A 57,512-nucleotide genomic window follows, 5' to 3' on the forward strand; every position below is an offset into this window, starting at 1 on the left:
ATGCGGGGGCGGCCCCGCGTCCGGGCAGTACAGGCAGTCAACCACGCGCCGCCCGCTCCCTTGCCCGCCGCTCGCGCGACGGGCGGGCCCGGCCCCGTTGCCGGGGCGGACGGTCATGATACGCACGGGGCGTTCCGCGCAGCTTGGCGGGCGCGTCTTTCGCGGCGCACTGCGTGCGCCCTCAGGGACCACACCAGGGACCCCATATGTTTCTACAAGGCTACGGCCCGCTGATCCTCGCCGGCACCTGGCAAACCGTCAAGCTGGCGGTGCTTTCGCTTGCGCTGTCGTTCCTGCTGGGGTTGCTCGGCGCCGGCGCGAAACTGTCGCGCAACCGCGTGACGCACGGCGTCGGCACCGTCTACACGACGCTGATCCGCGGCGTACCCGATCTCGTGCTGATGCTGCTGCTGTTCTACAGCCTGCAGATCTGGCTGAACATGGCGACCGACGCGCTCGGCTGGGACCAGATCGACATCGACCCGTTCCTCGCCGGCGTGCTCGTGCTCGGCTTCATCTACGGCGCGTACTTCACCGAGACGTTCCGCGGTGCGTTCCTGTCGGTGCCGCGCGGCCAGCTCGAGGCCGGCAGCGCCTACGGGATGACGAACTGGCAGGTGTTCACGCGGATCATGTTCCCGCAGATGATGCGCTTCGCGCTGCCGGGCATCGGCAACAACTGGCAGGTGCTCGTGAAGTCGACCGCGCTCGTGTCGATCATCGGCCTGGCCGACGTCGTGAAGGCGTCGCAGGACGCCGGCAAGGGCACGCTGCGGTTCTTCTTCTTCACGCTGATCGCGGGAGCGGTCTACCTCGCCATCACGACGATCTCGAACTTCGTGCTGATGTGGCTCGAAAAGCGCTACTCGACCGGTGTCCGCAAGGCTGACCTATGATCGAACTCATCCAAGAATACTGGCGCAACTATCTGTACACCGACGGCTATCGCATCACCGGTGTCGCGATCACGCTGTGGCTGCTGGTCGTGTCGATCGGCCTCGGCTTCTGCCTGTCGGTGCCGCTCGCCGTGGCGCGCGTGTCGAAGAAGAAGTGGCTGTCGAGCGCCGTATGGCTGTACACGTACGTGTTCCGCGGCACGCCGCTCTACGTGCAGTTGCTGCTCTGCTACACGGGCCTCTACAGCCTGCAGGCCGTGCGCGGCACGCCGATGCTCGATGCGTTCTTCCGCGACGGGATGCACTGCACGCTGCTCGCGTTCACGCTGAACACCTGCGCGTACACCACCGAAATCTTCGCGGGCGCGATCAAGGCGACGTCGTACGGCGAGATCGAAGCCGCGCGCGCATACGGGATGTCCTCGTTCACGATGTATCGCCGCGTGATCCTGCCGTCGGCGCTGCGCCGCGCGCTGCCGCTGTACAGCAACGAAGTGATCCTGATGCTGCACGCGACGACGGTGGCCTTCACCGCGACCGTGCCGGACATCCTGAAGATCGCGCGCGACGTGAACTCGGCCACCTACATGTCGTTCCACGCGTTCGGCATCGCCGCCCTGCTCTATCTCGTGATCTCGTTCACGCTCGTGTGGCTGTTCCGCCAGGCCGAGCGCCGCTGGCTCGCGTATCTGCGCCCGCAAGGCAAGTAAGTTTTCGCAGGAATATTGATGAATTCCCAGACCCAGAAGCTTTTCGTCGACGATCTCCACAAGCGGTACGGCGACAACGAGGTGCTCAAAGGCGTGTCGCTGAGGGCGAACTCGGGCGACGTGATCAGCGTGATCGGCTCGTCCGGCTCCGGCAAGAGCACGATGCTGCGCTGTATCAACTTCCTCGAGCAGCCGAACGCAGGCCGCATCTTCGTCGACGGCGAGGAAGTGCGCACCGCGCTCGACAAGGCGGGCGCGCTGCGCGCGGCCGATCCGAAGCAGCTTCAGCGCGTGCGCACCAAGCTGTCGATGGTGTTCCAGCACTTCAATCTCTGGTCGCACATGAACGTGATCGAGAACGTGATGGAAGCGCCGGTGAACGTGCTCGGCATCCCGAAGAAGGAAGCCGAGGACCGTGCGCGCGAATATCTCGAGAAGGTCGGGCTCGCGCCGCGCGTCGAGAAGCAGTATCCGTCGCATCTGTCCGGCGGCCAGCAGCAGCGCGTGGCGATCGCGCGTGCGCTTGCGATGCATCCGGACGTGATGCTGTTCGACGAGCCGACTTCCGCGCTCGACCCGGAACTGGTGGGGGAAGTACTGAAGGTGATGCAGAAGCTGGCCGAGGAAGGCCGCACGATGATCGTCGTCACGCACGAGATGGGCTTCGCGCGCAACGTGTCGAATCACGTGATGTTCCTGCACCAGGGACGCGTCGAGGAACAAGGCGTGCCGGCCGAGGTGTTCGCGAACCCGAAGAGCGAGCGCCTGCGCGGCTTCCTGTCGGGCAGCCTCAAGTAACGTCCGTCACCCGCCACGCTCGAACGGGCGCCCCGCGGTTCGCCGCGCGGCGCCCGTTTTGCGTTTACGCGGCGCTCACCGGTGCGCCGTCGGCGAACGCGTGCAGCTCGTCGCCCGCCAGCCGGTAACGCACCCATTCGCTCTGCGGCGCCGCGCCGACGCCCTCGTAGAAGCGGATCGCCGGCTCGTTCCAGTCGAGCACGCTCCATTCGAAACGCCCGCAGCCCGACTCGACCGCGATCCGCGCGAGCGCCTTCAGCAGCCGCAGCCCCGCGCCGGCGCCGCGAAAACGCGGCGACACGTACAGATCCTCGAGATACAGCCCCTGCCGCGCGAGCCACGTCGAATACGAGAAGAAATATACGGCGAAGCCGGCCGGCTCGCCGTCGACCTCGCACATCAGCGCACGCGCCGGCGAGCCTTCGCCAAACAGGCTGCGTTCGAGCGATTCGGGCGTCGCGACGACTTCGTGCTCCGCCTTCTCGTAGACGGCCAGTTCGGTGATGAAGCGCAGGATCAGCGGCACGTCGGCGACGGTGGCGGAACGGATATCGATTTGCACGGTGGGGAGCCCTCCTTCGGCCCGGACGGAAAATGGAATGCGGCGCCCGTGCTCTCCTCTCGCATCTGGCGCCGGTCAGATCGACATGCTACGTTCACGACACAACTGCAGGAAGTGCAGTTTCTTCATCCAGACCTGAACATCATGCATCCCGACCTGCGCCGCCTCGACCTGAACCTGCTGCTCGTGTTCGACGCGCTGTACCGCCACCGGTCGGTCGCTGCGGCCGCGCATGAGCTCGCGCTGAGCCCGTCGGCGTTGAGCCATGCGCTCGCCCGGCTGCGCGACGCGATCGGCGATGCGCTGTTCGTGCGCCTCGGCAACGAGATGCAGCCGACCGTACGCGCCGACGACATCGCCACGTGGGCCGGCGACGCGCTCGACGCGATGTCGAAGGGGCTCGCCCGCGCGCGCCGCTTCGATCCCGCGCAAAGCGACCGTACGTTCGTGTTCGCCGCGACCGACTACACGGCGTTCGCGGTGCTGCCGGCGTTCCTGGCCCGCATCCAGCACGTGGCGCCGCACCTGCGGATCCGCGTCGTCCATTCGGACCGCAAGATTTCCGTCGACGAGCTCGCGGCCGGCCGCATCGACTTCGCGCTCGGCTACCACGAGGAATCGGCGGCCGACGTGCCCGGTATCGAGGATTTCGACTGGTTCTCCGACGACTACGTCGTGATCGCGAGCGCTGCGCATCCGACCATCCGCCGGCGGCTGACGCTCGACCAGTACCTGGCGGCGCGCCACGTGGTCGTCACGCCGTGGAACGAGTCGCGCGGCGTCGTCGACCACGTGCTCGACCGGTTCGGCCTTGCGCGGCATGTGGCCGTGCAGTTGCCGACCGTGCTGGCCGCGCCGTTCGTGATCGCGGAGTCGGCACTCCTGATGACCGTGCCGAACCGCGCCGCGCAGGCGCTGCGGCACGCGGCGCCGATCCGCCTCTTCCCGGCGCCGTTCGAGATCCCGCGTTACACGGTGAAGGTCTACTCGCATGCGAAGCACGCGCGCACCGATGCGCATCGCTGGATTCGCGCCCAGTTGCTCGACGCACGGCCGAGCCCGGATTAACCCGGACTACGCGCGGCGCGTTGCAGGACGGGCGTTTCAGGCGTCGACCAGCGATCGCGGCAATCGCCCGAATCATTACGAAATACTTACCAATTTCGCGACTTTCGCGCTTACGCCGGCGCCCCGGCAACGTCAATAGTGGCAATCCTTGACCCATGCCCGTGGAATCCATGTCTCCCTTGCGGGACAAGGGTTTTCCGGTAATCGAGAACCCTCGGTGCCCCTGTTGCGCACCGTGTTGCATGGCAATTTGGCGACAGCGGTTAGTCAAACAACGATTTCCATCGCCACAAAATTGTATTTTTGCTAAATTAGTAACCAAAGTAGCAAAACGAAGTTCGTGAAATGTAGTTTAGCTTCACGACACAACAAGGAGACCCCGCAGGCCGACCCGGCTGCGCGGGACCGCTCAACGGTTTTCCGTCTGCTTGCCCGCGTGCCGCGCTTACCGGCCCTGCACGAGGTCTCCCTGGTTATCCCGCTTTTGCCCGGCGCTCGCGCTCCGGGCATCTCGTGCAGTCTGGGTTGACTTTTTGACAGGGTATGGAGGAGATGATGAAGAAAGCTTTGGTCGCGGCCGCGCTGATGGCTGCTGGGGTGGTGACGGCGCACGCGCAGAGCAGCGTCACGCTGTATGGCCGCCTGGATGCAGGCATCGAGTACATGAACGGCCTGCAAAACGGCCACCAAGTGCGCGCGGAAAGCGGCGACTGGGGCACGAGCCTGTGGGGCTTGAAGGGTAGCGAGGACATCGGCGGCGGCAACAAGGTCCTGTTCCACATCGAAGGCGCGTTCAACACGATGACGGGCGGCTTCAGCGGCTCGATCTGGGATCGTTTCGCGACGGTCGGTATCTCGAACGACCGCTACGGTACGCTGCTGCTGGGTCGCGAACTCGCGATCGCCAACGGCGTGTGGGACTTCGACCCGTTCGGCCAGTCGGCCTGGTCGACGGCCTCGCTGGTGCGCGGCCGTAACTGGAACAAGACCAGCAACAACGTGTCGTACCAGTCGCCGTCGCTCTACGGCCTCGACTTCTACGGCCAGTTCTCGTTCTCGAACTCGACCAGCTTCAACGGCAACACGACGGCCGGCCAACCGGGCCGTGCAATGGGCGGTCAGGTCACCTACACGAACTCGCTGTTCCAGTTGCGCGGCATCTACGACGAAACGCGCGACAGCAATGGCCGCTTCTCGGACGTGTTCAACTACTCGCGTGAATACTTCGCGGGCGTGAACGTGTTCCTCGGCCAGTTCAAGGTTCAGGCGGCCTACCAGGCATCGCGCGCCGACGGCAGCGGTGGCCCGGCGGTGAACGCCGGCGTGACGGGTACGCAACAGGTATGGGGTGGCGTGACGTGGCAGGCCACGCCGGCAGCGGCGCTGATCGCAGCCGTGTATCACGTGAACGCGAACCACGGCGGCGGCAACGCGAACATCTACACGATCGGCGGCACGTACAACATCTCGAAGCGCACGCTGTTCGACCTGCAAGCCGCGACGGTGCGCAACAGCTCGTCGGCCAACTTCGGTCTGAACGCGAACGGTGCAGGCACCGCCGTGTCGACCGGCAACCCGCATCCGGGCGGCAGCCAGACCGGCGTCTACGCCGGCATCCAGCACCTGTTCTGATCAGGCGCCGTCAAAGAACGATTCGACAACACTTTCCACGCTGCTGCGAGAGGCGCGTATCGGTGCGGTACCCAACCGGGTATCCGCACCGTTTTTTCTTGGGCGGCGGGTTCGTGCGACCCGTGGCCCGATCGGCCGAAGCGGCCGCGATTGAGCGAATGGCGCGGACGCGGCGCTCAGACGGCCGCTTCGTTCTCTTCGCCGGTGCGGATGCGGATCACGCGCTCGACGTCCGACACGAAGATCTTGCCGTCGCCGATCTTGCCGGTGCGCGCCGCACCGATCACCGCGTCGATCACCTGATCGACCTGCGCTTCCGCGACGACCACCTCGATCTTCATCTTCGGCAGGAAGTCGACGACGTACTCGGCGCCGCGATACAGCTCGGTATGGCCCTTCTGGCGGCCGAAGCCCTTCACTTCCGTCACGGTCAGGCCCGTGAGACCCACTTCGGCGAGCGCTTCGCGGACTTCGTCCAGCTTGAACGGCTTGATGATGGCGGTGATGCGTTTCATGGTGGTTGTCCCCCAATGCTCGTTTGGATGAAAAATCGCGATCCCGATTGTAAGCCGGCGGGCCGCATCCGGCCCAGCACCGCTCAATCGAGCCGTTCGGTAAAGCGTGACGTGATCGGGTAGCGCCAGTCGCGCCCGAATGCGCGATGCGTGACGCGGATGCCGATCGGCGCCTGGCGGCGCTTGTATTCGTTGATCTTGATGAGCCGCGTCACGCGCTCGACGTCGGCCTGCGCGTAGCCGGCCGCGACGATCTCGGCGAGCGGCCGGTCTTCTTCCATGTACATCCGCATGATCGCGTCGAGCACGTCGTACGGCGGCAGGCTGTCCTGGTCGGTCTGGTTCTCGCGCAGCTCGGCCGACGGCGCGCGCGTCAGGATCCGCTCGGGAATCACGTCGCGCAGCGCGTAATCGTTCGTTTCGTTGCGATAGCGGCACAGTCGGTAAACGAGCGTCTTCGCGATGTCCTTGATCACCGCGAAACCGCCGGCCATGTCGCCGTACAGCGTGCAGTAGCCGACCGCCATCTCGCTCTTGTTGCCGGTCGTCAGCACGATCGAGCCGAACTTGTTCGACAGCGCCATCAGCAGCGTGCCGCGGATGCGCGCCTGGATGTTCTCCTCCGTCGCGTCTTCCGCGCGGCCCGCGAACTCGCCCGCGAGCGCCGCGCGGAATGCATCGAACATCGGCGCGATCGCGATCTCGTCGTAGCGCACGCCGACGCGCCGCGCCATCTCCGCCGCGTCGGTGGTCGAGATGTCGGCCGTGAAGCGCGACGGCATCATCACCGCGCGCACGCGCTCGGGCCCGAGCGCATCGCACGCGACGGCCAGCACCAGCGCCGAATCGACGCCGCCCGACAGCCCGATCAGCACGCCGGGAAAGCCGTTCTTGCCGATGTAGTCGCGCACGCCGGTCACGAGCGCGCGATACACCTGTGCGTGCGTCGACAGCTCGGGCGCGATCGCGCCGGGCAGCGGCCGCGCGCCGTCGAATTCGACGATCGCGTGCCCTTCGTCGAACTGCCGCATCTTCGCGACGAGCGCGCCCTGCGCGTCGAGCACGAACGAACCGCCGTCGAACACGAGTTCGTCCTGGCCGCCGACGAGGTTCACGTAGACCATCGGCAGCCCGGTCTCGCGAATCCGCGCGCGCAGGATGTCGATGCGCACCGCTTCCTTGTTCATGTGATACGGCGAGCCGTTCGGGATCAGCAGCACCTGCGCGCCGGCCGCCTTCGCGATCTGCGCGGCCGACGCATGCCACGCGTCCTCGCAGATGATCACGCCGTATTTCACGCCGTTCAGCTCGAACACGAGCGGCTCGGCGTCGGTCGCGAAGTAGCGTTTCTCGTCGAACACCTCGGCGTTCGGCAGATCCTGCTTGCGGTAGGTGCCGACGATCTCGCCGCCGACGATCAGCGACACCGCGTTGAAGGTGTCGGTGGGCGGCACGCCGCGCTCGATCGGGCGGTTTGCATTACCATCGACGGCTGACGCGCGCGCATCGCTACCCGCACCCCTGCCCGGACCGCGCAACGGATGGCCGACCAGCACTGCGAGCCCGTCGAACGCCTTCAGCGCATCGGCGAGCGCATCGAGTGCGGCGGCCGCCGCCGCGTAGAACGCGGGCCGCAGCAGCAGGTCTTCGGGCGGATAGCCGGACAGCGCGAGTTCGGGTGCGACCATCAGTTGCGCACCATCGTTGTGCGCGGCGCGCGCGGCCGCGACGATTCGCGCGACGTTGCCGGCGAAATCGCCGACGGTGACGTTGATCTGGGCGAGAGCGAGTCGGGTCTTCATGGCGGGATCGGCGCAACCCGGCGGCGCGCCTTGAACGGCTGACGAAATCGATCCGGGCGCGGGCCACGGCGGCCCGCCTCCGGCAACATCCAACGGTACGGATTCACGCTTGAAACACGAACGCATCGATTATCGCACGGGCATCCTGTCGTCCCCCGCCGAGGTGCCGGCCGACGAATGGAACGCGCTGCTCGCACGCGACGCGCAGCCCACGCCGTTCCTGCGCCACGAATTCCTCGACGCGCTGCACGTCGCGCGCTGCGCGGTCGACGACACCGGCTGGTCGCCGCACTTCGTTACGCTGACCGACCCGCGCACCGGCCGCCTCGCGGCCGCCGCGCCCGTCTACGCGAAGCAGCATTCGTACGGCGAATACGTGTTCGACTGGGCGTGGGCCGATGCGTACCAGCGCAACGACCTGCCCTATTACCCGAAGCTGCTGTGCGCGGTGCCGTTCACGCCGGTGCAGGGCACGCGGCTGCTCGCGGCCGACGACGACGCGCGCCGCCGGCTCGCGGCCACGCTGCTCGCGTTCGCCGAGCAGAGCGACGTGTCGTCGCTGCACGTGCTGTTCCCGACCGGTGACGAAGCGCGGCTCCTCGAATCGATGGGAATGATGCTGCGCGAAGGCGTGCAGTTCCACTGGCTCAACGACGGCTACCGCCACTTCGACGATTTCCTCGCCACGCTCGAGCAGAAGAAGCGCAAGAACATCCGCGCGGAGCGGCGCAAGGTGCACGACGCGGGCGTGACCTTCCGGCGGCTGACCGGCGATCGAATCACCGACGCCGACTGGCGCTTCTTCTCGCGCTGCTACCGGCAGACCTACCGCGAGCACTTTTCGAGCCCGTACCTGAACCTCGACTTCTTCCGCACGATCGGCGCGACGATGCCCGAGAACCTGCTGCTTGTGATCGCGGAAGCCGACGGCCGGCCGATCGCGAGCGCGCTCGCCGTGTACCGGCGCGGCGAGCACGGCGGCGGCACGCTGTACGGCCGCTACTGGGGCGCGCTCGAGCACGTGCCCTGCCTGCATTTCGAAACGGCCTACTACCAGTTGCTCGAATTCTGCATCGAGGCCGGGCTCGACACGTTCGAAGGCGGTGCGCAGGGCGAGCACAAGCTCGCGCGCGGTTTCCTGCCGACCGTCACGCACTCCGCGCACTGGCTCGCGCATCCGGCGTTTTCCGATGCGGTCGCGCGCTTTCTCGAACGCGAGACCGAGCATATCCACGCGTACGTCGACGAACTGCGCGAACACGATCCGTTCCGGCGCGGCCCCGGCTAGCGCCATCCGGCGCACCGGCATGCGGCGAAGCCATGCGTGGCCTCGCCGCAAGCCGCACGGCCGCCGCCGGTTCAGTGCGCGGCGAGCGTCACCGTCTGCGACAGCGCCTGCGGGTCGCGCGACGACGCGGCCGCCGACAGCCCGTAGCTGCCCGCGCCGATCCGCCATGCATGCGCATTCGCATCCCACACCGCGAAGCGCTGCGCCGGCACCGCGACGCTGACCGTGCGCGCCTCGCCCGGCTGCAGCGCGACCTTGGTCCAGCCGACGAGCCGCTTCGGCGGCTCGCCGAGCGACGCGGGCAGCGCCGCGTAGATCTGCACCGTATGCGTACCGGCGCGCGCACCGGTATTCGTCACCGTCACGCCGACCGTCACGTTGCCCGCTGCGTCGGCCTGCGCGGACATCGCCGACAATGCATACGTCGTGTACGACAGCCCGTAGCCGAACGGGAACAACGGCTCGATCGCCTTCGCGTCGAACCAGCGATAGCCGTACGCGAGCCCTTCCGTATAGACGTTCCGCAGATTCGACGGATCGATCGTCGGCTGCGGCAGGTCGGCCTCCTGCTTCGGGAACGTCAGCGGCAGCCGGCCCGACGGATTCGCGTCGCCGAACAGCAGGTCGGCGATCGCCTGGCCGCCCTGCGCGCCCGGATACCACGCGTCCAGCACGCCGTGCACGTTCGCGAGCCACGGCATCAGCACGGGGCTGCCGTTCTCGAGCACGACGATCACGCGCTTCGCCTTCGCGGCGACCGCGGCGATCAACGCGTTCTGGTCGTATTGCTGGTTGTACGGGTCCGCCTTCGCATCGGGCAGCGACAGGCTCGCGAGGTCGAGCCCTTCCGTCTGCCACTGCGTGGCAAATACGATCGCGACATCGGCCTGCGCGGCCGCGGTGGCCGCGGCGTTCGCGTCGGTGCCGTCGAGATAGCTGACCGATGCGTTCGGCGCCTTCGCGCGGATCGCCGCGAGCGGCGCGGACTTGTACCAGGTCGCGCACCCGCCGAACAGCATGTCGGCCGGTTGCTGGCACAACGTCACCGCGTTGCCGTCGATCGCCGGCACCGCGCCCGAGCCGCCACCCGACAACACGCCCGCGTCCGCATGCCCGCCGATCACGACGACCGACTTGAGCGAACCCGCGGCCAGCGGCAGCACCGGCTGCGCGTCGCCCGGCGCGGCCGCGTTCTTCAGCAGCACCGCCGCTTGCCGCGCGATCGCGAGCGCGTCGGCATTGCCGGCGGCTTCGTCGATCGCGCCGCCCGGCTTCGGCGGCGCGTCCATCACGCCGATGCGGATCAGCGTGCGCAGCTTGCGCTGCACCATGTCGTTGAGCCGCGCGACCGACACGCTGCCGGCCTGCAGCGCCGCGCGCAGCTTCGAATTGAAGTACGAGCCGAGCGGCGCGTTGCCGTCGTCGGCCGCACCCGGCTGTTCCTCGTCGAGCCCGGCCTGCACGGCCGCGACCGTCGAATGCGTCGCGCCCCAGTCGGACTGCACGACGCCCTTGAAGCCCCACTCGTTCTTCAGCACCGTCGTCAGCAGAGTCGGGTTCTCGCACGCATACACGCCGTTCAGCTTGTTGTACGAGCACATCACGTTGCCCGGCTGGCCGTCCTTCACGCCGATCTCGAACGCGAGCAGTTCGGCCTCGCGCATGGTCCGCTCGTCGACGACCGAATCGACCGTCATCCGGTTGGTTTCCTGGTCGTTGAACGCGAAATGCTTGATCGTCGCGATCACCTTCCGCGCCTGCGTGGCCTGCGTGCGCGCGGCGCTCAGCGTGCCCGCGAGCACCGGGTCCTCGCCCATGTATTCGAAGGTGCGGCCGTTGCGCGGCTCGCGCGCGAGGTTCACGCCGCCGCCGAGCCCTTCCGCGAAACCGAGCGCGCGCAACTCGAGCGCGATACGCGTGCCGTAGGTGCCCGCGAGCGCCGGGTCCCACGTCGCCGCGAGCGCGACCGGCGCGGGCAGCGCGGTCACGCGTGCGTTCTTCACGTTCACGCCGCCTGCCGAATCGGCGCTGCTGACCGCCGGAATGCCGAGCCGCGGCACGCCCGGGATGTAGCTCGCGCCGTTCAGCGCGTCGGCCGGGAACGGGCCGCCCAGGCTGAGCGCGGGCATGCCGGTGCCATGCACGAGCTGCAGCTTCTCGTCGGTCGTCAGTTGCGCGACGAGCGCGGCCGCGCGCTGGTCGGCTGCCGCGTCGGGGTCGGCCGGCGAGACCGGCGCATGGATGTCGTCGCCGCCGCACGATGCGAGCAGCACCGTGAGCGCACACGCGGACGCAATCGTCGAACACCGGAACAGCGAAGTTTTCATTGATCCTCCAGAATCGTTCTGTTGTACTTGTGGCCACTCCAAGTCTAAAAATTGACCGGTCACCACGCTTGACCGGCAGGAGCATGCGTTGACCTCTCGCAGCGGGGACAAACCCGAACGGCATGACGACAGGGAGACAGACATGGAGTTGCAACAGAAATCGGTATCCGTCCGGATCTACCGCTGGCTGTGCGAAGACGCGCGCGCGAACGGCATCGATCCCGCACCGCTTTACGAGACGCTCGGCATCGGGCCGGCCGAGTTCGCCGACGACACGCGCCGCATCGCGGGCGACCGGCACGTCGCCGCAATGCGGCTGACGAGCGGCTGGCCGCTGTCGTGGCATCGCCCGCCGCCGCAGGTCGTGCCGTGGCTCGTACCGTTTCCCGAGCTCGCCGGCATCACGTGCAACGCGGCGACGCTGCGCGACGCGCTGCACGGCTACCTGCACTATCGCGAGCTGATCGGCAACGTCGACTGGGTCTTCGCGCACGAGAGCGGCGACGCGATCGCGCTCGAGTACGTGAACGAAGGAGACGGCCGGCACGCGGGCAGCGCGTTCGCGAACCTCGCGATCCTCGCGGCGCTCGCACGCCTGTACGACCCGCACGTGCGCATCGACGACGCCGCATTCGCCGGCCGCGCGTTCGCGCCCGTTGCCGCGCTGCGCGACATGCTCGGCGCACCGCTCTCGTTCGATGCCGCGCACAACCGCATCGTGCTGCGCTCCGCGCACTTCGACACGCCGTTCGAGCGCTACAACGCGCCGCTCGCCGGCATCCAGCGTCATGCCGCCGACGCCGCCCGCGAGCGCGTGCGCGCGCGCTCGACGTTCGGCTCGTCGGTCGAGCAATGCGTGCGCGACTGGCTGCGCACGTCCGACGACGCCGACGTGCCGACCGATACGCTGATGCAGCATGTGTGCACGCGCTTCGCGATGTCGCGCTGGACGCTGCGCCGGCGGCTGCATCGCGAAGCGGTCGGTTTCCATGCGCTCGTCGCGCAGGCGCGGCTCGGCGAGGCGCGCGACCTGCTGCTCAATACGCAGTTGCCGATCGGCGAGATCGGCGTGCGCGTCGGCTTCCGTTCGACGAGCGCGTTCACGCGTTTCTTCACGCGCGAACTCGGCGCGGCGCCGAGCCGCTTCCGCGACGGGCACGGCGACCGGTGGCGTTGACGCCCGTTTTTTCTGAGACACTGGCGGCTTCGCATCCCGCCGCCCCGCCATGTCCTGGTTTCTGTATCTGATCGAATGCGCCGACGACAGCGTCTACACGGGCATCACGACCGATGTCGCCGCGCGCTTCGACGAACACGCGTCCGGCAAGGGCGCGCGCTACACGCGCTCGCGCAAGCCGCGCGCGGTGCTCGCGTCGTTTCCGCTGCCCGACCGGTCGAGCGCGTCGCGCGCCGAATACTGGGTGAAGCGGCTCACGCCCGCGAAAAAGCGCGAGCTGGCGGCCGGGTTGCGGACGCTGGAATCGGTGTTGCCGGTGGTGGTGATAGCGCTCGACGAGAGCGGCGACACGGCCGGGACGAAGGCGACGGCGCGCGGGCGGAAGAAGGGGAAGGCGGAAAATGTCGACGATGCGGCGGAAACGGCTGCAACGGAACAGGTTGCCCGGAAAAAGGTGAAGGCCGGGAAAGCTGCCGGGTCTGCAAAGGCCGCGAAGCCTGCGAAAGACAAACAAGCGTCGAAGTCGACGAAGGCAAATCAAGCCGCACCGAACGCGAAACGTGCAAAAGCCGACGGCGATGCAGCCGCAAAAAAGACCTCGTCGCGTAGCAAACCGGTAGAGAAAACCGGCTCGCCCCACTCCGCGCCGTCAAAAAGGAAGGCACCGGCCGCCGGCAGACCAGCCGCGGACGTACGCGAAGACGCCGCTTCCGCACCGGCCCGGCGCCGTCCATCGGCCACGAAAACCGCCGAAGCGACCGCTCCGTCCGTTGCCCCGCCCCGCGCGAAACGCGCGAAGCAAGCACCTGCCGCCCCGCCCCCGTCTGTCTCCGCGTCCGCTCGCCGGAAAACCGTGCGCGCAAAACAAAACCGCGCGGCCTCCTGAGGAGACACGCGCGGTTTGCGTTCCGTACGAGCCGGCCGTCGGCCGGCACGCCGCTTACTTCTTGTAGTTCGCGGCGCCGTCGGTGATTTCCTTGTGCGCGGCTTCGATGCCGGCCCAGCCTTCGACCTTCACCCACTTGCCCTTCTCGAGCGCCTTGTATTGCTCGAAGAAGTGCTTGATCTGGTCCTTCAGGTACTCGGGCACGTCGTCGATCGACTTCAGGTTTGCCGTCATCGGGCAGACCTTGTCGTGCGGCACCGCGACCAGCTTCGCGTCGACGCCCGACTCGTCGGTCATCTGCAGCATGCCGAGCACGCGCGAACGCACGATCGAGCCGGCCAGCAGCGGGAACGGCGTGATCACCAGCACGTCGACCGGATCGCCGTCGCCCGACAGCGTCTGCGGGATGTAGCCGTAGTTCACCGGGTAGCGCATGCCCGTGCCGATGAAGCGGTCGACGACGAGAAGGCCCAGTTCCTTGTCCGCCTCGTACTTCACCGGGTCGCTTTGCGCGGGAATCTCGATGATCACGTTGAAATCTTGCGGCAGGTCCTTGCCGGCCGGAACATGATTGAAGCTCATGAGCACTCTCTGTAGGTCGATGGGAATTCGGGACAGGGCGCCGCGGCCGATGCACCGCCGCGGGCGTCCCCCAAAAGGAATGCGCCATTATAGCCAATCGACCGGTGGCGTCCGGATGACGATCGGCGCGATAATCGTTCCGGATGTCCGGCCGTCGAACCGGCGGCGGCGTTGCACGTCGACTACAAGGCAGGGATCCGAGCAAGCGTCAAAGCGCTGACTCGGGCCGACCGCGATGCATGGGACCCAAGTAAGCGCTGAAGCGCTAACTTGGGTCGACAGGAGCACACATGGAAGAGGCGAAGCACTTCATCGCGGGCGAATGGACGTTGCCCGCGCAACTGGAAACCATCGCGGTCGTCGATCCGTCCGACGGCCAGCCGTTCGCGACGATCGCGCGCGGCACCGCGCCCGACATCGAGCGCGCGGTCGCCGCGGCCCGCGACGCATTCGCGGGCCCGTGGGGCGCCGCGAGCGCCGCCGAACGCGGCCGCGTGCTGATGCGGCTGTCGGCACGCGTGGCCGACCATCTCGAGGAACTCGCCGCGATCGAGGCGCGCGACACCGGCAAGCCGCTGAAGCAGGCGCGCGCCGATGCAGCCGCGCTCGTGCGCTACTTCGAGTTCTACGCAGGCGCCGCCGACAAACTGCACGGCGAGACCCTCCCCTACCAGGCCGGCTACACGGTGCTGACGGTGCGCGAGCCGCATGGCGTCACGGGCCATATCGTGCCGTGGAACTACCCGATGCAGATCTTCGGGCGCAGCGTCGGCGCGGCGCTCGCGGCCGGCAACGCCTGCGTGGTCAAGCCGGCCGAGGACGCATGCCTGTCCGTGCTGCGCGTCGCCGAGCTGGCCGCCGAGGCCGGGCTGCCGGCCGGCGCGCTCAACGTCGTCACCGGCTACGGCCATGAAGCGGGCGCCGCGCTCGCCCGTCATCCGGGCATCGACCACATCTCGTTTACGGGTTCGCCGGCCACCGGCAAGCTGGTCGCGCAGATGGCGGCCGAGAACCACGTGCCGGTCACGCTCGAACTCGGTGGAAAGTCGCCGCAAATCGTGTTCGCCGATGCCGATCTCGACGCGGCGCTGCCCGTGCTCGTGTCCGCGATCGTGCAGAACGGCGGGCAGACCTGCTCGGCCGGCAGCCGCGTGCTGATCGAGCGCGCGGTGTACGAGCCGCTCGTCGAGCGCCTCGCCACCGCGTTCAACGGGCTGCGCGTCGGCCCGAGCCGCGCCGATCTCGACTGCGGCCCGCTGATCAACGCGAAGCAGCAGCAACGCGTGTGGGATTTCCTGTCCGACGCGCAGCACGACGGCATTCCGATGGCCGCGCACGGGCAGGTCGTCGCCGACGCGCCCGAAACCGGCTTCTACCAGGCGCCCGCGCTGTTGCGCGACGTGCCGCCGTCGCACCGGCTCGCGCAGGAGGAAGTGTTCGGTCCCGTGCTCGCGGCGATGCGTTTCGTCGACGAGGACGAAGCCGTCGCGCTCGCGAACGGCACGCCGTACGGTCTCGTCGCGGGCATCTGGACACGCGACGGCGCACGCCAGATGCGGCTTGCGCGGCGCCTGCGCGCAGGCCAGGTGTTCATCAACAACTATGGCGCGGGCGGCGGCGTCGAGCTGCCGTTCGGCGGCGTCGGCCATTCGGGCCATGGCCGCGAGAAAGGCTTCGAGGCGCTGTACGGCTTCACTGCGCTGAAGACGATTGCGATCCGGCACGGCTGAACGCACGGCAGGCGGCCGGCAGCGCCCGGCCGCCTGTCGACACACGACGACTCTCATGACCAGCACAGGAGACACACCATGCGGTTGAGCGGCAAGACGGCCATCGTCACGGGCGGCGGCTCGGGGTTCGGCGAAGGCATCGCGAAGACGTATGCGCGCGAAGGCGCGAACGTCGTCGTCAACGACCTGAACGGTGCGGCGGCCGAGCGCGTCGCGAGCGAGATCGCGCTCGCGGGCGGCAAGGCGATCGCGGTAGCCGGCGACGTATCGAAAGAGGACGACTGGCGCGCGCTGCTGCAGGCGGCGCTCGACGATTTCCACTCGGTGCAGATCGTCGTGAACAACGCGGGCACCACGCACCGCAACAAGCCCGTGCTCGACGTGACGGAAGCCGAATTCGACCGCGTGTACGCGGTCAACATGAAGAGCCTGTTCTGGTGCGTGCAGACCTTCGTGCCGTACTTCCGCGCACAGGGCGGCGGCGTGTTCGTGAACGTCGCGTCGACGGCCGGCGTGCGGCCGCGCCCGGGCCTCGTCTGGTACAACAGCACGAAGGGCGCGATGATCACCGCGAGCAAGTCGCTCGCGGCCGAGCTCGGCGCCGATCGCATCCGCGTGAACTGCATCAACCCGGTACTCGGGGAAACCGCGCTGATGACCGAGTTCATGGGCTGCGAGGACACCCCGGAAAATCGCCGCCGCTTCCTCGCGACGATCCCGCTCGGCCGCTTCTCGACGCCGCAGGACATCGCGAACGCCGCGCTGTACCTTGCGTCCGACGAAGCCGAGTTCATCACCGGCGTCTGCCTCGAAGTCGACGGCGGGCGCTGCATCTAGCCGTACCAGGCCGCACGATTACCTTACCGCTTCTTGCTTCACCCGAAACCGGATCGGACGCGCCGCTGCGTCTGCCCCGGCCAACTACAACGACAGTGGTGCATCGGATCCAGGTAACCGCTCAAGCGCTCACCTGGATCGACCGCAAAGCATGGGATCCAAGTAAGCGCTAAAGCGCTAACTTGGATCGACAGGAGACAACATGGCAACATCGACGCAGTCGCTGCCGGGCTCGTCCGGCGCATTCGAGGAAGCAACCTACCGCAAGGTGTCGTGGCGGCTCGTACCGCTCCTGCTGCTGTGCTACGTGGTCGCCTATCTCGACCGCGTGAACGTCGGGTTCGCGAAGCTGCAGATGGCGAGCGACCTGAACCTGAGCGATACCGTGTACGGGCTCGGCGCCGGGATCTTCTTCTTCGGCTATTTCCTGTTCGAGGTGCCGAGCAACATCATCCTGCACCGGGTGGGCGCACGCGTGTGGATCGCCCGCATCATGGCGACGTGGGGCGTGATCTCGATCCTGACGATGTTCGTCACGACGCCCACGATGTTCTACGTGATGCGCTTCCTGCTCGGCGTCGCCGAAGCGGGCTTCTTCCCCGGCGTGATCCTCTACCTCACCTACTGGTATCCCGCGCACCGGCGCGGCCGGATGACGACGTTCTTCATGACGGCCGTCGCGCTGTCCGGCGTGATCGGCGGACCGATCTCGGGCTTCATCCTGAAGGCGTTCGACGGCGTGAGCGGCTGGCACGGCTGGCAATGGCTGTTCCTGCTCGAAGGCATTCCGTCGGTGCTCGCCGGCGTGCTCGTGTTCTTCGCGCTCGACGAGCGGATCGCGAAGGCGACGTGGCTGACCGACGAGGAAAAGGCGCTGCTCGCCCGCAACGTCGACGCGGAAGAAGCCACCAAGGAAGACCTGCCGCTCGGCGCGGTGATGTCGAGCCCGCGCGTCTGGCTGATGGCGCTGATCTATTTCTCGTTCGTGATGGGGCTCTACGGCGTCGGCTTCTGGCTGCCGACGATCATCAAGGCGACGGGCGTGACCGATACGATCATGATCGGCCTGCTGTCAGCGATTCCGTATGCCGCCGCGGTGGTCGCGATGATCCTGATCGCGCGCAGCGCGGACAAGCGCCGCGAACGCCGCTGGCACCTCGCGATTCCGGCCGCGATCGGCGCGCTCGGCCTCGTGCTGTCGGTGATCTGGGCGCACCAGACCGCGCTCGCGATGCTCGGCCTCACGCTCGCGACGATCGGCATCCTGACGACGCTGCCGCTGTTCTGGAGCCTGCCGACCGCGTTCCTCGGCGGCACGGCCGCCGCCGCCGGCATCGCGATGATCAACTCGATCGGCAACCTCGCCGGCTTCCTGAGCCCGTACCTGATGGGCTGGCTCAAGCAGGTGACGGGCGCCAACGATGCGGGTATGTACATGCTGGCCGGGTTCCTCGTGCTCGGCGGGCTGCTTGCGCTGTCGGTGCCGAAGCGGCTGGTCGACAAGTGATGCGCGGCGCGTAAAAGCGCACCGGACACGCCGGTCGACGGCCGGCCCCACGAAACGCCCCGACGCCCGGCATTGCCCGGCCGCCGGGGCGTTTTCAATTTCGAACAGGCAAAACCCGCACCGGCCGGATGCTTCGCCAAGCGGGTGCTTCGCCGACCGGATGAAGGCACCACGCGTCCCGACTGCCCCGCAACAGACGAAAAAAAGCCCCGAAGGCCGATCGGCGTTCGGGGCTTTTACCGCGGCGCCGCGTCAGACCACGGTGATCGCGAGCGCGCTTTCGCGGTAGTGCTTCGCGGCCTTGTCGGTTTCGCCAAGATGCTCGAACAGGCGGGCGAGCGCACGATGCGCACGCACCTTCAGCGCCTCGTTGTCGGCCAGCTTCAGCGCCGCTTCGAGGAACGACTGCGCCTTGCCCCACAGCTGCTGCTGCTGGCAGAGGCGGCCGAGTGCGAACAGCAGGTCGGCATCTTCCGGATGATCCTTCTTCCAGCCTTCGGCCTTCTGGATCAGCGGCAGCGCATCGGCGCCGGCCGTGTCCGAGTAGCGGCGCAGCAGGCGCGCATCCCAGTTGTGCGCGAGCGCGTCCTCGACGATGCGGCGCGCTTCGTTGCGGCGCTCGAGCGGCACGAGCAGCTCGGCCGCGAGATCGGCCAGGCGCGGCGACTGGCGCTCGACCGACGACAGCGACTGCCACACTTCGAGCAGCGCGTCCGGGTCGTGCCGGCGTTCGCGCAGCAGGTTTTCCGCCGCCTGCTGGCGCAGTCGCACGGCCGCGGCCGGATGCAGCGCCTCGCGCTTTTCGAGCGCCTTCGCGAGCTTCAGCACCTCGGCCCAGTTCTTCAGTTGCTGCTGCGCACGCAGCGCGACCTGCTGCGCATGAATGCGCTTGCCGCCAGCCTGCATGTCGGCCAGCGCGGCGAGCGCACCGTCGGCGTCGCGGGCGTCCGCGCGCATGTCGGCCGCGGCGAGCAGCCGTGCATCCTGCCATTCGGGCGCGTCGACCTTCGACAGCCAGTCGTCGCGGCGCGTGTACTCGTGCATCCGGTGTGCGGCGGTGGCCGCGACGAGACTCGCGGCGCCCAGGTTCGCATCGACCGACAGCGCGTCACGCGCGGCCTTCTCCGCGCGCGAGAAGCGGCCCGCGTACAAGTTCGAGATCGCATCGCGCAGCGACGCCTGCGCCTTCTCGTTGCGCGAACGCGCGCGATACGCGGCGACCCGCTGCGGCATGCGCCAGATGTTGCGCACGATGCGCAGCAGCGCATACACGACGATGAACAGCACGACGATGGCGATCACGAACAGGTTCAGCGACACGTCGATCCGGTACGGCGGATAGACGAGCAGCACCTGCCCCGCGTCGAAACGGCCGACGGTGGCGAGCGCGGCGGCGATCGCGAACAGGACCGCGAGCCAGACGATTCCTCGAAGCGTCATCGTTACCCCCGGCTCTTGAACTGCTGAACGGCGTTCAGGCTGGTGTTCAGGTTCGGCACCGCGACCGTCAGCGATGCGCCGTCAACCTGCTTGAGCAGATCCTCGACGGTCTGCGTGTCCTTCGACGCCTGATCGAAATACTTGCCGAGCGACGCCTGGGCGGCGTGCAGGTCGGCCTTCATCGCGCTGTCGTTGCGCGCCAGCAGCGACAGCCGCGCGGTGAGCAGGCGCAGCTTCACGTTCTCGCGCACGAAGTAGCCCTGGTCGGGCGACGCGAGCATCGCGTCCGCGTTGTCGATCCGGCGCACCTGCACGAGGCCCTTCAGTTGCTGGCCGAGGCCGGCCGAGAAGTCGTGCCACCACACCTTCCAGCGCGGCTCGCCGGCGGCGACCGACGATGCGGTGTCGGCCGGCGCGGCCTTCGGCGCCGCGTGCGGCACGATCGCCTCGCCGGACAGCGGCAGCGCGTCGATCTTCGCGATCGCGTCGTCGAGCTTGATCGCGAGGCCGGTGAGATCGGCTGCCGGCGCGGCCTTCAGCTTCTCGATGTCCAGCGCGAGCGCCTTGCGCACCGTGACAGCCTGCGCGCTCTGCGACGTCGCGAGACGCGCGTCGGCGTTCTGCAGCGCGATCAGCGCGAGCTGCGTGTTGCCGGTCAGTTGAAGCTGCTGGCTCGCGCTCGACAGCATCTGGTCGACTTCCTCGAGCATCCACGCATCGCGGTTGCGCGACAGGTCCTGGTATTGCTGCTGCAGCGCCTGCTGCGCGCTCTGCGCATCGGCAAGCTTGCCGTCGAGCTGCGCGAGCTGCGTGTCGACCTGGTGCGTGCCGGCGAGCGCCTGCTCGGTCTTCATCCGCGTTTCGGCCGCTTGCGCGTCGAGCGCCTTCTGGCGCGCGACGAACGTGCCGTCGAGCCGGTCGATCTTGCGGTTCAGCGCGTAGCCGCCGACACCCGCCGCACAGCCGAGCACGACGACGACGAACCACAGCACCGCGCTGCCGCCGCGGCGCGCACGCGGCTCGGGCGCGAGATAAGGAGGGCTGGACGGCGGTGCGGATGCAGCGGCCGGCTGGGAAGCGACGCTTTTGGAATCGTTGGTATCTGTCATGCGTTTAGTCACCGGTGCGGCTGTCGCCGGTTGGACGGCCTCGTCGGCCATCGTTCGAAACGCGCGGACGATGCGCTCATCGCCCGCGCCGGTCAGCGTAATCCTATCAAAACCCAATGCGCGCGCGGTCTGCTCGATCCGCGGGTGCGGCGTGACGAGCGGCGCATGCTTCAGCGCGTCGATCTCGGCATCGTTCAGGTGGGCCCGCGCGAGCTCGTGCAGGTTGCGCACGCCTTCCGAGCTCGTGACCAGCCACGCGTGCGGCTGGCCGTCGAGCAGCGTGTGCACGCGCTCCCACGCGCCGACGCGCGGCTCCGGCACGACGCGCCGGTAGGCGGCGACGAGCGTGACGTCCGCACCGGCCTCGCGCAGACGCTCGGCGAGCCATTCGCGCCCGCCATCGCCGCGCACGATCAGCACGCGCTTGCCCGCCAGCGCCTGCGCGCCGCCGAACGCGGCCTCGATGCTCGCGAACAGGCTTTCCGAATCGTAATGGGGCACGCCGCCGTCGGCCGGCGCCTGCGGCGCGATCACGCGATGCGCGGGCGCCGCGATGCCGTGACGCTCGAGCGCCGCGACGCTGCCGGGCCCGACCACGCCGACCGGCAGCGCATTCGGCCAGATCGCGCCGTACCGCGCGAGCGCGCGGTCGATCGCGTTCGGCGACACGAAAATCACCAGCGCGTAGTCGGCCAGCGCCGCGAACGCGGCGTCGAGCGGCGCCGGATCGTCGACCGGCGCGATATCGATCAGCGGGAATTCGAGCACGTCGCAACCGGCGTCGGCCAGTTGCGACGCAAGCGCGTCGGACTGGCCGTCCGGACGCGTCAGGACAGCGGTGAACGCGCGCGCGCCGCCCGCCATCAGGCGTCGCCCTTGCCCGCGGCCTGCGAGCTCGCGAGCAGCGCCTGGACGATGTCGAGCGCGCCTTGCGCCTCGAGCTCGTCGGACACCGCGCGGCCGAGCGCGAGCGCATCGGCGACGGTCATGACCGCGCCGCACGCTTCGGCCGTCAGCACGCGCTTGCCGTCGGTGGTCGACACGCGGCCCGTCAGGTACAGCTCGCCCGCGCGCCACACCGCGTGCGCGGCGAGCGGCACCTCGCAACTGCCGCCCAGCGCGCGCGACACCATCCGCTCGGCCTCGACCGCAAGCGCGGTCTGCGGGTCGTGCAGCGGCGCGAGCCACGCGGCGACGTCGTCGCGGTGCGCGGCGATCTCGATGCCGAGCGCGCCCTGGCCGGCCGCGGGCGGGCTGGCCTCGACGTCGAGCAGCGCGCGGATCCGCGCTTCGAGGCCGAGGCGCTTCAGGCCGGCCGCCGCAAGGATGATCGCCGCGTAGTCGCCCCGGTCGAGTTTCGCGAGACGCGTGTCGAGGTTGCCGCGCAGCGGCAGGACCTCGAGATGCGGATAACGCGAACGCAGCATCGCTTCGCGACGCAGGCTCGACGTGCCGACGACCGCGCCGGCCGGCAACGCGTCGAGCGACGCGTAGTCGTTCGACACGAAGGCATCGCGCGGGTCTTCGCGCTCCATGATCGCGGCGAGCGAGAAACCGTCGGGCAGCGCCATCGGCACGTCCTTCAGCGAATGCACGGCGAGATCGGCGCGGCCGTCGGCCAGCGCCGCCTCCAGCTCCTTCACGAACAGGCCCTTGCCGCCGACCTTCGACAGCGTGCGATCGAGAATCTGATCGCCGCGCGTCGTCATCCCGAGGATTTTCACGTCACAAGCTGGATATAATTTGCGCAGCGCATCACGCACATGTTCGGCTTGCCACATCGCCAGGCGGCTCTCGCGCGAAGCAATCGTCAACGTCGCGGGCGGCTGAGCCTGTTGCGGCCCGGCCGCGGGGGTCTCGGAATTCATTGCTGGAACATCGAAGGACGGGATTGAAGACCGAACAATGGTAGCACGCACGCCCCGGCCGCCCGAGCCCGGAGCCTGCGCCCGGCCTGCTTCCGTGCGGGTCGCGGCGCCGTTGTGCGGATGGGCCGCACGTAGCTGGTTGCTTGACCGCAGTTCCCGCAGTTTCCGCAGTTCCTTTTGACTCGAGCTTTCCCAAGGAAACCCATCGTGAAGTCTTCCGGATCGGCGCGTACGGCGCGCCGCAATGCTGCCTTGCCCTCCTCCGACGCCCCGACGGGCACGCTCGCCACCGCCGCGAACGGCCGTGCGAAAACGGCGACGAAACCCACGGCAACGAAACCGAAAGACCCGATACGTCAGACAAAACGCGCGACGCAAACCGCCGGCCCCGCCGCCCGCCCGGCCGTCGCGCCGAAGGCCGGCACCCGCACGCGCGACGACAAGGACGGCCCGCTGTTCGAGGACATCCGCTTCCTCGGCCGCCTGCTCGGCGACGTCGTGCGCGAACAGGAAGGCGATACGGTGTTCGACGTGGTCGAGACGATCCGCCAGACCGCGGTCAAGTTCCGCCGCGAGGACGACAGCGAGGCCGCGCAGACGCTCGAGAAGAAGCTGCGCAAGCTGACGCCCGAACAGACAGTGAGCGTCGTACGCGCGTTCAGCTATTTCTCGCACCTCGCGAACATCGCGGAAGACCGCCACCACAACCGCCGCCGCCGCATCCACGCGCTGGCCGGCTCCGCGCCGCAGCCCGGCACGGTCGCGTACGCGCTCGACCAGCTGAAAACCACCGGCAACGCGTCGAAACGCCTGCTGCAACGCTTCTTCGACGATGCGCTGATCGTGCCGGTGCTGACCGCTCACCCGACCGAAGTGCAGCGCAAGAGCATCCTCGACGCGCAGCACGACATCGCGCGCCTGCTCGCCGAGCGCGACCAGGAGCTGACCGCGCGCGAGCGCCAGTACAACGAAGCGATGCTGCGCGCGCGCGTGACCGCGCTGTGGCAGACGCGCATGCTGCGCGACTCGCGCCTGACGGTCGGCGACGAGATCGAGAACGCGCTGTCGTACTACCGCGCGACGTTCCTCGACGAGCTGCCCGCGCTGTACGGCGACATCGAGGCCGCGCTCGCCGAGCACGGCCTGTCCGCCCGCGTGCCCGCGTTCTTCCAGATGGGCAGCTGGATCGGCGGCGATCGCGACGGCAACCCGAACGTGACCGCCACGACGCTCGACGAGGCGATCAACCGCCAGGCCGCGGTGATCCTCGAGCACTACCTGGAACAGGTGCACAAGCTCGGCGCCGAGCTGTCGGTATCGAACCTGCTGGTCGGCGCGAACGACGCGGTGAAGGCGCTGGCAGCCGCGTCGCCCGACCAGTCGCCGCACCGCGTCGACGAACCGTATCGCCGCGCGCTGATCGGCATCTACACGCGGCTCGCCGCGAGCGCGCGCGTGCGTCTCGGCGAAGGCACGGTGCCCGTGCGCAGCGCGGGCCGCGGCGCGCCGCCGGTGCGCGCGGTTCCGTACGAGGATTCCGAAGCGTTCGTCGCCGATCTGAAGGTGCTGACCGCGTCGCTCGACGAACACCACGGCACGTCGCTCGCCGCGCCGCGCCTCGCGCCGCTCGTGCGCGCGGCCGAAGTGTTCGGCTTCCATCTCGCGAGCATCGACCTGCGCCAGAGTTCCGACATCCACGAAGCGGTGGTCGCCGAGCTGTTCGCGCGCGCGGGCGTCGAGGCCGACTATGCGGCGCTCGCCGAGGAAGACAAGCTGCGCGTGCTGCTCGCCGCGCTCGCCGATCCGCGCCCGCTGCGCTCGCCGTACCTCGAATACTCGGCGCTCGCGCAGAGCGAGCTCGGCGTGTTCGAGAAGGCACGCGAGGTCCGCACGCAATTCGGTGCGCGCGCGGTGCGCAACTACATCATTTCGCACACGGAAACCGTCAGCGACCTCGTCGAAGTCCTGCTGCTGCAGAAGGAGACGGGCCTGCTCGAAGGCACGCTCGGCGTGCCGGGCAGCAGCGCGCGGAACAGCCTGATGGTGATCCCGCTGTTCGAGACGATCCCCGACCTGCGCGACGCGTCGCGCATCATGCGCGAATACTTCGCGCTGCCGGGCATCGACGCGCTGATCGCGCACCAGGGCGCCGAACAGGAAGTGATGCTCGGCTACTCCGACAGCAACAAGGACGGCGGCTTCCTCACGTCGAACTGGGAGCTGTATCGCGCGGAACTCGCGCTCGTCGACGTGTTCCGCGAGCGCAAGATCACGCTGCGGCTGTTCCACGGCCGCGGCGGCACGGTCGGCCGCGGGGGCGGCCCGACCTACCAGGCGATCCTGTCGCAGCCGCCGGGCACCGTGAACGGCCAGATCCGCCTGACCGAACAGGGCGAGGTGATCGCGAGCAAGTTCTCGAACCCGGCGATCGGCCGGCGCAACCTCGAGACGGTCGTCGCCGCGACGCTCGAGGCGTCGCTGCTGCCGCAGTCGAACGCACCGGCGCAGCTGCCCGCGTTCGAGGCCGCGATGCAGACGCTGTCCGATTCGGCGATGGCCGCGTACCGCGCGCTCGTCTACGAAACCCCGGGCTTCACCGACTACTTCTTCTCGTCGACGCCGATCACGGAGATCGCCGAGCTGAACATCGGCAGCCGCCCGGCGTCGCGCAAGCTGCAGGATCCGAAGCAGCGCAAGATCGAGGATCTGCGCGCGATTCCGTGGGGCTTCTCGTGGGGCCAGTGCCGGCTGCTGCTGACCGGCTGGTACGGCTTCGGCAGCGCGGTGAGCGCGTATCTCGACGGCGCGTCCGACGACGCCGAACGCGCGAAACGCGTCACGCTGCTGAAGAAGATGAACAAGACCTGGCCGTTCTTCTCGAACCTGCTGTCGAACATGGACATGGTGCTCGCGAAGACCGATCTCGCGGTCGCGTCGCGCTATGCGCAGTTGGTCTCCGACCGCAAGCTGCGCAAGCACGTGTTCGAGCGGATCGTCGCGGAATGGGAACGCACGTCGCAGGCGCTCGCGGAAATCACCGGGCAGGAAGGCCGCCTCGCGACCAACCCGCTGCTCGCGCGCTCGATCAAGAACCGCTTCCCGTATCTCGATCCGCTGAACCACCTGCAGGTCGAGCTGATCAAGCGTCACCGCGCGGGCGACACGAACGCGCGGCTGCGCCGCGGGATTCACCTGACGATCAACGGGATCGCGGCCGGCCTGCGCAACACCGGCTGATCCGCGGGCGGCGCGGGCGCCGGGTGTGTTCGGCGCCGGCCGGGATAACGAAAGCCGCGATACGCGTTCATGCGTATCGCGGCTTTTTTCATGCGGCGACGAAATGGCGAAATGGCGCAGCGCGCGCCGCACGCTCAGTGCGCGTCGATCAGCAATGCGTCGTGCTCGAACGAACCATCGGCCTGCACCGCGTAATAGCCGCGCACCTCGTCCGGCGCATGCGCCCACAGCGCGCGAATGCCGGCCACGCTGTCGGCCGGCGTGCGGATGCGCGCGACCCACGTGTCGAAATCGATCGGCAGCCGCCAGCGGCTGTGCACCTGCGCGTCGAAACCGGCTGCGCGGAACATCGCGAGCCATTCGTCCGCGCGGTAGTCGCGTACGTGCGACGCGTCGCGCAGCACTTCCGCGGCCTGCAGGTACGTATCGAGAAGCGGATGGTCGTTGCCCGCGATGTCGATCATCAGCACGCGGCCGCCCGGCTTCAGCACGCGGCGCACCTCGGCGAGCGCCGCGCGCATGTCGTGCCAGTGGTGGGCGCTCATCCGGCTCACGACCCAGTCGAACGTCGCGGTGTCGAACGGCAGTTGCTCGGCCGGGCCTTGCTGCGTGCGGACGTTCGCGAGCCCGCGCTCGCGCGCGGCCGCGTCGACGGTCGCGAGCATCGGCGCGGCGAGATCGTACGCGACCACGTCGCGCACGTGCGGCGCGACCGCGAAGCTCGCATGGCCGGCGCCGCAACCGAGATCGAGCACCGCGGCGTCGGGCGTCGCACTCACTGCGTCGGCGAGCGTCTGCAGGTCGGCGCCCGTCGCATGAACCGTGCTCGTCAGATAGGCGGCAGCCGTCGTGCCGAATGCGTCGGCGACCTGGTCGTGGTGTTTCATCGTTCGCTCCTTTCCTTGATGCAGTCGGCCGAACCCGGCGCTTCAGTGCGCGAGCCGGCCCCGTGCAACGTTTTGTGGGACGCCCGCTGCCCTGCCAGCGCGCGAGCCGCTACAATAGGCCTGCACGTGTACCAGTACAAGTTAAGCAGTTATTCTGGTATTCGATCCACCTGTCTGATTATTGCCGCGTCTTCGTCTCCACTTCGCCGTTTCCGCATGAACCAGCCGTCCTCCGCCCCCGTCCCGCCGCTCGACGCCACGCCCGCCCGCGCGCTCGGCGAATTCATCCGCGCCCACCGCGAGCGGCTGTCGCCGCAGGCCGTCGGCCTGCCGCCCGGCCCGCGCCGCCGCACGCCGGGGCTGCGGCGCGAGGAAGTCGCGCAACTGTGCGGCGTCAGCCCAACCTGGTACACGTGGATCGAACAGGGCCGGCCCGTGTCGGCCTCGGCCGACGCGCTCGCCCGGATCGCCGTCGCGCTGCAACTGTCGAAGGCCGAGCGCGCGTACCTGTTCGAGCTGGCCGCGCAGCGCGACCCGGCCGAACCCGACGTCGCGGGCGGCGACCTGCCGCCGACGCTTGCCGCGACCGTCGCGGCAATCGCGACGCCCGCCTACGTGCTCGACCGCCAATGGAACGCGCTCGCGTGGAACGCGCCGGCCGCCGCGCTCTTTTCCGGCTGGCTCGACGGCGAGCACGACCGCAACCTGCTGCGCTTCACGTTCATGTCGCCGGCCGCCCGCACGCTGATCGTCGATTGGGAAACCCGCGCGCGGCGGCTCGCGGCCGAATTCCGCGCCGATGCGATCCGCCACCTGACCGACGCGCCGACGCGCGCGCTGATCGACGCGCTGACGGCCGGCAGCGACGCGTTCGCGCAGTACTGGGCATCCCAGGACGTGTTCGAGCGCGAAGGCGGGCTGCGCGAATTCGACCATCCGGCCGACGGCCGCCTCGTGTACCAGCAGATCACGCTGAAGCCCGCGCACCGCGAGGACCTGAAGCTCGTCGTGCTGGTGCGCGACTGAGCATCGGCCGCGCCGGCAAAGGCCGGTGGGCCGGCCCGCGAATGTTAGAATCGCGGGATTCCCTCGGCGGCGCACAGCCGCCCAACTCCCCTTCGAAGAATCGCCATGACGTCCCAACTGCACAAAAAGGGCGAGGCCTGGTCGGCCCGCTTCTCGGAACCGATGTCGGAGCTGGTCAAGCGCTACACGTCGTCGGTGTTTTTCGACAAGCGCCTAGCGCTCGTCGACATCGCCGGCTCGCTCGCGCACGCGAACATGCTCGCCGCGCAGAAGATCATCAGCGCCGACGATCTGGCCGCGATCGAACGCGGGATGGCGCAGATCAAGGGCGAGATCGAGCGCGGCGAATTCGAATGGCAGCTCGACCTGGAAGACGTCCACCTGAACATCGAGGCGCGCCTGACCGCGCTGATCGGCGATGCCGGCAAGCGCCTGCACACGGGCCGCTCGCGCAACGACCAGGTCGCGACCGACATCCGCCTGTGGCTGCGCGGCGAGATCGACCGCATCGGCGGCCTGCTGAACGACCTGCGCGGCGCGCTGATCGACCTCGCGGAACAGAACGCCGACACGATCATGCCGGGCTTCACGCACCTGCAGGTCGCGCAGCCGGTCACGTTCGGCCATCACCTGCTCGCGTACGTCGAAATGTTCTCCCGCGACGCGGAACGCATGCGCGACTGCCGCACCCGCGTGAACCGTCTGCCGCTCGGCGCGGCCGCGCTCGCGGGCACGAGCTACCCGATCGACCGCCACGCGGTCGCGAAGACGCTCGGCTTCGACGGCATCTGCGCAAACTCGCTCGACGCCGTGTCGGATCGCGACTTCGCGATCGAATTCACGGCGGCGTCCGCACTCGTGATGACGCACGTGTCGCGCTTCTCCGAAGAGCTCGTGCTGTGGATGAGCCCGCGCGTCGGCTTCATCGACATCGCCGACCGCTTCTGCACCGGCAGCTCGATCATGCCGCAGAAGAAGAACCCGGACGTGCCCGAACTCGCGCGCGGCAAGACCGGCCGCGTCAACGGCCACCTGATGGCGCTCCTCACGCTGATGAAGGGCCAGCCGCTCGCGTACAACAAGGACAACCAGGAAGACAAGGAACCGCTGTTCGACACGGTCGACACCGTCGCCGACACGCTGCGGATCTTCGCCGAGATGGTCGCCGGCATCACCGTGAAGCCGGACGCGATGCGCGCGGCCGCACTGCAGGGCTTCTCGACCGCCACCGACCTCGCCGACTACCTGGTCAAGCGCGGCCTGCCGTTCCGCGACGCACACGAAGCCGTCGCGCACGCGGTGAAGATCTGCGACGACCGCGGGATCGACCTCGCCGACCTGACGCTCGACGAAATGAAGCAGGAGCTGCCGAACGTCGCGCACCTGATCGGCGACGACGTGTTCGGCTACCTGACGCTCGAAGGGTCGGTCGCGAGCCGCAACCATCCGGGCGGCACCGCGCCCGACCAGGTGCGCGCGGCGGTCAAGGCTGCGCGCGCCGCGCTCGGCAAGTAACGGCCTGCAGTCCCGGACGGACGCCTTCGGCGTCCGTTTTTCATTCGGGCGGCCCTCGCCGCCCGTCGCCTTCCCCGCTTCACGGATGCCCCCGATGACCTTTTCCGCCGCGCTCTTCGACATGGACGGCCTGCTCGTCGATTCCGAGCGGACCATCATGAACACGTGGATCGACGTGTCGAACGCGCACGGCGTCGTGCTGACCGAGATCGATTACCTGCAGATCGTCGGCCGCTCGTTCGCCGAAGGCCAGGTGATCCTCTCACGGCTGATCGGCGACCCCGGCACGTTCGACGCGGTGCGCATCCGCGTGCGCGAGCAACTCGCCGCACCTGAACCTCATCCGAAATTTCCACTGAAGTCGGGCGCGCTTGCGCTGCTCGACACGCTCGCGCAGGCCGGCATTCCGTGCGCGGTCGCGTCGTCGTCCGCGCGCGACGTAATCCGCGCGCGGCTCGACGCGGTCGGCGTGCTGCCGTTCTTCCGCGCGATCGCGGGCGGCGACGAAGTCGCGCGCGGCAAGCCCGACCCGGCCGTCTACCGGCTCGCGGCCGAGCGCCTCGGCGTGCCGGCCCAGGCGTGCGTCGCATTCGAGGACAGCGATTTCGGCGCGCAGTCGGCCGCCGGCGCGGGCGCTGCGGTCGTCACCGTGCCCGACCTGAAGGCGCCGACGCCCGACATCGTCGCGCTGAGCCTGCACGTGCTCGCGTCGCTCGACGATGCGGTCGCGCTCGTGCCGTCGTGGTTCGGCCGTCTGGACACGCAGCAGCCCGCGTAAGCGGCGCACGCGGCCCCCCAATGCAAACGGGCACCCGAGGGTGCCCGTTTTGCGTTGCCGCGCCGGATCACCGGCATCGCGGCGATGCCTACCGGTTGCCGGCCGTCTCCGACAGCCGCTTCATCGTCGCGATGCGCGCACCGATCAGGTCGACGCGACCGTCCTCGCCGACGAGCGGCGCCGTCGCATCGCGGAACGCCACCCATGCGCGCTGCGCACGCACGAGCGTCGCGGCCGAATGCGCCGGCATCTTGCGGCGCAGCTTCTGGTAATAGCGGTTCAGGTCGAACAGCGCGTGTTCGCACGCAGCGTCCTGCGCGCACGGCCGCACGCGGCGGATCTCCGGATCGCGCGGCGCGTTCGCCGGCTTGGCGCCGGCCGGCGCGGCCCCCGCACCGCCCTGCGCACCGCTCGTCGCCGCGACCGGCACGGCGGCAGGCGGCGGCGCATAGCGATCGGCCGCCCCGCGCAGCGCCAGCGCGCGATCGCGCACCGGCTGCAACTGCAGGTCGGCGCTCGACATCGCATACGCGGTGCCGCGCGTCGTGTCGTACACGGCCTTCAGCAGCAGCACTTCGTCCTTGCGCCACGTGAGCCAGCGGCGCTGGCTGTCCTGCCAGCCGCGCTTCGCGTCGGCCGGCGCATCCTTCAACAGGCGCTGGTACGCGCCGTCCATCACTGCCTGCCACTGCTGCTGCGCTTCGCCCATGCACTGGATCTGCCCGGCCGGCGACGACCGGTCGCGCCGCGCGAGGCATTGCCGCATCGCGACGTCGATCGGGTCGGCCGCCGCGACTTCCGCATGGACGACACCCGCGCCTGCGAGCCCCGTCAATCCTGCCGCCCAGACGACGAGCGCGGCCAGCGCCGCGCGCATCGTCCGGAATCGTCCGTGCGTCGCCATCAGTCGCGCACGCAATCGACGAAGTACTCGACGCGGCCGTTCACTTCTTCCGCGACGAGGCCGTGGATGTCGGTGTGGAAGCCCGGGAAACGCTCGTTGAAGTCGCGCGCGAACCGCAGGTAGTTCACGATCGTCTTGTTGAAGCGCTCGCCCGGAATCAGCAGCGGAATGCCCGGCGGGTACGGCGTCAGCAGGATGCTCGTCACGCGGCCTTCGAGCTCGTCGAGCGGCACGCGGTCGATCTTGCGGTGCGCGAGCTTCGCGAACGCGTCCGACGGCTTCATCGCCGGCTCCATGTCCGACAGGTACATCTCGGTCGTCAGGCGGGCGATGTCGTTCGCGCGGTACACGTCGTGGATCTGCGTGCACAGGTCGCGCAGGCCGACGCGCTCGTAGCGCGGATGCTGCGCGACGAATTCCGGCAGCACGCGCCACAGCGGCTGGTTGTTGTCGTAGTCGTCCTTGAACTGCTGCAGCTCGGTCACCATCGAGTTCCAGCGGCCCTTCGTGATGCCGATCGTGAACATGATGAAGAACGAGTACAGGCCGGTCTTCTCGACGATGATCCCGTGTTCGGCCAGGTACTTCGTGACGATCGCGGCCGGAATGCCGGTCTCGCCGAACTCGCCGTCGACGTCGAGCCCCGGCGTGATGATCGTCGCCTTGATCGGGTCGAGCATGTTGAAGCCTTCCGCGAGCGGGCCGAAGCCGTGCCAGTGGTCGTTCGGCTTCAGCATCCAGTCGTCGCGCGAACCGATGCCTTCCTCGGACAGGTTGTCCGGGCCCCACACGCTGAAGAACCAGTCGTCGCCGTATTCGGCATCGACCTTGCGCATCGCGCGGCGGAAGTCGATCGCCTCGGCGATCGATTCCTCGACCAGCGCGGTGCCGCCCGGCGGCTCCATCATCGCGGCCGCGACGTCGCACGACGCGATGATCGCGTACTGCGGGCTCGTCGACGTGTGCATCAGGTACGCCTCGTTGAAGCGGTGCTTGTCGAACGTGCGGTTCTCCGAATCCTGCACGACGATCTGCGACGCCTGCGAGATGCCGGCGAGCAGCTTGTGCGTCGAGTGCGTCGCGAACACGAGCGCGCCCGTGCGCGGACGGCCGTCGCCGATCGCGTGCATGTCGCGGTAGAAGTCGTGGAACGTCGCGTGCGGCAGCCACGCTTCGTCGAAGTGCAGCGTGTCGAGCAGGTCGCCGAGCAGGTCCTTGATCATCTCGACGTTGTAGACGACGCCGTCGTACGTGCTCTGCGTGATCGTCAGGATGCGCGGCTTCATGTCCGGGTTCTCGCGCAGCGCCTCGCGCGCGAACGGGTTCGCCTCGATCTTCTTGCGGATGTTCTCCGGCTTGAATTCGTCGCGCGGGATCGGCCCGATGATGCCGAAATGGTTGCGCGTCGGCGTGAGGAACACGGGGATCGCGCCCGTCATCGTGATCGCGTGCAGGATCGACTTGTGGCAGTTGCGGTCGACCAGCACGATGTCGCCGGGCGCTACCGTCGCGTGCCAGACGATCTTGTTCGACGTCGACGTGCCGTTGGTCACGAAGAACAGGTGGTCCGCGCTGAAGATGCGCGCCGCATTGCGCTCGGACGCCGCGACCGGGCCCGTGTGGTCGAGCAGCTGGCCGAGTTCGTCCACCGCGTTGCAGACGTCCGCACGCAGCATGTTCTCGCCGAAGAACTGGTGGAACATCTGGCCGAGCGGGTTCTTCAGGAACGCAACGCCGCCCGAGTGACCCGGGCAGTGCCACGAGTACGAGCCTTCGTCCGCGTACTTGACGAGTTCCTTGAAGAACGGCGGCGCGAGCGAATCGAGATAGACCTTCGCCTCGCGGATGATGTGGCGCGCGACGAACTCCGGCGTGTCCTCGAACATGTGGATGAAGCCGTGCAGCTCGCGCAGGATGTCGTTCGGCAGATGGCGCGACGTGCGCGTCTCGCCGTACAGGAAGATCGGGATGTCCGCGTTGCGGCGACGCACTTCGGTGACGAACGCGCGCAGCTCGATGATCGCGGTCGCGAGCTCGGGCAGGTCGCCGTCCGGGCCGGTTTCGCCGAGCATGAGTTCGTCGTCGTCGATCGACAGGATGAAGCACGACGCGCGGCTCGATTGCTGCGCGAACGACGTCAGATCGCCGTAGCTCGTGAGGCCGAGGACTTCGACGCCCTCCTTCTCGATCGCTTCGGCCAACGCCCGGATGCCGGAGCCCGAGATGTTCTCGGAGCGGAAATCTTCGTCGATGATGACGACGGGGAAACGAAACTTCATGGGCGATTCTCCAAAAAGAACGACCGCGGCGCGTCACGCGCAGCGGTCACCCGGAAACTGGTGAGACGTTATGCAACCAGATCAGGTTTTCGGCAGCGTGACACCGCGCTGTCCCTGATACTTGCCGCCGCGATCGGCGTACGACACGTCGCACACCTCGTCGCTTTCGAAGAAGAGCACCTGCGCGACGCCTTCGTTCGCGTAGATCTTCGCGGGCAACGGCGTGGTGTTCGAGAATTCCAGTGTGACGTAGCCTTCCCACTCGGGTTCGAACGGCGTCACGTTGACGATGATCCCGCAGCGCGCGTACGTCGACTTGCCGAGGCAGACGGTCAGCACGGTGCGCGGGATGCGGAAATATTCGACGGTGCGGGCCAGCGCGAACGAGTTCGGCGGGATGATGCACACGTCGCCCTTGAAATCGACAAACGAACCCTCGTCGAAGTTCTTCGGATCGACGATCGTCGAGTTGATGTTCGTGAAGATCTTGAATTCATCCGCGCAGCGGATGTCGTAGCCGTAGCTCGACGTGCCGTAGCTGACGATCCGGCGGCCGTCCTCGGACGCGCGGACCTGATCGGGCACGAACGGCTCGATCATCTTGTGCTCTTCGGCCATGCGCCGAATCCATTTGTCGGACTTGATGCTCATATCGGGGCGCCAGGAAACGCTGCGTGACAATCAGGGACGGCCGCTCGCGCAAGGCGGCGGCCGGGAAAGGCGCACATTTTACGCGATCATCGGCCCACGCACGCGGCGGCCGTCAACGGATCACGCCGCAGGCCAGCGCGGGCCCCGCGCCATGCTGCGGAAACGCCGGGTCGCTCGACTCGCGGTGTACCAGCGCCGCGCGGTTCAGCGCCGAGCGCACGCCATCGAGGGCCAGATCGGGCGCGACGATGAAGCCGGCCGCGACGCCGTTCGCATCCGCATGGATGTTGCCGAGATCGCCGGCCACGCGCGCGCCCGCGCGCAGCCGGTCGGCGGCCGGCGCGAACACCTGGCCGGCGCTCGAGCCGTCGCCCGCGTTGCAGTCGCCGCGTTCGTGCACTTGCAGCGCGTGATCGCTGTTCGGCGGCAGGCCGACCAGGTTGTAGGTGACCTGCACGCCGTCCGGGCGCTCGACGAACGTCACCGCGCCGCGCGTCTGCGAGCCGACCGTCGGCTGCAGTTGCGCGTCGGCCCGTTTTTCGTGCGACGAAGAAAAGGAGGTACAGCCGGCCAGCAGGCCCAGCGCGGCGGCGGCCAGCAGCGCGCGCTGCGCGCGGCCGGCGCGCACGCCGTGATGTCGTTGTTTCATTCGATCCTCATGCCGGCTGGCGGCCGTTTGAGACGACGGCCGCGCCGGGCGGGTAAAGGGACCCGGGAAAAGTCGCCATGATACCGCGCCTCGCGGCGCCGTAAACAGCGTGAGGCCCCGCCCCGCAAGGGTTTTACGTATTTTGAACAACGATCGACGGGAACTTCGACGTCATGTCGCGCGATCGCTCGGCAATCGCCAGCGCCACGCCGCGCGCGATATCGCGGTAGCGACGCGCGAGCGCGCCGTCCGGCTCGGCCGCGACCGTCGGCGTGCCGCTGTCGGCGCGCTCGCGGATCGCGATATCGAGCGGCAGGCTGCCGAGCACGTTCACGTCGTAATCCTTCGCCATCCGCTCCGCGCCGCCCGCGCCGAAGATGTGCTCCTCGTGGCCGCAGTTCGAGCAGACGTGGATGCTCATGTTCTCGACGATGCCGAGGATCGGGATCCCGACCTTCTCGAACATCTTCAGCCCCTTCTTCGCGTCGAGCAGCGCGATGTCCTGCGGCGTCGTGACGATCACCGCGCCGGTGACGGGCACGCGCTGCGCGAGCGTGAGCTGGATATCGCCCGTACCGGGCGGCATGTCGACGATCAGGTAGTCGAGCTCGCGCCAGTTGGTCTGGCGCAGCAGCTGCTCGAGCGCGGACGTCGCCATCGGGCCGCGCCACACCATCGGGTTGTCTTCCTCGATCAGGAAGCCGATCGAGTTCGCCTGCAGCCCGTGGCCGACGAGCGGGTTCATCGACTGGTTGTCCGGCGACTCGGGGCGCTGGCCGTGGATGCCGAGCATCGTCGGCAGCGACGGGCCGTAGATGTCGGCGTCGAGAATACCGACCGACGCGCCTTCCGCGGCGAGCGCGAGCGCGAGGTTCACGGCCGTCGTGCTCTTGCCGACGCCGCCCTTGCCCGACGCGACCGCGACGATGTTCTTCACATTCGGCAACAACTTCACGCCGCGCTGCACCGTATGCGCGACGATCTCCTGCGACACGGCGACGCGCGCGTCGCGCACGCCCGGCACGGCCTGCAGCGCCGCGGCGACGCGCGCGCGCACGTCGTCGTGCTGGCTGCGCGCCGGATAACCGAGCACCACGTCGAGCGCCACGACATCGCCGTCGATCGCGACGTTGCGCACGCCCTTGTTCGCCGCGTACGGGCGGCCGGTATTGGGGTCGACGACTGCCGCCAAAGCGGCGTCGACTTGTGCCCGGTCAATGCTCATCGAAACTCCGTGAAAACGTTTTTCTCGCGCGCAAACGTCAAAAAATATCAAATTACGCTGCGAAAAGCGGGAAAAGTGAAAGAATCTGTTGCACGCCATTGCGCGAACGCGCGACCCGGCGCACTCTTCGCGTGCGGCACGCTATAGGGCCAAATCGGCCACTTACCGCCTATATTGTAGAGGCTGACGCGTCGCGCTGCCCGAACAGCCACGCTGACGGACAGGGCATGCGACCGCCTCGGCGGCTGCCGCGAGCGCAGGCCGGCCTTCCTTTTTCGGACGGCCCGCGCAGGGCGCCGTAACTGTTGTTTGTCGTCGTTGTCGACTCGTTCAACCAAGAGAGGAATTCAAGATGAACATGAAAATCGCGACTCGCCTGTCCGTCTTCGCACTCGCCGGCGCGCTGCTGGCAGGCTGCGCCACGCAGCAAGGCAACAATACGGCCGTCGGCACCGGCACGGGTGCGGCGCTGGGCGCAGGGATCGGCGCACTGGCCGGTGGCGGCAAGGGCGCGGCGATCGGCGCGGGCGTCGGCGCACTGGTCGGCGGCGTGACGGGGTACAACTGGCAAGCGATCAAGAACAAGCTCGCACCGTCGGCAGCGCAGACGGGCACGCAGGTCACCGAACAGCCGGACGGCTCGCTGAAGCTGAACGTGCCGAGCTCGGTCACGTTCGCGACGAACCAGTACGCGATCACGCCGGCATTCACGCCGCTGCTGAACGACCTGGCGACGACGCTGAACCAGAACCCGCAAGTGACGGCCTCGATCGTCGGCTACACGGACAGCACGGGCTCGGCGCAGCTGAACCAGACGCTGTCGCAGAACCGTGCGCAAAGCGTCGTGAACGCGCTCGTGCAGCGCGGCGTGAATGGCGGCCGCCTGTCGGCACAGGGCATGGGCCCGTCGAACCCGATCGCGGACAACGCGACCGAAGCCGGCCGCGCACAGAACCGCCGCGTCGAGATCTACCTGCGCGCGCCGCAACAGCATCAGTAAGCACGACCACGAGAGGAAACGTGCGGGCGCCCTGCCCGCACAGCCCCGCCCGACAAGGCTTTCGGCGGGGCCGGTAACAAATCGAAAAAATTTTCGAACTTCTGTCGCAGGCCGCGGTCAGTATTTACGGTACGTGGCTGGTGTTGCCGGCGCGTCACCATTCTCCTCTTGTCGTTGTTGCTCCGGGGCCGTATCCGCCCCGGTTTTTTTTGCCCGCAGAATTCGTGTTGCGTTGCAGCACAATGCCGTCGGGCACGCCGCTCGTGCGGCCCCGTCCCTTCCGGCGTCGGTCCGCGGCGCCTGCCCGCCGCACTGGCCCGCGCCCCTGCTAGAATCGCAGTTTCCCGTCGTTTTCCCGCTGTTCTTCTCCAGACCCTATGTCCGCATCCGACCTCACTTCCGTGCAGGCTGCGGCGCCGCAAGGCAGCCGCCAGATCCTCGTTACGTCCGCACTGCCCTATGCCAACGGGCAGATCCACATCGGCCACCTGGTCGAGTACATCCAGACCGACATCTGGGTGCGGGCGCTGCGAATGCATGGTCATGAGGTCTACTACATCGGCGCCGACGATACGCACGGCACGCCGGTCATGCTGCGCGCGGAGAAGGAAGGCCTGACCCCGAAGCAGCTGATCGACCGTGTGTGGACCGAGCACAAGCGCGACTTCGACAGCTTCGGCGTGTCGTTCGACAACTTCTACTCGACCGATTCGGACGAGAACCGCGTGCTGAGCGAGAAGATCTATCTCGCGCTGCAGGAAGCCGGCCTGATCGCCGAACGCGAAATCGAGCAGGCCTACGATCCGGTCAAGGAAATGTTCCTGCCGGACCGCTTCATCAAGGGCGAGTGTCCGAAGTGCCACGCGAAGGACCAGTACGGCGACAGCTGCGAGGTGTGCGGCTCGACCTACCTGCCGACCGAACTGCTGAACCCGTATTCGGTCGTGTCGGGCGCGACGCCGGTGCGCAAGACCTCGAAGCACTATTTCTTCCGCCTGTCCGACCCGCGCTGCGAATCGTTCCTGCGCGAATGGGTGAGCGGCCTCGCGCAGCCCGAAGCGACCAACAAGATGCGCGAATGGCTCGGCGACGCCGGCGAATCCAAGCTCGCCGACTGGGACATCTCGCGCGACGCGCCGTACTTCGGCTTCGAGATTCCGGGCGCGCCCGGCAAGTATTTCTACGTGTGGCTCGACGCGCCGGTCGGCTATTACGCGAGCTTCAAGAACCTGTGCGAGCGCAACGGCATCGATTTCGATGCGTGGATCCGTCCGGGTTCGAAGGCCGAGCAGTATCACTTCATCGGCAAGGACATCCTGTACTTCCACACGCTGTTCTGGCCCGCGATGCTCGAGTTCTCGGGCCACCGCACGCCGACCAACGTCTTCGCGCACGGCTTCCTGACGGTCGACGGCGCGAAGATGTCGAAATCGCGCGGCACGTTCATCACCGCGCAGAGCTACATCGACACGGGCCTGAACCCGGAGTGGCTGCGCTACTACTACGCCGCGAAGCTGAACGCGACGATGGAAGACATCGACCTGAACCTCGACGACTTCCAGGCGCGCGTGAACAGCGATCTCGTCGGCAAGTACGTGAACATCGCGAGCCGCGCGGCCGGCTTCCTGATCAAGCGTTTCGACGGCCGCGTGCAGGACAGCGCGATGAATCATCCGCTCGTCGCGAAGCTGCGCGACGCGATTCCGCAGATCGCCGCGAGCTACGAAGCACGCGAATACGGCCGCGCGCTGCGCCACACGATGGAGCTCGCGGACGAAGTGAACGCGTACGTCGACGGCGCGAAGCCGTGGGATCTCGCGAAGGATCCGGCCAACGCGGTCGCGCTGCACGAAACCTGCAGCGTGAGCCTCGAGGCGTTCCGCCTGCTGTCGCTCGCGCTGAAGCCGGTGATGCCGCGCGTGGCCGTTGCGGTCGAGGCGTTCTTCGGGATCGCGCCGCTTGCGTGGGCCGATGCCGCGAAGCCGCTGTCGTCGGCGCAGCCGATCAAGGCGTACCAGCACCTGATGACGCGCGTCGATGCGAAGCAGATCGAAGCGCTGCTCGCCGCGAACCGCGATTCGCTGCAGGCCGAGGCAACAGGTGCGGCCGCCGCGAGCGCGAACGCCGCGAAGAATGCGAAGAGCAACGCCAAGGCGAACGCGAAGCCGGCCGTCGTGAACGGCGCCGACGACGCACCGATCTCGATCGACGATTTCGCGAAGATCGACCTGCGCATCGCGAAGATCGTCGCGTGCCAGGCCGTCGAAGGCTCGGACAAGCTGCTGCAGCTCACGCTCGACGTCGGCGAGGAAAAGACCCGCAACGTGTTCTCGGGCATCAAGTCCGCGTACCAGCCCGAGCAGCTCGTCGGCAAGCTGACGGTGATGGTCGCGAACCTCGCGCCGCGCAAGATGAAGTTCGGCCTGTCCGAAGGGATGGTGCTCGCCGCGTCGGCCACCGACGAGAAGGCCGAGCCGGGCCTCTACATCCTCGAACCGCACAGCGGCGCGAAGCCGGGCATGCGCGTGAAGTAAGCGCACGCGCTGCTGCTGGCGCAAAAAAGCCCCGCACGATCCAAATCGTGCGGGGCTTTTTTATCGCTGCCCGGTAAGCCGCGCCGCCGTCACCGCTGCCCGAACCAGCGGTCGAAGCGCCGCGTGTAATTCAGGTCGACGCCCTGGAACGTGCCGCCGTAAGCGGATACCGACCAGAAGCGCGTCAGGTTGATCGTCGCCTTGAACGCATTGCTCGCCGATTGCAGCCCCTGCTCGAAACCGAGCACGAACCGCTCGTTGATCGCCTTCGACACCAGCACGACCTGCGGATCGGTCAGGCCGACTTCGCTGCGGCCGACCGAGACCTCGTCGAGACCGAAAGTCTGCGCGACGCGCTTGCCGGTCACGCTACCGAGCAGCCCGAGCGCCGCCGTCATCGCCCCCTGCTGGCCGACGTTGTTGCCCTGGTCGGTACCGTGCCCGAACAGCAGCCACGACAGCTTTTCGTTGTCCGTGACGTTCGGCTCCGACACGAGCTTGACCGTCGGCGCCTGGGTCGTGCCCGTCACCTGCACGCCGGCCTCGACCTCCTGGTTGCGCCGCATCGCGAGGATGTTGACGCCTGGGTTCGACACCGGGCCGTTGAACGTGAAGAAGCCGTTCTCGACCGCGAGCTTGCGGCCGAACGTCGTGTACGTCGAACCTTCGGTCACGCGCACGTTGCCGACCGCACGCAGCGGCACGCCCGGCGCGCTCATCACGGTGATCGTGCCGCGCAGCCCGAGATCCGCGCCGTGGCCCTTGAAGCGGAAGTTGTTGCCGAGCCCCACGTCGATGTTCGCGCGCGGCGCCAGCGACGGCGCAGGCTTGTTTTCGACCGGCTTCGGCTTCGCGACCGCGGTGCCGGTCGGCGTCTCGCCGCGCACCGTGCCGTCCGGCTGCACGATCACGACGTCGTCGGACAGGTGCGGCGCCGCTTGCTCGGGCAGGTCGAACAGCGCGCGGTCGACCACGAACTTGCCGTCGATCGACAGCGCGCCGCGCGGCCCGTCGTTCGCGACGGTGGCCTTGCCCGACAGCGACAGCTTGCGGTCCGGCGCCGCGAACAGCTCGAGCTTGTCCGCGACGATGCTGGCGGTCAGGTCGGGCGCCTCGCCGTCGAGGCGCACGCGGCCGAGCGCGCGCAGCGTGCCGTCGCCGCCGTGAAACTCGACCTGCTGGAATTCGACGAGGTTGTCCGACAGCTTCACGCGCACGATGCCGTCCTTCAGCTGCACGCCCTGGTCGATGAGCGTCGCGGACAGGTCGTCGCCCGTCAGCGTCCCCGACAGGTTCGGCTTCACCGGCGTGCCGGAGACCGTCAGCTTCAGCGCCGCGCGACCGCCGAGCAGGTAGCTCGGCCCGAACAGGTTGCCGGTGGTCTTCAGCGCCGGGATGTCGGCGTCGATGCGGCCCGACAGCGGACCGTCGTCGACGATGCCGAACACGCCGTCGCGCAACGCGAACGGCACCGTGACGTTCGCGTCGAGCGTGCCGATCCGGCTCGCCTTCGCGAGCGCCGTCACGTTGAGCCGGTTGCCGGGCGCGAAGCTCGCGCGGGCGGACAGATCGGTCAGGCCGAGCGACGCGATGCCGCGCCCGGTCTCGATCGTCACGTCGCCGCCGCGGCGCTTCACCTGCACGTAACCCGTTGCGTTCGCGCCGAGCGAGAAATCCCAGTCGGCATCGAGCACGACGTCGGTCCGCACCGGCGGCCGCTGGCCGGTCAGCGCCTGGCGCACCTCGAAGAAGCGCGCGACCGACGCGCCGGTCACGGTGCCCGCCGAGCGCATCTGGCCGCGATCGAACACGAACGCTTTCAGGTCGATCGCCGCGCCTTCGAGCGTGAGCCGCGTCGCGCCGAGCGTCACGCGGCCGGCGCCGGCCGATATCGTCAGCGGCGCCTGCAGCGCGAGCGCCGGCGTGCCGCGATTCGCGAGACGGGTGACGGTGCCGTCCCAGCGCATGCCGTCGCGGTTCTCGACCACGCCGCCGTTCGCCGCGAGCGTCAGGTCGATCACGCGGCCGCCGGCCGCCCCGAGCGCCGATGCGTCGAGCGTGTGCTTCGCGCGCGTACCGTCGAGGTTCGCGCGCAACGATTTCAGCTTGAGCGAGCCGAGCGCGATGTCGGCCGCGTCGGCCGTGAACACGAGCGCGCCGTGCGCGCCGTCGCGGATGTCCGCGCGGCCCTGGGCGGTGCCGATCCGGTTCGAACCGACGACGACGTGCTCGGCCTTGTAGGTGGCCGTCACGTTCGGATGCGCGAAGCTGCCGGTCAGGTCGCCCTGCGCCTGCACGAGCCCTTCGACGCCGAAGCCGAGCCGGTCGAGCTGCGGCGCATCGACGACGAAGCGCAGCCGGTCGCCGGGCGCGCCGAAGCTGCCGCGCAGGTCGACGTGGTTGCCGGCAATCGACAGGTTCGCGTTGCTCGGCAGGATCCGCGAGCCGGCGAGCTGCACGACGCCGGCGCCGGTCAGCGGCACGCCGTCGTACAGGCTGTCGGCGAGCTTGAAGGTCGCCTTCGTCGAAACCTGCGGCGCGAACGCGCCCGACGCGGTCAGCGTGCCCGACACGCGCGTCTCGCCGCGCCTGGCCGGCGCCTTGGCGGCCTTCGCAGGCGCCTTGCCGCCGCCCGCCTTCGGTGCGCTCATCGCGGCCAGCAGCAGCGGATCGAACGCGGTCAGCGTCGCCTTCGCGTCATAGCTCGAATGCGCGTCGTGGCGGAACACGCCCGTCAGGTCGATGCGCCCCTTGCCGGCCGTCACGCGCGTGTCGGTCAGCACGGTCTGCTGCTGCGTCAGCGCGACCTTGGCGCGCGCGCCAAGCGCGAGCTTCGGGTCGTTCAGGTTGAAATCGACGGTCGTCACGTCGCCCGCGAGCGTCACGCCGAGCGGGCCGCCGAGGCGCATCGGCCGCAGCTCGGCGACGAACGCGTTCAGGTCGAGGTTCGCGACCTTCAGGTCGAAGCGGCCCTTGCCGCCCGCGAGCGTGCCGCCGCCGGTCACGCTGCCGTCGCGGATCAGCTTCAGCGCGAGACCGTCGATCCGCTGCGCGTGCGCGTCGAGATGCACGTTCGCATGCGCGTCGATCACCGGCAGCAGATGGTCGCCGAGCGTGCCCGGCTTCGCGTTGACGATCGACACCGGGCCCGTCACCGCGAACCCCTTCGCGGGCGCCGAGCCTGCCGGCGCGCTCACCGGTGCGAGTTCCGCGCGCACCGCCAGATCGGCCGCGGGCGCGCCGGGCGAGAGCGCCTGCGGGTTCACGTGGTCGAACGCGAGCGACGCACGCGTGAGCGGCACCGTGCCGAACGGCGCGGCCTCGACGTGCGCGCGCCCATTCAGCTTCATCCCGCTTGCGTCGACGTCGGCGACGAGCGCCTCGAGCGAGCCCGACACGCGGGCCCGCGCGTCGACCGCTTCGTCGGACAGCTTGCCGGCGTAGGTGGCTTCGCCCGTCAGCGCGAACGGCTTCACGCCGTCGAGCTTCGCACGCGCGGTCAGCGCGCCGTACCGGGTATCGACGCCGTCGAGCACGAGTTCATGGTGACGGCCGTCGCTGCGGCCGTTCAGCGCGAGATGGTCGAGCTGCGTCGTCGAGCCGCCTTCGTGAATGGCGAGGCGGTCGACGCGCAGGTCGTCGATCCGCACCTGCAGCGGCAGGCTCAGGTCCTGCGGCGCCGCACTCGGCGTCGACGGCCCCGGCGCGATCCGCACGTCGATCGTGCCGGCGCGCAGATAGACGACGGACAGCCGCCACGGCGCGCGCGTCAGTGCCCAGCGGCCGTCGAGCCGGTCGATGCGAACCTCGGTGCCGGTGCCGTCGGGGCTGGTCCATGCGAACCCGCGCAAGCGCACGCCGGTGGCGAGCGAGCCGCCGTCGAGCGTGCCCGCGAGCCGCGTGCCGAGCACCTTGCCGGCCGCCTGCCACGCGAGCCGCGTCCCGCGCTCGGTCGTCACCGCGCCCAGCACGAGCCCCGCCGCCAGCACGACGAGCAGCACGACCGTCGCGAGCGTCCACGCGACGACACGCCACGCGCGGCCGCGGCGCGGCGCGCGCGGCGGCGTGTCGGGCGCGCCGTCGGGCGAATCCGGATCGTGAGGCGGCGGCGTGTCGTTCGGGTCCTTCGTCATGCGGTTCGTCGTGCGGGTCGTCGTCAATAGGACGGCAGGTTCAGAAAGCGATGCCGAGCGTCAGGTACGGGCGCACGCTGTGGTTGCGCAAGCCGTACGCGACGTCGACGTTGATCGGGCCGACCGGGCTGCGCCAGCGCGCACCGACGCCCACGCCCGGGTAAAACACGCGCTCGCCCCACGCATCGGTCGCGGTGCCGATGTCGAAGAACGTCGCGGCGCCCCAGTCGCGGTTGAACCAGTGCTGGTATTCGGCCGTGCCCGTCATCAGGTACTTGGTCGGCAGAACGGAGCCGTCGACGCTGTTGCCGATGCTCTGGTAGCCGTAGCCGCGCACCGAGTTCGAGCCGCCGGCGCGGAACAGCAGCGACGCCGGCACGCCGGTCGAGCTACCGCTCGTAAACACGCCGCCGAGCTCCGCGCGGAACACGAACAGGTCGCGCTTGCCGATCGGCAGGTACTGCTGCCCGCGCGCGTAGCCGCGGATGAAGGTTTCGTCGGCCAGCACGTGCTTGACCGCGAAGCCGGCCTCCGCGTGAATCAGGTTGCCCGAGCGCGGGAACAGCGGATCGTCGACGTTGCGGCGGGTCCACGCCCACTGCGGCACCAGCGCGCGGCTCGTGGTCGGCCCCGCGCCGTTCTGGTCGAGCCGGTCCTGGTAGTACATCAGCGAATACGCATAGTCGATGAACTGGCCGGTGCGCGTGCGCTGCACGCCGACCCGCGCGCTGTAGATGCGCGTATCCGACACGTTGGTGTTCGTGTACGACGCGAGCACGCTGTTGGTCCAGCCCTTCTCGCCCGGCGGCATCGACAGCTGGACCTGCCCGTACTGCTGGATCTGGTCGAGCCGGCCCGACACGGTCAGCGGCCACGCGGCGCCAAAGGTGTCGAGATACGTATAGGAACCCTGCACGTGCGGCCCGGTATCGGTGGCGAAGCCGACGCCGCCGCGGATGTTGTTGTACGGGAACTCGCTGACCTTCACGTGCACGGGCGTGCGCTCGGGCTTCGACGTATCGTCGCCGACGTCGATCGCGACGCTCGCGTAGTACGGCGTGTTCTGCAACTGCCGCTGCAATTCGGTGATCCGCCGCACGTCGTAGATCTCGCCTTCCGACAGCGGATTGACGTTCGTGACGATTCTTTCCGGATAACGGCGCACGCCGTCGACATCGACCTTGCCGATCGTGAACGTCGGGCCGCTGTCGAACGTGACCGCGAGCGTCGCGCGCTGCGTGCGCGGGTCGACGCGCGCCTCGGACGACACGATCTTCGCGCCGAGATAGCGGCGCGCCTGCAGTTGCCGGAGCGCCGCGCCCTTCGCGTCGTCCCAGTCGGACTGCGTGAACGGGTCGCCCGGCTTCATCGAGAACGCGAAACGGGTGGCGGTCTCCTGCTTCGGATCCTCGGTTTCGACGGGCCCCTTGAACGCCAGGTCGACCGTCGACACGACGGTCTGCTTGCCCGGATCGACCGCGATGCGCACGTCGCGCTTGCCGTCGCGGGTGCGCACGTCGGTGCGCACGACCGGCGAGAAATAGCCGGCCGTCGCGGCCAGGTCGCGCACCTGCTGCGGCGTGGCGGTCACGAGGAAGTCGAACTGGTCGTCGCTGATGTCGTCGCGCTTCGCGAAGCGGGCGATATCGAGATGCGCCTTGAGGAGCTTGCGGATCGAGCGCGGCGCGTCGATGTCGACGTCGTACTTCGCGTGGGCCGGCAGCGCGAAGCACGCGGCCAGGCAACCCGCGAGGGCCGCCCGCGCGACACGGGCCGCGGCGCGGGCGCGATCGCGTGCCGCGCGCGGGCCCGCGTCATGCGCCGTGTGTGCTTGCTGGTTCGACTGCCCCGCCAAATATGACCTCGCCGTCCTGGATTGTTACGGTTACATGGAAAACCCTGTATTTGACCACAGGGCGCGCGCGTCACAGCCAAACGATTGTGAAAGAGTGCTAGGCCCCGACAGGGCCGCCGCCCAATGCCCGCCGGCACCGGCCCGCGGATTCGACGCGCGATTGGCGCCGGCTGTTCCCCGCGATGCGGTAAAATCCCGCCATCGCGAATCCGGCGCATCGTGCGCCGCCCGAAACGGAAGATCCAGCCATGCCGTACCAGTCCGACGTCACGCAGTTCCTGAACCAGCTCAAGCAGCAGAAGCCGACGCTCGAAGAAGAGCAGCGCAAGGGCCGTTCCCTGCTGTGGGACAAGCAGCCGATCGATCTCGAAGAGCGCGCCGAGCAGCAGGAATCGCGCGTGAAGCAAACGTCGTACGTCTACTACCAGAACTTCTGACGACGTGAGCGCCGCCGACGAGGCCAGCGCCGCCCGGCAGGACGACGCGATCGCCGCGCCCGCGGGCGCCGATTCGACGCCCGACACGGTCGACGGTGTCGCGGCCTTCGCTCGCCTGTACGGCGAGCCGCTGTTCAAGCTGCCGCAGGATCTCTACATCCCGCCCGATGCGCTCGAGGTGTTCCTCGAGACGTTCGAAGGCCCGCTCGACCTGCTGCTGTACCTGATCCGCAAGCAGAACTTCAACGTGCTCGACATCCCGATGGCGCAGGTCACCGCGCAGTATCTGGGCTACGTCGACCAGATCCGCACGTCGAATCTCGAGCTGGCGGCCGAGTACCTGCTGATGGCCGCGATGCTGATCGAAATCAAGTCGCGGATGCTGCTGCCGGTCAAGAAGGCCGACACCGGCGAGGAAGCCGACGATCCGCGCGCCGAACTCGTGCGCCGGCTGCTCGAGTACGAGCAGATGAAGCTCGCCGCGCAGCGCCTCGACCAGCTGCCGCAGCTCGGCCGCGATTTCCTGCGCGCCGAGGTGTACATCGAGCAAAGCGTCACGCCGCGCTTTCCCGACGTGAATTCGGACGATCTGCGCGGCGCGTGGGCCGACGTGCTCAAGCGCGCGAAGCTCGTCCAGCACCACAAGATCTCCCGCGAGGAGCTGTCGGTGCGCGAACACATGAGCCTGATCCTGCGCCGGCTGCAGAACGCGCGCTTCATGGAGTTCGCCGACCTGTTCGACACGTCGCGCGGCGTGCCGGTCGTCGTCGTGAACTTCATCGCGATGCTCGAACTCGCGCGCGAATCGCTGCTCGAGATCACGCAGGCCGAGCCGTTCGCGCCGATCTACGTGCGCCTCGCGTACCTGCCCGCGTAAGGGCCGCCCCCGCCGCTTCCCGTTCCCCGGTTCGTTCCGACGCTCGCCGCTTCGCCGCGGCGAAGGGCCGTCCGGCGGGTGTCCGGCATGCCCCAATAAAAAGTGAACGATCGTTCTTTTATCGATGCGTGCCGCGGCCAAATCCTCTACAATCCGCCGACGCCCGATGCGCCGCCCGCGCGCCGGCGTTCTCCGCTTCGACCCCGACGCCGCTGCTGCGGCGTCAACGCGCGCCTGCGCGAGGAACCCGCTACCCGATCATGAAAGTCATCAGCTCGATCCAGGAACTGCGCGACCAGCTGCGCGGACAGAACCGCACGGCGTTCGTGCCGACGATGGGCAACCTGCACGAAGGGCACCTGTCGCTGATGCGCCTCGCGCGCCAGCACGGCGACCCGGTCGTGGCGAGCATCTTCGTCAACCGGCTGCAATTCGGCCCGAACGAGGATTTCGACAAGTATCCGCGCACGCTCCAGGACGATATCGAGAAGCTGCAGCAGGAAAACGTGTACGTGCTGTTCGCGCCGACCGAGCGCGACATGTACCCTGAGCCGCAGGAATACCGCGTGCTGCCGCCGGACGATCTCGGCGGGATTCTCGAAGGCGAGTTCCGGCCCGGCTTCTTCACCGGCGTGTGCACGGTCGTGTCGAAGCTGATGGCGTGCGTGCAGCCGCGCGTCGCCGTGTTCGGCAAGAAGGATTACCAGCAGTTGATGATCGTGCGCCGGATGTGCCAGCAGCTCGCGCTGCCGGTCGACATCATCGCCGCCGAAACCGTGCGTGACGAGGACGGCCTCGCGCTGTCGTCGCGCAACCGCTACCTGTCGGTCGACGAGCGCAAGGAAGCGCCGGAACTCGCGAAGACGCTGCAGCGCGTGCGCGACAGCGTGCTCGCCGGCGAGCACGATCTCGGCAAGCTCGAACAGCAGGCCCGCACGCATCTGGCCGATCGCGGCTGGGTGCCCGACTACCTGTCGATCCGCCGCCGCGCGAACCTGATCGCCCCGAGCGCCGCCGAACTCGAAGCCGGCGAACCGCTCGTCGTGCTCGCGGCCGCGAAGCTCGGCGCGACGCGCCTCATCGACAACCTGGAAATCTGACGGGCGGCCCGCCCGCGCCTCTCACGACGCATCACGGAGACACCATGCAGCGCCACATGCTCAAATCGAAGATCCACCGTGCGGCGGTCACGCACTGCGAACTGCACTACGAAGGTTCGTGCGCGATCGACGAAGACCTGCTCGAAGCGGCCGGCCTGATCGAAAACGAACGGATCGACATCTGGAACATCAACAACGGCGAGCGCTTCTCGACGTACGCGATCAAGGGCGAGCGCGGCAGCGGGATGATCTCGCTGAACGGCTCGGCCGCGCGCCGCGCGCAGCTCGGCGACCTCGTGATCATCGCCGCGTTCGCGATGGTCGACGAAGCCGAACTGCAGGCCGGCTGGAAGCCGAAGCTCGTGTTCATCGACGACGGCAACAAGATCAAGGGCCACCGCGATCACGTGCCGACGCAGAACTGGACGTAATGCGGCCGCCCGCCCGCGCGTGTCACGGCACGCCGGGTGGCCGTCCCGGCGCCGCGCGCGTCACGACGGTCGAAACTGCTCAGCTGCATACAAAGAAAGGGCCTGATCCGGCGCGATACCGGATCAGGCCCTTTGTCACTCGCCCCTGCCTTGCTCGGCCGCAACCGGCCGCCCGGCATCGCCCGAGTTCAGCCCAGCGGCGCTCAGGACGCCTTGGCGGCCTTCTCGGCCTTCGGCGCGCGGCGCTCCGCCCATTCGACGATCGGCCGCCACTGTTCGAGATCCTTCTCGACCCGGCTTTTCGCGACGTCCCACAGCGTCAGGCCGTGCGCGGCGATCTGCACGTAGTTCTGCGTGTCGCGCACGTAGCCGAGCACCGGCAGGCCGAGCCCTTCGACGAACCGGTGCAGCTGGTCGGACGAGCGCGTGCGCGCATCGACCCGCATCCCGACGATCCCGACCTCGACGCTGCCCTTGCGCACGGCCTTCTCGCCGGCGAGGCGCTCCAGAAACTGCTGGGTCGCGAGAATATCGAACATCGACGGCTGCAGCGGCACGATCACCTTGTCGGCCAGTTGCAGCGCGACGTTGAGCCGCGTGCCGTGCAGGCCGGCCGGCGTATCGATCACCGCATATTCGAGGCCGCGCGGCGGCTTCGACGGCGCCTCCGGATCGAGCTCCCACGCCTCGATCGCCGGCAAGCCGGCCGGCCGCAGGTCGAGCCACGCATGCGCGGACTGCTGCCGGTCCAGGTCGGCCAGCGCAACCCACGCGCCCTGCGCCGCGAAATAGCCGGCTAGATTGGTGGACAGCGTGCTCTTCCCCACGCCGCCCTTCGGATTCGCCACCACGATGACCGTCATGAATTTCCCCGAAAAAGCCGCGCGGCGCCGGCCGCATGGCAGGCGCCGCTCGATTGCGGATACAGGGAGCGATGATATCGGCAAACGGGGGGTCACCGGAACCGGTCGCACCGAACCGCGTGGCGCTTTCGTCTGCTTTCCTTCACGTCACGCGCGCCGGACCGCGGCCTCCCGCGCGCCGATCGCGAGCGCGCCGCCGCCCAGCAGGGCCTGCACGGCCAGCGTGACGGCCCAGAACGCCGGATATTCCCAGCCGCCGTGCGGCGACGCGAAGCTCCAGCCGTTCGGCAGATGCGCGGCGACCGCGCCGAGCATGAACGGCAGCAGCACCAGCGCGGCGTTGCGCACGCGGAACCCCGCGAGCAGCGCCAGGCCGCCCGCCAGTTCGACGAACGTGGTCAGGTACGCGAGCCAGGCCGGCAGGCCGATCGACGCGAAGAACTGCGCGGTGCCGGGCAGCGTGAAGACGAATACTTTCTGCGCGACGTGCGCGAGGTACAGCACGCCGAGGGCGATGCGCAGCAGCGTCGCGGCGAAATCGTTCAGGCGGTTGGCATTCATGACGAATTCCTTCGTGAGTGGATGGGAATGGATCGCACTCTATTCGAATCGATTCGGCCGATAAACACGTCATTCAGCTTAAATTGATTCCACCTGGGAACGAATTGAAGTAAAAAAAGGGCATGACCGATCATGCCCTGCATCCTGCTCAGTAACCGCTCTTGCCTTGCGTGGCGTCGCCGCCGGACTGGCCGCCGCCCGGCGCATACGAATCGCACGCATGCGCGGCCGCGGACGCGCCCAGCAGCGCCGCAAGCAGCACGCTCCACCACCATCGAGCCCTCATCGTCGCCCTCCTTCGGGCGGACCTCCGCCCTCCTTTGTTGTACGCGATCGGGCGGAAAAAGCGAGGGCGGACCGGCCCGCTCTCAACGAAACTCGGCGTACAGCGCGTCGAGGTCGAGATGCTCGGCGAACGTGTCGGCCAGCCGCTCGAGCGACGCCTCGCGCAGCGCCGGATAGTCGATGCGGGCCGCGCCGTCGAGCCCCGCCCACGCGAGCAGCGCCGCGCAGGCGTCGGGCGCGTCGAACAGCCCGTGCACGTAGGTCGCGAGTATCTGGCCGTCGGCCGACCTCGCGCCGTCGGGACGCGTGCCGTCCTGCGCGGCATCGGCGGCCAGCGTCAGCGCGGGCGTCGCGAGCGCCGGCCCGCGCGTGTCGCCCATGTGGATCTCGTAGCCGCGCACGGCAGGCTCGCCCGGCAGCGCGAGTTGCCCGGTCACGTTCTTCAGCGTCTTGTCGGGTTGCAGCGTCGTGTCGAAATCGAGCAACCCGAGCCCCGGCACGCTGCCGGGCGCGCCTTCGAGGCCGAGCGGATCGTCGAGCGTGCGGCCGAGCATCTGCATGCCGCCGCAGATACCGATCACCTTGCCGCCGTAGCGCAGGTGGCGCCGGATCAGCGCGTCCCAGCCCGCGTCGCGCAGCCACGCGAGGTCGCGCTGCACGCTCTTCGAACCGGGCAGGATCAGCAGGTCGGCGTCGGGCACGGGGCCGCTCTTCCAGTACGTGAATTCGACTTGCGGATGCGCGCGCAGCGGGTCGAAATCGGTGTGGTTGCTGATGCGCGGCAGCGCGGGCACGACGACGCGCAACACGCCGGCATCGCCGCGCACGGCGGCGCTGCGCGCCTGCGCGGGCAGCATGTCCTCCGCGTCGAGCAGCAGCCCGTGCAGGTACGGCAGCACGCCGAACACCGGCTTGCCCGTCTGTGCGCGCAGCCAGTCGAGCCCCGGTTCGAGCAGCTTGAGGTCGCCGCGGAAGCGGTTGATCACGAAGCCGCGCACGCGCGCCCGCTCGCTGTCCGACAGGCAGGCGAGCGTGCCGACCAGATGCGCGAACACGCCGCCGCGATCGATGTCGGCCACGAGCACGACCGGGCAGTCGACGCGCTCGGCAAACCCCATGTTCGCGATGTCGCCGTCGCGCAGGTTGATCTCGGCCGGGCTGCCGGCGCCTTCGACGATCACCGTGTCGTAACCGGCGCGCAGACGCGCATACGACTCGAGTACCGCGTCGAACGCGACCGGCTTGTAGTCGTGATACGCCCGCGCGTCGAGGTTCATGCGCGCCTGGCCGTGAATGATCACCTGCGCGCCGCGGTCGCTCGTCGGCTTCAGCAGCACCGGATTGAAATCCGTATGCGGCGCAACGCCGGCGGCCAGCGCCTGCAACGCCTGCGCGCGGCCGATCTCGCCGCCGTCGACCGTCACCGCGCTGTTGAGTGCCATGTTCTGCGGCTTGAACGGCGCCACGCGCGCGCCGCCGCGGCGCGCGAGGCGGCACAGGCCCGCGACGAGCGTGCTCTTGCCCGCGTCGGACGTCGTGCCCTGGATCATCAGCGTGCCGCGCGGCCGCGGCTCGGGTGCATTCATCGTGTAAAAGGTCGTCGCGAAGCAAAGGCGGCATTATCGCCCGCGGCGGGTCGCCCGCGCCGTTACAATCACGCGATGATTCCGCACGACCTCACCTTCGTCCTCGGCGGCGCGCGCTCGGGCAAGAGCGCGCATGCCGAGCGGCTCGCCGCCGACAGCGGCCGCCCCGTCACCTACATCGCGACCGCGACCGCCGCCGATGCCGAATTCGCGCAGCGCATCGCGCATCACCGCGCGCGCCGGCCGGCCGACTGGGGGTTCGCCGACGCGCCCGTCGATCTCGCGGGCACGCTCGCGCGGCTCGACGATCCGCACGCGTGCCTGCTCGTCGACTGCCTGACGCTGTGGCTCACGAACCTGCTGTGCCCCGCCGACGGCGAACCGCTCGACGACGCGCAGTACGCGACGCAGGTCGAGCGGCTCGAGCACGCGTTGCGCGGCGCGCGCGCGAAGGTGATCGTCGTCAGCAACGAGATCGGGCTCGGCGTCGTGCCGCTCGGGTCGGTCACGCGCCGCTACGTCGACGAGCTCGGCCGCCTGAACCAGCGCGTCGCCGCGCTCGCGACGCGCGTCACGCTGCTGGTGGCCGGGCTGCCGCTCGACCTCAAGGCGGGCGCGCCGTCATGCTGATGCTGTCGCTGCCCGTCGTCGCGATGCTCGCGGTCGCGGCCGCGATCGTCGACCGCGCCATCGGCGAGCCGGCCGGCTGGCATCCGCTCGTCGCGTTCGGCCGCTTCGCCGCGCGCATCGAAGCCGCGCTGAACACGGGCCGGCGCGGCCGCGTGGTCGGCGTCGCCGCGTGGCTCGCGGCGGTCGTGCCGCCGGTAGCCGTCGCGGCATGGCTCGTCTCCGTGCTGCCGTGGCCGTTCGCGGCCGCGCTGCACGTGGCGCTGCTGTGGTTCGCGCTCGGCGCGAAGAGCCTCGCCGACCACGTCGCGCCGATCGCCGCCGCGCTGCTGCGGCGCGACCTCGACGCGGCGCGCACGCTGACCGCGCGCATCGTGTCGCGCGACACCAGCAACGCGGACGAAGGTGCGCTGTCGCGCGCCGCCGTCGAATCGGCGCTCGAAAACGGCAACGACGCGATCTTCGGCGCACTCTTCTGGTTCGTCGTCGCGGGCGGCCCCGGCGCGTTGCTGTTCCGGCTCGCGAACACGCTCGACGCGATGTGGGGCTACCGCACGCCGCGCTTCCTGACCTTCGGCTGGGCCGCCGCGCGCATCGACGATGCGCTGAACTGGATTCCCGCGCGCCTCACCGCCGCGAGCTACGCGCTGCTCGGCGACACCGCCGCCGCGTGGCGCTGCTGGCGCACGCAGGCGCGCCACTGGGACAGCCCGAACGCGGGCCCCGTCATGGCCGCGGGCGCCGGCAGCCTGAACGTGCAGCTCGGCGGCCCGGCCGTCTATCACGGCGAGATCGAGGATCGCCCGGTGCTCGGCACCGGCGCCACGGCCACCGCCCTTCACATCGTCGCCGCGCTGTCGCTCGTCACGCGCACGCTCGCCCTGTGGCTCGCGCTGCTGGTCGCGAGCGGCGCACTCGTCATGGCCACCCATCATGTCTGATTCATCCATCGCGCACGGCGGCAACCTGCACGAGGCCGCCCGCCGCCACGGCATTCCGTACGACGCGTGGCTCGACCTGTCGACCGGCATCAATCCGACGGGCTTCCCAGTGCCGCCCGTGCCGGCCGACGCATGGCGCCGGCTGCCCGACGACGGCGACGGCCTCGCGGCCTGCGCCGCGCGGTACTACGACGCGCCCGATGCCGCGCACGTGCTGCCGGTTGCCGGCAGCCAGGCCGCGATCCGCGCGTTGCCGGCGTTGCTGCCGGCCGGCGACGCCGGCGTCGCGGCGCTCGCGTACGGCGAATACGCGCCCGCGTTCGCGCGCCACGGCCATCGCGTCGTCGCGCTCGACATCCGCGCGGATGCGCTGCCCGCGACACTGCGCCACGTCATCGTCGGGAATCCGAATAATCCGACCGCCGAGTTCGTGCCGACCAGGCGCCTGCTCGGCTGGCATGCGCAACTGGCGGCACGCGGCGGCACGCTGATCGTCGATGAAGCGTTCGCCGATACGGGCGCCGCGCCATCGCTCGCGCCGCAGGTCGATCGTCCGGGGCTCGTCGTGCTGCGCTCGGTCGGCAAGTTCTTCGGGCTCGCCGGAATCCGCGCGGGCTTCGTGCTCGCATGCCCCGACGAAATCGTCGCATTGCGCGACCGGCTCGGCACGTGGACGGTCGGCGGCCCCGCGCGCCACGCGGTCGCCGCGGCGTTCGCCGATCGTGCGTGGCAAGCGGCTACCCGCGAGCGGCTCGCGGCCGACGGCGAACGACTGGCCGCGCTGCTGCGCGCGCACGGCTTCGCGGTTCATGCCACACCACTCTTCAGCTGGACCGACGACCCGCGCGCCGCGGCGCTGCATGCGGCGCTCGCGGCGCGCGGCATCTGGACGCGGCACTTCCCGACCCCGTCGAGCGTGCGCGTCGGCCTGCCAGGCAGCGAAGCCGAATGGCAGCGCCTCGGCGATGCGCTCGCGCATTGCGTGCCGCTGCTGCAGCGAGCCTCGGCATGAGTCCACGCCTGTTCCGCCGGCTCGCGCCGGCCGCGCTGCTGGCCGCGCTCGCTCACGCGCCGCTCGTCCACGCCGATGTCACGACGCGCGACGACGCCGGCAATACGGTCACGCTGCCCGCGCCCGCGCAGCGCGTGATCAGCCTCGCGCCGCACGCGACCGAGCTCGTCTACGCGGCGGGCGGCGGCGCGAAGCTCGTCGGCACCGTCACGTACAGCGACTATCCGGCCGCCGCGCAAGCGGTGCCTCGCGTCGGCGACAACAAGGCGCTCGATCTCGAACGAATCGCCGCGCTGAAGCCCGACCTGATCGTCGTCTGGCGGCACGGCAACGCCGAGCGGCAGACCGACGCGCTGCGCGCGCTGCACATCCCGCTGTTCTTCAGCGAACCGAAGCATCTCGACGACGTGTCGTCGTCGCTGCGCCGGCTCGGCACGCTGCTCGGCACGCAACCGACTGCCGATGCCGCCGCGGCCGCCTTGACGCACGACATCGCGGCACTACGCGCACGCTACGCGGCACGCCCGCCCGTCACGCTGTTCTTCCAGGTGTGGGACCGCCCGCTGACGACGCTCAACGGCACGCACCTGATCAACGAAGTGTTCGAACTCTGCGGCGGCCGCAACGTGTTCGCGTCGCTCAAGCCGCTCGCGCCCGCCGTGACCGACGAGGCCGTGCTCGCGGCGAATCCGGAAGCGATCGTGACGACGAGTGCCGGTGCGACCCGTTCGAGCGAACCGCTGCCGAGCCTCGCGCGCTGGCGCGCGTGGCCCGCGCTGACGGCCGTGGCGCGCCACAACCTGTTCGCGATCGACGGCGATCTACTGACGCGGCCGTCGCCGCGGATCGCGCAGGGCGCGGCCACGCTGTGCGAGGATCTGGATGCCGCGCGTGCGCGGCGGCCGGCGCGCTGATTTCCAGCGGCTGGCAAGTGCATCGCGCACCGATGCCGGATGCGTCCGGCGGCCGAGACAGATCGATCGTGCACAGCGTCATTCACCTGCAGACGCACGTGCGCCTATGCGTCCCAGTGCACGACTTCCCATGCTTGCGCGTCACCCTCCGCGCGCAGCCAGACGGCTCCGCCCGTCGGCACCGGCCGCGACAACAACGTATCGAGCGGCACGCGCAAGACATGCGACGCGAATGCGCGGATCACGCCCGCATGCGTGACGACCCATTGCGGCCCGTCGAACTCCGCAAGCGCATCGGCCTGCCGTGCAATCCGCGCGACGAATCGCGCCACGCTTTCTCCGCCGTGCGCGCATGCATGCATCAGGTCGGCCGCCCACGCATCGAGTGCCGCGCGGTCGATATCGTCCCAGCGCTGCATTTCCCACGCGCCGAAGTCCATTTCCTGCCAGTCGGCATCGCGCCGCAGCGGCACGTCGCATGCCCGCGCGAGCCGCTCGGCAACCGAGGCGCAGCGCGTCAGCGGGCTCGTCCAGACCTGGTCGGGCAACGGCGCGCCGAGTGTCGACAGATGCGCACGCACGGCTTGCGCACCGCGATCGGCCGATTCGGCGAGCGGCACGTCGCTGCACCCGTAGCAGATGCCAGGCTCGATGCCGACGGCCGGATGGCGGATCAGGACGACGTCCATCCGAGCACCACGAGATAGATCGCCAGTTCGCCCAGTTGCTGCGTGAAGCCGAGACAGTCGCCCGTATAACCGCCGATCCGCTTCACGAAATAGCGGGCCGCCCACGCGCGCACGAGCACGAGCGCCACGCATGCGGCAACGCCCATGCGCCAGTCCGGCCAGAACAGCCACGGCAGTCCGAACACCGCCGCGACGCACGCCGCGCGTGCGCCCATCCGTTGCGCAACCGGCTTCGCCTTGCCTTCGGGCCGCACGTAGTCGAGCGACATCAGCAGGCTCACGGCCATCGCGCGGCTCGCCGCATGCGCGGCGATCATCGTCCATGCGGCGCGCAGCGGCAGCATCGACGTCAGCGCCTGCCATTTCAAGCCGAGCGCGATCACGAGCGCGACCGCGCCGAACGTGCCGATCCGCGAATCGTGCATGATGCGCAGCACGTCGTCGCGCGTGTAACCGCCGCCGAACGCATCGCAACTGTCGGCGAGGCCGTCTTCGTGAAATGCGCCGGTCGCGAGCAGCGTCGCGGCCATCGACAGCCCGACCGCGATCGACACGGGCAGCGCGCGCAGCGCGACGAGATAGACGAGCGCGCCCCATGCGCCCACGCACGCGCCGACGAGCGGGAAATAGCGCGCGGCCTGGTCGAGATCGCCGGCCGCATAGCCGATCGAGCGCGGCACGGGCACGCGCGTGAAATAGCCGAGCGCGACGAAGAAGTAGCGCAGTTCGTCCCGCATGCCGCGCGTGCGCTCAGGCGTCACGATTGTCGACGCCGGCGGACTCGAAGCTCGCCATCTCGCTGAGGAACGCGGCCGCCGCGCGCACCAGCGGCAGCGCGAGCGCGGCGCCGGTGCCTTCGCCGAGCCGCAGGTCGAGCGCGAGCAGCGGCTTCGCGCCGAAATGCTCGAGCATGCGCCGATGGCCGGCCTCGTGCGACGTATGCGAGAACACGCAGTAGTCGCGCACGCCGGGCGCGATGCGCTCGGCGACGAGCAGCGCGGCGGTCGCGATGAAGCCGTCGACGAGGATCGTCATCCGCTCGCTCGCGGCCGCGAGGTACGCGCCCGTCATCATCGCGATCTCGAAGCCGCCGAACGTCGCGAGCACGTCGAGTGGCGCGATCGCATGCGAGTGCTTGACGAGCGCGCGGCCGAGCACCGCGCGCTTGTGCGCGAGGCCCTGGTCGTCGAGGCCCGTGCCACGGCCGACGCATGCGTCGATCGGCACGTCGAGCAGGCGGCTCATCAGGCAGGCGGCCGACGACGTGTTCGCGATCCCCATCTCGCCGAAGCCGATCACGTTCGTGCCGAGCGACGCGTGCAGGCGGACGCGCGCCGCGCCGGCGGCCAGCGCCGTCATCGCTTCTTCACGCGTCATCGCCGGTTCCGCCGCGAAGTTGCGCGTGCCGCGCGCGACCGGCAGCGACACCAGCCGGTCCGACAGCGGCAGCGGCGACGCGACGCCCGCATCGACGATCTCGAGCGTGCTCTGCGCGACGCCCGAGAACGCGTTGATCGCCGCGCCGCCGGCCAGGAAGTTCGCGACCATCTGCGCGGTCACCGCCTGCGGATAAGGGCTGACGCCCTCGGCCGCGATTCCGTGGTCGCCCGCGAACACGATCGTCACCGGACGCTGCACGACCGGCCGCTCGGTGCGCTGGATCAGGCCGAGCTGCAGCGCGAGCGCCTCGAGCTGGCCGAGGCTGCCGGGCGGCTTGGTCTTGTGGTCGATCACATGCTGCAGGCGCTTGCGCAATGCGTCGTCGAGCGGCGCGATCGCGGG

General features: G+C 68.8%; 48 protein-coding genes (1 of these 48 only partly in view). 25 read left to right on the forward strand and 23 right to left on the reverse strand.

Translation table 11 applies throughout. The features are described from left to right. The first annotated feature begins 206 nt into the window (after positions 1-206). Genes hisQ through HWX03_RS22465 form a run of 3 tightly spaced genes read left to right on the forward strand, consistent with a single transcriptional unit; the run spans position 207 to position 2,404 of the window. Entirely contained in the window at positions 207-896 is a 690-nt protein-coding gene (gene hisQ / locus HWX03_RS22455; RefSeq protein WP_174389127.1) for a histidine ABC transporter permease HisQ, read from the forward strand. Further along, positions 893-1,606: an ABC transporter permease gene (locus HWX03_RS22460; RefSeq protein ID WP_175872711.1), complete on the forward strand. Its 714-nt coding sequence runs from the start codon at positions 893-895 to the stop codon at positions 1,604-1,606. The genes hisQ and HWX03_RS22460 overlap by 4 nt, the downstream gene beginning before the upstream one ends. An 18-nt stretch (positions 1,607-1,624) precedes the next feature. After that, complete coding sequence (locus HWX03_RS22465; protein WP_175822270.1) at positions 1,625-2,404, forward strand: ABC transporter ATP-binding protein; 780 nt, start codon at positions 1,625-1,627, stop codon at positions 2,402-2,404. 64 nt (positions 2,405-2,468) lie between these two features. Here HWX03_RS22465 and HWX03_RS22470 read toward each other — a convergent pair whose 3' ends face one another. Continuing rightward, entirely contained in the window at positions 2,469-2,966 is a 498-nt protein-coding gene (locus HWX03_RS22470; RefSeq protein ID WP_175872712.1) for a GNAT family N-acetyltransferase, read from the reverse strand. A gap of 114 nt (positions 2,967-3,080) precedes the next feature. Here HWX03_RS22470 and HWX03_RS22475 point away from each other — a divergent pair, with 114 nt between their 5' ends. Next, entirely contained in the window at positions 3,081-4,034 is a 954-nt protein-coding gene (locus tag HWX03_RS22475; RefSeq protein ID WP_175872713.1) for a LysR family transcriptional regulator, read from the forward strand. 552 nt (positions 4,035-4,586) lie between these two features. After that, positions 4,587-5,666, forward strand: a complete 1,080-nt coding sequence (locus tag HWX03_RS22480; RefSeq protein ID WP_174389131.1) for a porin — start codon at positions 4,587-4,589, stop codon at positions 5,664-5,666. 176 nt (positions 5,667-5,842) lie between these two features. On the opposite strand, the gene HWX03_RS22485 is transcribed toward HWX03_RS22480, so the two are convergent. Together HWX03_RS22485 and HWX03_RS22490 are read right to left on the reverse strand one after the other, a co-directional pair. Further along, positions 5,843-6,181, reverse strand: coding sequence for a P-II family nitrogen regulator (locus HWX03_RS22485; RefSeq protein ID WP_006398637.1), 339 nt, complete (start codon positions 6,179-6,181; stop codon positions 5,843-5,845). An 83-nt stretch (positions 6,182-6,264) separates the two neighbouring features. Continuing rightward, complete coding sequence (locus HWX03_RS22490) at positions 6,265-7,983, reverse strand: NAD+ synthase (RefSeq protein WP_175872714.1); 1,719 nt, start codon at positions 7,981-7,983, stop codon at positions 6,265-6,267. 109 nt (positions 7,984-8,092) lie between these two features. On the opposite strand from HWX03_RS22490, the gene HWX03_RS22495 reads away from it, so the two are divergent. Further along, complete coding sequence (locus HWX03_RS22495) at positions 8,093-9,271, forward strand: GNAT family N-acetyltransferase (RefSeq protein WP_174429190.1); 1,179 nt, start codon at positions 8,093-8,095, stop codon at positions 9,269-9,271. Between the two features lie 71 nt (positions 9,272-9,342). Here HWX03_RS22495 and HWX03_RS22500 read toward each other — a convergent pair whose 3' ends face one another. Next, a complete protein-coding gene (locus HWX03_RS22500) occupies positions 9,343-11,598 on the reverse strand; it encodes a glycoside hydrolase family 3 C-terminal domain-containing protein (protein ID WP_175872715.1) in 2,256 nt (751 codons plus the stop codon). 142 nt (positions 11,599-11,740) lie between these two features. Here HWX03_RS22500 and HWX03_RS22505 point away from each other — a divergent pair, with 142 nt between their 5' ends. Both HWX03_RS22505 and HWX03_RS22510 read left to right on the forward strand, forming a co-directional pair. Beyond that, on the forward strand, positions 11,741-12,775 hold the full coding sequence (locus HWX03_RS22505; protein WP_175872716.1) for an AraC family transcriptional regulator: 1,035 nt from the start codon (positions 11,741-11,743) through the stop codon (positions 12,773-12,775). Between the two features lie 49 nt (positions 12,776-12,824). Then, entirely contained in the window at positions 12,825-13,661 is an 837-nt protein-coding gene (locus HWX03_RS22510) for a GIY-YIG nuclease family protein (RefSeq protein ID WP_175872717.1), read from the forward strand. A 54-nt stretch (positions 13,662-13,715) separates the two neighbouring features. On the opposite strand, the gene ppa is transcribed toward HWX03_RS22510, so the two are convergent. Continuing rightward, positions 13,716-14,243, reverse strand: a complete 528-nt coding sequence (ppa, locus tag HWX03_RS22515) for an inorganic diphosphatase (protein ID WP_011352863.1) — start codon at positions 14,241-14,243, stop codon at positions 13,716-13,718. A gap of 290 nt (positions 14,244-14,533) precedes the next feature. Between ppa and HWX03_RS22520 the strand changes: the two genes are divergently transcribed. The 3 genes from HWX03_RS22520 to HWX03_RS22530 all read left to right on the forward strand — a co-directional run bounded on the left by HWX03_RS22520 (position 14,534) and on the right by HWX03_RS22530 (position 18,317). Beyond that, complete coding sequence (locus HWX03_RS22520; protein WP_175872718.1) at positions 14,534-15,973, forward strand: aldehyde dehydrogenase family protein; 1,440 nt, start codon at positions 14,534-14,536, stop codon at positions 15,971-15,973. Positions 15,974-16,051: 78 nt separating this feature from the next. After that, positions 16,052-16,810 carry an SDR family oxidoreductase gene (locus tag HWX03_RS22525; RefSeq protein WP_027785122.1) on the forward strand — a complete coding sequence of 253 codons (759 nt, stop codon included), beginning with the start codon at positions 16,052-16,054 and terminating at the stop codon, positions 16,808-16,810. Between the two features lie 202 nt (positions 16,811-17,012). Further along, positions 17,013-18,317 (forward strand): MFS transporter, encoded by a 1,305-nt coding sequence (locus tag HWX03_RS22530; protein ID WP_175822261.1) that lies wholly within the window; start codon positions 17,013-17,015, stop codon positions 18,315-18,317. Positions 18,318-18,569: 252 nt separating this feature from the next. Here the strand turns inward: HWX03_RS22530 and HWX03_RS22535 are convergent, their stop codons facing one another. Genes HWX03_RS22535 through hemC form a run of 3 tightly spaced genes read right to left on the reverse strand, consistent with a single transcriptional unit; the run spans position 18,570 to position 22,734 of the window. Continuing rightward, entirely contained in the window at positions 18,570-19,757 is a 1,188-nt protein-coding gene (locus HWX03_RS22535; RefSeq protein ID WP_175872719.1) for a heme biosynthesis protein HemY, read from the reverse strand. 2 nt (positions 19,758-19,759) lie between these two features. Next, positions 19,760-21,730 carry a fused uroporphyrinogen-III synthase HemD/membrane protein HemX gene (gene hemDX / locus HWX03_RS22540; RefSeq protein WP_175872720.1) on the reverse strand — a complete coding sequence of 657 codons (1,971 nt, stop codon included), beginning with the start codon at positions 21,728-21,730 and terminating at the stop codon, positions 19,760-19,762. Further along, positions 21,730-22,734 carry a hydroxymethylbilane synthase gene (gene hemC, locus HWX03_RS22545; protein WP_174429199.1) on the reverse strand — a complete coding sequence of 335 codons (1,005 nt, stop codon included), beginning with the start codon at positions 22,732-22,734 and terminating at the stop codon, positions 21,730-21,732. The genes hemDX and hemC overlap by 1 nt, the downstream gene beginning before the upstream one ends. 207 nt (positions 22,735-22,941) lie before the next feature. Here hemC and ppc point away from each other — a divergent pair, with 207 nt between their 5' ends. Continuing rightward, entirely contained in the window at positions 22,942-25,971 is a 3,030-nt protein-coding gene (ppc, locus tag HWX03_RS22550; RefSeq protein ID WP_175872721.1) for a phosphoenolpyruvate carboxylase, read from the forward strand. A 134-nt stretch (positions 25,972-26,105) separates the two neighbouring features. Here the strand turns inward: ppc and HWX03_RS22555 are convergent, their stop codons facing one another. Further along, positions 26,106-26,858, reverse strand: a complete 753-nt coding sequence (locus tag HWX03_RS22555) for a class I SAM-dependent methyltransferase (RefSeq protein WP_175872722.1) — start codon at positions 26,856-26,858, stop codon at positions 26,106-26,108. A gap of 216 nt (positions 26,859-27,074) precedes the next feature. Here HWX03_RS22555 and HWX03_RS22560 point away from each other — a divergent pair, with 216 nt between their 5' ends. From HWX03_RS22560 to HWX03_RS22570, 3 genes are all read left to right on the forward strand, one after another. Further along, complete coding sequence (locus HWX03_RS22560) at positions 27,075-27,884, forward strand: helix-turn-helix transcriptional regulator (RefSeq protein ID WP_034208116.1); 810 nt, start codon at positions 27,075-27,077, stop codon at positions 27,882-27,884. 105 nt (positions 27,885-27,989) lie between these two features. Beyond that, on the forward strand, positions 27,990-29,399 hold the full coding sequence (gene argH, locus HWX03_RS22565; RefSeq protein ID WP_175872723.1) for an argininosuccinate lyase: 1,410 nt from the start codon (positions 27,990-27,992) through the stop codon (positions 29,397-29,399). A 94-nt stretch (positions 29,400-29,493) separates the two neighbouring features. Beyond that, positions 29,494-30,177 carry an HAD family phosphatase gene (locus HWX03_RS22570; RefSeq protein WP_175872724.1) on the forward strand — a complete coding sequence of 228 codons (684 nt, stop codon included), beginning with the start codon at positions 29,494-29,496 and terminating at the stop codon, positions 30,175-30,177. 88 nt (positions 30,178-30,265) lie between these two features. Here the strand turns inward: HWX03_RS22570 and HWX03_RS22575 are convergent, their stop codons facing one another. The 5 genes from HWX03_RS22575 to apbC all read right to left on the reverse strand — a co-directional run bounded on the left by HWX03_RS22575 (position 30,266) and on the right by apbC (position 35,885). Next, the gene (locus tag HWX03_RS22575; protein WP_175872725.1) at positions 30,266-31,081 is read right to left on the reverse strand and encodes a lysozyme inhibitor LprI family protein; all 816 of its coding nucleotides are present in this window, start codon (positions 31,079-31,081) and stop codon (positions 30,266-30,268) included. After that, a complete protein-coding gene (locus HWX03_RS22580; RefSeq protein WP_175822252.1) occupies positions 31,081-33,360 on the reverse strand; it encodes an arginine/lysine/ornithine decarboxylase in 2,280 nt (759 codons plus the stop codon). The genes HWX03_RS22575 and HWX03_RS22580 overlap by 1 nt, the downstream gene beginning before the upstream one ends. A gap of 81 nt (positions 33,361-33,441) precedes the next feature. Next, complete coding sequence (dcd, locus tag HWX03_RS22585) at positions 33,442-34,011, reverse strand: dCTP deaminase (RefSeq protein WP_006398615.1); 570 nt, start codon at positions 34,009-34,011, stop codon at positions 33,442-33,444. A gap of 112 nt (positions 34,012-34,123) precedes the next feature. Further along, the gene (gene sodC / locus HWX03_RS22590) at positions 34,124-34,660 is read right to left on the reverse strand and encodes a superoxide dismutase [Cu-Zn] (RefSeq protein WP_175872726.1); all 537 of its coding nucleotides are present in this window, start codon (positions 34,658-34,660) and stop codon (positions 34,124-34,126) included. 133 nt (positions 34,661-34,793) lie between these two features. Next, positions 34,794-35,885, reverse strand: coding sequence for an iron-sulfur cluster carrier protein ApbC (apbC, locus tag HWX03_RS22595; RefSeq protein ID WP_175822250.1), 1,092 nt, complete (start codon positions 35,883-35,885; stop codon positions 34,794-34,796). Positions 35,886-36,237: 352 nt separating this feature from the next. Here apbC and HWX03_RS22600 point away from each other — a divergent pair, with 352 nt between their 5' ends. Together HWX03_RS22600 and metG are read left to right on the forward strand one after the other, a co-directional pair. After that, complete coding sequence (locus HWX03_RS22600; RefSeq protein ID WP_050012048.1) at positions 36,238-36,885, forward strand: OmpA family protein; 648 nt, start codon at positions 36,238-36,240, stop codon at positions 36,883-36,885. A 377-nt stretch (positions 36,886-37,262) separates the two neighbouring features. Continuing rightward, on the forward strand, positions 37,263-39,419 hold the full coding sequence (metG, locus tag HWX03_RS22605; protein WP_175872727.1) for a methionine--tRNA ligase: 2,157 nt from the start codon (positions 37,263-37,265) through the stop codon (positions 39,417-39,419). Positions 39,420-39,508: 89 nt separating this feature from the next. On the opposite strand, the gene HWX03_RS22610 is transcribed toward metG, so the two are convergent. Together HWX03_RS22610 and HWX03_RS22615 are read right to left on the reverse strand one after the other, a co-directional pair. Continuing rightward, positions 39,509-43,552, reverse strand: coding sequence for a translocation/assembly module TamB domain-containing protein (locus tag HWX03_RS22610; protein ID WP_175872728.1), 4,044 nt, complete (start codon positions 43,550-43,552; stop codon positions 39,509-39,511). A gap of 40 nt (positions 43,553-43,592) precedes the next feature. After that, on the reverse strand, positions 43,593-45,407 hold the full coding sequence (locus HWX03_RS22615) for an autotransporter assembly complex family protein (protein WP_175872729.1): 1,815 nt from the start codon (positions 45,405-45,407) through the stop codon (positions 43,593-43,595). A 248-nt stretch (positions 45,408-45,655) separates the two neighbouring features. On the opposite strand from HWX03_RS22615, the gene HWX03_RS22620 reads away from it, so the two are divergent. The 4 genes from HWX03_RS22620 to panD all read left to right on the forward strand — a co-directional run bounded on the left by HWX03_RS22620 (position 45,656) and on the right by panD (position 48,252). Then, on the forward strand, positions 45,656-45,844 hold the full coding sequence (locus HWX03_RS22620; protein ID WP_006478107.1) for a DUF3460 family protein: 189 nt from the start codon (positions 45,656-45,658) through the stop codon (positions 45,842-45,844). Between the two features lie 4 nt (positions 45,845-45,848). Continuing rightward, a complete protein-coding gene (locus HWX03_RS22625; RefSeq protein ID WP_175872730.1) occupies positions 45,849-46,721 on the forward strand; it encodes a ScpA family protein in 873 nt (290 codons plus the stop codon). Between the two features lie 260 nt (positions 46,722-46,981). Then, positions 46,982-47,821: a pantoate--beta-alanine ligase gene (panC, locus tag HWX03_RS22630; RefSeq protein ID WP_175822245.1), complete on the forward strand. Its 840-nt coding sequence runs from the start codon at positions 46,982-46,984 to the stop codon at positions 47,819-47,821. A gap of 44 nt (positions 47,822-47,865) precedes the next feature. Beyond that, positions 47,866-48,252 carry an aspartate 1-decarboxylase gene (gene panD, locus HWX03_RS22635; RefSeq protein ID WP_011545962.1) on the forward strand — a complete coding sequence of 129 codons (387 nt, stop codon included), beginning with the start codon at positions 47,866-47,868 and terminating at the stop codon, positions 48,250-48,252. A gap of 203 nt (positions 48,253-48,455) precedes the next feature. Here panD and HWX03_RS22640 read toward each other — a convergent pair whose 3' ends face one another. The 4 genes from HWX03_RS22640 to HWX03_RS22655 form a co-directional block, all read right to left on the reverse strand. Beyond that, a complete protein-coding gene (locus tag HWX03_RS22640) occupies positions 48,456-49,115 on the reverse strand; it encodes a ParA family protein (protein ID WP_174389159.1) in 660 nt (219 codons plus the stop codon). A gap of 147 nt (positions 49,116-49,262) precedes the next feature. Beyond that, positions 49,263-49,676, reverse strand: coding sequence for a DoxX family protein (locus tag HWX03_RS22645; RefSeq protein ID WP_175872731.1), 414 nt, complete (start codon positions 49,674-49,676; stop codon positions 49,263-49,265). Positions 49,677-49,824: 148 nt separating this feature from the next. Continuing rightward, positions 49,825-49,962, reverse strand: a complete 138-nt coding sequence (locus tag HWX03_RS22650) for a hypothetical protein (protein WP_162838115.1) — start codon at positions 49,960-49,962, stop codon at positions 49,825-49,827. 82 nt (positions 49,963-50,044) lie between these two features. Further along, positions 50,045-51,547: a cobyric acid synthase gene (locus HWX03_RS22655; protein WP_175872732.1), complete on the reverse strand. Its 1,503-nt coding sequence runs from the start codon at positions 51,545-51,547 to the stop codon at positions 50,045-50,047. Between the two features lie 75 nt (positions 51,548-51,622). On the opposite strand from HWX03_RS22655, the gene cobU reads away from it, so the two are divergent. The 4 genes from cobU to HWX03_RS22675 are packed head-to-tail and all read left to right on the forward strand — an operon-like array spanning position 51,623 to position 55,041. Beyond that, complete coding sequence (cobU, locus tag HWX03_RS22660; RefSeq protein WP_175822241.1) at positions 51,623-52,177, forward strand: bifunctional adenosylcobinamide kinase/adenosylcobinamide-phosphate guanylyltransferase; 555 nt, start codon at positions 51,623-51,625, stop codon at positions 52,175-52,177. Beyond that, positions 52,171-53,115, forward strand: coding sequence for an adenosylcobinamide-phosphate synthase CbiB (cbiB, locus tag HWX03_RS22665; protein ID WP_175872733.1), 945 nt, complete (start codon positions 52,171-52,173; stop codon positions 53,113-53,115). The genes cobU and cbiB overlap by 7 nt, the downstream gene beginning before the upstream one ends. Next, positions 53,108-54,127 (forward strand): threonine-phosphate decarboxylase CobD, encoded by a 1,020-nt coding sequence (gene cobD, locus HWX03_RS22670; RefSeq protein WP_175872734.1) that lies wholly within the window; start codon positions 53,108-53,110, stop codon positions 54,125-54,127. The genes cbiB and cobD overlap by 8 nt, the downstream gene beginning before the upstream one ends. Next, complete coding sequence (locus HWX03_RS22675) at positions 54,124-55,041, forward strand: cobalamin-binding protein (RefSeq protein ID WP_175872735.1); 918 nt, start codon at positions 54,124-54,126, stop codon at positions 55,039-55,041. The genes cobD and HWX03_RS22675 overlap by 4 nt, the downstream gene beginning before the upstream one ends. A gap of 104 nt (positions 55,042-55,145) precedes the next feature. Here HWX03_RS22675 and cobC read toward each other — a convergent pair whose 3' ends face one another. The 3 genes in view from cobC to cobT are tightly spaced (at most 13 nt apart) and all read right to left on the reverse strand, a layout consistent with a single transcriptional unit that may run on beyond the window. Beyond that, the gene (gene cobC, locus HWX03_RS22680) at positions 55,146-55,730 is read right to left on the reverse strand and encodes an alpha-ribazole phosphatase (RefSeq protein WP_175872736.1); all 585 of its coding nucleotides are present in this window, start codon (positions 55,728-55,730) and stop codon (positions 55,146-55,148) included. Then, on the reverse strand, positions 55,715-56,467 hold the full coding sequence (locus HWX03_RS22685; protein ID WP_175872737.1) for an adenosylcobinamide-GDP ribazoletransferase: 753 nt from the start codon (positions 56,465-56,467) through the stop codon (positions 55,715-55,717). The genes cobC and HWX03_RS22685 overlap by 16 nt, the downstream gene beginning before the upstream one ends. A 13-nt stretch (positions 56,468-56,480) precedes the next feature. Continuing rightward, on the reverse strand, positions 56,481-57,512 hold the 3' portion of the coding sequence (gene cobT, locus HWX03_RS22690) for a nicotinate-nucleotide--dimethylbenzimidazole phosphoribosyltransferase (RefSeq protein WP_175872738.1). 24 nt of this gene lie beyond the right edge of the window; 1,032 of the gene's 1,056 nt are visible here — the last part of the coding sequence; the start codon falls outside the window, past its right edge; the stop codon is at positions 56,481-56,483.

Origin of the sequence: Burkholderia sp. BCC0397, from assembly GCF_902832865.1 — a bacterium.
GTDB lineage: Bacteria > Pseudomonadota > Gammaproteobacteria > Burkholderiales > Burkholderiaceae > Burkholderia.

Coding starts and splice junctions, on each gene's coding strand:
- hisQ (WP_174389127.1), top strand. CDS start 207: ATGTTTCTACAAGGCTACGGCCCGCTGATCCTCGCCGGCACCTGGCAA.
- HWX03_RS22460 (WP_175872711.1), top strand. CDS start 893: ATGATCGAACTCATCCAAGAATACTGGCGCAACTATCTGTACACCGAC.
- HWX03_RS22465 (WP_175822270.1), top strand. CDS start 1,625: ATGAATTCCCAGACCCAGAAGCTTTTCGTCGACGATCTCCACAAGCGG.
- HWX03_RS22480 (WP_174389131.1), top strand. CDS start 4,587: ATGATGAAGAAAGCTTTGGTCGCGGCCGCGCTGATGGCTGCTGGGGTG.
- HWX03_RS22485 (WP_006398637.1), bottom strand. CDS start 6,181: ATGAAACGCATCACCGCCATCATCAAGCCGTTCAAGCTGGACGAAGTC.
- HWX03_RS22490 (WP_175872714.1), bottom strand. CDS start 7,983: ATGAAGACCCGACTCGCTCTCGCCCAGATCAACGTCACCGTCGGCGAT.
- HWX03_RS22500 (WP_175872715.1), bottom strand. CDS start 11,598: ATGAAAACTTCGCTGTTCCGGTGTTCGACGATTGCGTCCGCGTGTGCG.
- HWX03_RS22505 (WP_175872716.1), top strand. CDS start 11,741: ATGGAGTTGCAACAGAAATCGGTATCCGTCCGGATCTACCGCTGGCTG.
- HWX03_RS22510 (WP_175872717.1), top strand. CDS start 12,825: ATGTCCTGGTTTCTGTATCTGATCGAATGCGCCGACGACAGCGTCTAC.
- ppa (WP_011352863.1), bottom strand. CDS start 14,243: ATGAGCTTCAATCATGTTCCGGCCGGCAAGGACCTGCCGCAAGATTTC.
- HWX03_RS22520 (WP_175872718.1), top strand. CDS start 14,534: ATGGAAGAGGCGAAGCACTTCATCGCGGGCGAATGGACGTTGCCCGCG.
- HWX03_RS22525 (WP_027785122.1), top strand. CDS start 16,052: ATGCGGTTGAGCGGCAAGACGGCCATCGTCACGGGCGGCGGCTCGGGG.
- HWX03_RS22530 (WP_175822261.1), top strand. CDS start 17,013: ATGGCAACATCGACGCAGTCGCTGCCGGGCTCGTCCGGCGCATTCGAG.
- HWX03_RS22535 (WP_175872719.1), bottom strand. CDS start 19,757: ATGACGCTTCGAGGAATCGTCTGGCTCGCGGTCCTGTTCGCGATCGCC.
- hemDX (WP_175872720.1), bottom strand. CDS start 21,730: ATGGCGGGCGGCGCGCGCGCGTTCACCGCTGTCCTGACGCGTCCGGAC.
- hemC (WP_174429199.1), bottom strand. CDS start 22,734: ATGAATTCCGAGACCCCCGCGGCCGGGCCGCAACAGGCTCAGCCGCCC.
- HWX03_RS22555 (WP_175872722.1), bottom strand. CDS start 26,858: ATGAAACACCACGACCAGGTCGCCGACGCATTCGGCACGACGGCTGCC.
- HWX03_RS22560 (WP_034208116.1), top strand. CDS start 27,075: ATGAACCAGCCGTCCTCCGCCCCCGTCCCGCCGCTCGACGCCACGCCC.
- argH (WP_175872723.1), top strand. CDS start 27,990: ATGACGTCCCAACTGCACAAAAAGGGCGAGGCCTGGTCGGCCCGCTTC.
- HWX03_RS22570 (WP_175872724.1), top strand. CDS start 29,494: ATGACCTTTTCCGCCGCGCTCTTCGACATGGACGGCCTGCTCGTCGAT.
- HWX03_RS22575 (WP_175872725.1), bottom strand. CDS start 31,081: ATGGCGACGCACGGACGATTCCGGACGATGCGCGCGGCGCTGGCCGCG.
- HWX03_RS22580 (WP_175822252.1), bottom strand. CDS start 33,360: ATGAAGTTTCGTTTCCCCGTCGTCATCATCGACGAAGATTTCCGCTCC.
- dcd (WP_006398615.1), bottom strand. CDS start 34,011: ATGAGCATCAAGTCCGACAAATGGATTCGGCGCATGGCCGAAGAGCAC.
- sodC (WP_175872726.1), bottom strand. CDS start 34,660: ATGAAACAACGACATCACGGCGTGCGCGCCGGCCGCGCGCAGCGCGCG.
- apbC (WP_175822250.1), bottom strand. CDS start 35,885: ATGAGCATTGACCGGGCACAAGTCGACGCCGCTTTGGCGGCAGTCGTC.
- HWX03_RS22600 (WP_050012048.1), top strand. CDS start 36,238: ATGAACATGAAAATCGCGACTCGCCTGTCCGTCTTCGCACTCGCCGGC.
- metG (WP_175872727.1), top strand. CDS start 37,263: ATGTCCGCATCCGACCTCACTTCCGTGCAGGCTGCGGCGCCGCAAGGC.
- HWX03_RS22610 (WP_175872728.1), bottom strand. CDS start 43,552: ATGACGAAGGACCCGAACGACACGCCGCCGCCTCACGATCCGGATTCG.
- HWX03_RS22620 (WP_006478107.1), top strand. CDS start 45,656: ATGCCGTACCAGTCCGACGTCACGCAGTTCCTGAACCAGCTCAAGCAG.
- panC (WP_175822245.1), top strand. CDS start 46,982: ATGAAAGTCATCAGCTCGATCCAGGAACTGCGCGACCAGCTGCGCGGA.
- panD (WP_011545962.1), top strand. CDS start 47,866: ATGCAGCGCCACATGCTCAAATCGAAGATCCACCGTGCGGCGGTCACG.
- HWX03_RS22640 (WP_174389159.1), bottom strand. CDS start 49,115: ATGACGGTCATCGTGGTGGCGAATCCGAAGGGCGGCGTGGGGAAGAGC.
- HWX03_RS22645 (WP_175872731.1), bottom strand. CDS start 49,676: ATGAATGCCAACCGCCTGAACGATTTCGCCGCGACGCTGCTGCGCATC.
- HWX03_RS22650 (WP_162838115.1), bottom strand. CDS start 49,962: ATGAGGGCTCGATGGTGGTGGAGCGTGCTGCTTGCGGCGCTGCTGGGC.
- HWX03_RS22655 (WP_175872732.1), bottom strand. CDS start 51,547: ATGAATGCACCCGAGCCGCGGCCGCGCGGCACGCTGATGATCCAGGGC.
- cobU (WP_175822241.1), top strand. CDS start 51,623: ATGATTCCGCACGACCTCACCTTCGTCCTCGGCGGCGCGCGCTCGGGC.
- cbiB (WP_175872733.1), top strand. CDS start 52,171: ATGCTGATGCTGTCGCTGCCCGTCGTCGCGATGCTCGCGGTCGCGGCC.
- cobD (WP_175872734.1), top strand. CDS start 53,108: ATGTCTGATTCATCCATCGCGCACGGCGGCAACCTGCACGAGGCCGCC.
- HWX03_RS22675 (WP_175872735.1), top strand. CDS start 54,124: ATGAGTCCACGCCTGTTCCGCCGGCTCGCGCCGGCCGCGCTGCTGGCC.
- cobC (WP_175872736.1), bottom strand. CDS start 55,730: ATGGACGTCGTCCTGATCCGCCATCCGGCCGTCGGCATCGAGCCTGGC.
- HWX03_RS22685 (WP_175872737.1), bottom strand. CDS start 56,467: ATGCGGGACGAACTGCGCTACTTCTTCGTCGCGCTCGGCTATTTCACG.